The sequence below is a fragment of the Robertmurraya siralis genome (genome assembly GCF_005502275.1).
In the GTDB taxonomy this organism is placed as follows: domain Bacteria; phylum Bacillota; class Bacilli; order Bacillales; family Cytobacillaceae; genus Robertmurraya; species Robertmurraya siralis.
In genome coordinates this window covers 1-57,671 of the sequence record NZ_SWLZ01000006.1, presented here as the reverse complement: position 1 = coordinate 57,671, position 57,671 = coordinate 1, and the positions used below count along the sequence as shown (strand labels likewise).

The following is a 57,671-nucleotide window of genomic DNA, read 5'->3' as shown; positions in this document are numbered from 1 at the left end:
TAAATAAAGGAATGATCGAAAACTGCAAAATTTTTGGAGATTTCTTTGGCGTAGGAGATGTGGCAGATATTGAACAAAAATTGCTTGGCAAACGCTACGAAAAAGCTGAAATCGATAAAGCCCTTGCTGATGTCGATATTAAACATTATTTTGGCAATATAACAAAAGAAGAATTTAGTCAATTAATTTATTAACGATGTCTATAGGGCATCGTTTTTTTTTTAGAAAAACAATTAATTTTTCTTTATGCATAAATAAAAGGTAAAAAGGGGGAGGTTTTTCTATTTTAATATTTTAAAAATTCGATTATGTATGCGTTTTCTATTGAAGAGGTGATCTTCTTTTAATATAATATATTTGTGATTTATTAAAAATTTGTGAACATTTCTCAAATTTATGGAAATCAGCATGAAGGTACGCTCCACCTAGTTATCCTATGAAGTTTTTTTCGGGAAATTCTTCACAATAAACAAAGGGGATGGAGTAGATGAATTTATCTTCTCAACTGCATGAAACGGCAAAAAGAGTGCCTCATAAACCAGCATATTATTTTGAAGATCAGCCAAGCACGTATGCAGAGTTGGATGGGGCGATTACAAAGTTTGCTTCTGGATTGGAAAAGCTGGGGGTAAAAAAAGGGGATCATGTGGGTTTGCTATTGGGGAATTCACCTTTTTTTGTCATTGGAATGTACGGGGCATTGCGTCTTGGGGCAACTGTTATTCCGATTAATCCAATCTATACGCCTGACGAAATTGGCTACATTTTGAACAATGGTGATGTGACCACCGTAATTGCCCTTGATTTATTAGTACCATTAGCAGAAAAAATGCATCACACGCTTCCAAAAGTAGAGCATTATATTGTTTGTGAAACGCCGCAGGGAAAAGGAACTAGTAACAGTCAATTATCGATCTACTCAAAGTTGAAATCGTTTTCAGAAGTTGTTGCATTAGGACAGTTGAGTTTTCGAGCACCTGAGGTTGATGAGGATGACGTGGCGCTTATTTTATATACCTCGGGAACAACAGGTAAGCCTAAAGGCGCTATGCTAACTCATAAAAACCTTTATTCGAATGCTAGGGATGTGGGCATTTATCTTCATATGAATGAAGATGATCGAGTGATTACAACATTGCCGATGTTTCATGTTTTTTGCTTAACAGTCTGCTTGAATGCCCCGTTGTTAAGTGGGGCAACGCTCCTCATCGATCCAAAGTTCAGTCCTAAGGAAATTTTTCGACTGGCCAAAAAATATGAAGCTACGGTCTTTGCTGGGGTTCCAACGATGTACAATTTTCTTTATCAATATCCAGAAGGTGATCCGAAAGATTTGCAGTCTTTACGACTATGCATTTCTGGAGGGGCGGCGATGCCAGTTGCTTTGTTAAAGAGCTTTGAAGAGAAATTTAAAGTTGTCATTTCAGAGGGGTATGGGCTTTCTGAAGCAGCACCTGTTACATGTTTTAATCCACTGGATCGTCCAAGAAAAGCAGGCTCTATCGGTCAGTCAATCGTCCATGTTGAAAATAAAGTCGTCAATGAGTTAGGAGAAGAGGTACCTGTCGGACATTCTGGAGAATTAATTGTTCGTGGTCCAAATGTTATGAAAGGCTATTACAAAATGCCGGAAGAAACAGCAGCAACGATTCGCGATGGCTGGCTTTATACTGGTGATATGGCTATGATGGATGAGGATGGGTATTTCTATATTGTTGATCGCAAAAAAGATCTTATTATTGTAGGCGGTTACAATGTTTATCCACGTGAGGTTGAGGAAGTGTTATATAATCATCGAGAAATTGTTGAGGCAGCGGTCATCGGTGTTCCTGATCCGAACCAAGGTGAGGCAGTGAAAGCTTATGTAGTAAGCAATAATCCAGCTTTAACAGAAGAGGCGGTTATAAGCTATGCCAAAGAACATCTAGCAAAGTATAAAACACCAACTCTCATTGAGTTTTTACAAGAACTCCCGAAAAATACAACTGGGAAGATTTTGCGCAGAGCTTTGAAAGAGCAAGTGCTAAAAAGTTGAAAACCTTAAGCTGTAAAGGGTCATTGCTTTGTGGTTCAAGCATTTGATGAGGCAAGCAGCGAACACGGGAAAGCTTCTTTTTACGATATTTTGAGACAAATTAATGGATAAAAGGCAGTGAGAATTTGAACTGCCTTTTTTATGTTGCGCTTGTTAAAAATTGCTGATAAAGGCATGTAACAAATCTTGTAAATGCCCGTTCTTTTCAGTACCTGTTTCTACGTCTTGCGCCAAGCAGTTTAATCATCTAACAGGCATTCCCTCCGCATGGAATTCTTGCTGTTTGAAAAGGGAACAAAGCATCGTGTTGACCTCATTCATCGCTTTCATTGCAAATGGCAGTAAAAATGGATAAATATTATTTTCAAAAAATTTTTAACTTTATGCAAAAACACTTGAAATAATATAGAAGATAATTATATAATTCTAGTTAAATATTGTTATTTAGTACATGAAAGCATAAAAGCTTCAAAGCAGAAAAGTAAATAAAAATGGGGGAACAGAATAATGTTGAAAAAATTAAAAACAGTAGCTGCTGTTGGGATAATGGGAGCACTTATTTTGAGTGGCTGCGGTTCTTCGGAGGAATCTAATGGGGACGGCGGAAGTGGTGATTCCGAAAAAACATATAAAGTGGGAATTTCTCAGATCGTAGCTCATCCTTCTCTTGACGCAGCGACGGTTGGATTTAAAAAAGCGCTCGAAGAGGCAGGGTTAAAAGTTGAATATGATGAGCAAAATGCGCAAGGTGAAATGCCAAACGCACAAGCCATTGCAAGCAATTTTGTCGGTGATCAAGTCGATTTGATCTTTGCCAATGCGACACCAGCTGCTCAAAGTGCTTTAAATGCAACGACTGATATTCCGATTGTGTTTACGTCTGTAACAGATCCGGTTGGAGCAGAGTTGATTACATCTTTTGAAGAACCAGGTGGCAATGTCACCGGAACAAGTGATATGTATCCAGATGCTATTCCAAGCACGATTAAGTTTATTGTTGAAGACTATGGGGCAAAATCCATTGGGACAATTTATAACACCGGTGAGCAAAACTCTATCGTCCAGATTGACGAGATGAAAAAAGCGTTGGAGGGAACAAGCGTCGAGTTAGTGGAAAGATCGGTGGCCACTTCTGCAGATGTTAAACAGGCCGCTGAATCTTTAATGGGGAAAGTAGATGCCATTTACATCATTACTGATAATACTGTTGTGTCTGCCCTTGACGCTGTCATCCAAGTTTCAAATGACAATGATATTCCATTATTCGTTGGCGAAACAGATTCTGTTGAAAAAGGAGCCTTTGCTGCATATGGGATTTCTTATGAAGCAATTGGTTACGAAGCTGGAAAAATGGCCGTTGAGATTTTAAAAGGAGAAAAAAGTCCAGGAGAAATTCCTGCACAATATCCGACAGAGGTTAAGCTTGTAATCAATAAAAAAGCTGCCGAGGAAATGAATGTAGAATTGAAAGAAGAATGGAACGATATTGCGCAATTTTTAGAGTAGGTAGCAATCCAGGGCTTCCACAAATGGAGAAGCCCTTGGTTTGTATGAAAGGATTCAGCATAGTGACTCACCCTAGTGTGATGAGCTTGCGTTTTTCTTGCTGTTATTAAGTAAGTATTATAAATTTAGATTTTTAGATTTGTTTAGTTCCAGCGCCTCTCAAACTTCAGGTTCTCCCCAGTTTATACGGTGATGAGCGAGGCGCTTTCACTTTTCTATTCGAAAGGGAGATTTTATGTTTACTGCAATCTTTGGTTCTGTCGAAGCGGGTGCTATGTATGCCCTCATGGCTTTGGGAGTATATTTATCATTTAGAATATTAGATTTTCCTGACTTAACGGTGGATGGGAGTTTTGTAACTGGAGCAGCTGTTGCTGCTGTCTTTATTATGGGGGGAATGAATCCCCTCTTGGCAACACTATTAGCGATGGTGGCAGGCTTTTTGGCTGGATGTGTAACGGGTCTTCTCCACACAAAAGGGAAAATTAATCCTTTGCTGTCAGGAATTTTAATGATGATTGCCCTCTATTCGATCAATCTGAGAATTATGGGGAAATCGAATATTTCTTTGTTAAATCAAGAAACTCTTCTCACCCAATTTACTGATTTTTGGAAGAGCTTAAAAATTGATGATGCAATCCAGTCTCTTTTCCATACGCTCGGACTTTCGAGTTTTATTCCGAAAACATGGGGAATTTTAGTGATCATGCTCATTCTTGCCTTTATTGTCAAAGTGCTCATCGATCTATTCTTAAAAACCGATATTGGTTTGGCGATTCGGGCAACGGGTGATAACGAGACAATGATCCGGAGCTTCTCTGCTAATACGGATCATTTGAAAGTGCTGGGGTTAGGAATCTCAAACGCTCTTGTTGCATTATCCGGAGCTTTAATAGGGCAGTACAGTGGGTTTAGTGATGTCGGGATGGGGATCGGTATGATTGTGATTGGTCTCGCATCTGTGATTATCGGTGAAGCGGTTTTTGGTGCAAAAACGATCGTGAGAGCAACTCTCGCCGTGATTGGTGGGGCCATTTTATACCGGGTGATTGTTTCTCTTGCGCTGAGGGTTGAATTTTTGGAGACGGGAGATATGAAGCTTATTACCGCCTTTATTGTCGTCTCTGCTCTCGTTATCCCGAAAATGATTGAGTGGCAAAGAGATAAGCAAAAGAAGAAAAAAAGATTGCTTGCACCGAAGGAAAAAATGAATGATGAAGAGAAAAGTGGTGAAAGCCTTGCTGCAATTAAAACAGATTTATAAAGTGTTTAACGAAGGAACACCAGATGAAAAAATTGCCCTTGATCATATTAATCTTGTCCTTGAATCAGGTGACTTTGTTACGGTTATCGGCAGCAACGGGGCAGGAAAATCGACGTTAATGAATATGATCTCCGGCAAGCTTATCCCGGATCTTGGCGTTGTAAAGATTGACGGTTATGATGTGACAACGGAAAAAGAGCATAGACGCTCAAGGTTAATTGGTCGGGTCTTTCAGGATCCGATGGCGGGGACAGCACCATCGATGACTATTGAAGAGAATTTAGCACTTGCATATGCAAGGACACGTTCTCGTCGATTAAAAATCGGTGTATCGAAAAAGAAACGAGAATTTTTTAAAGAAAAGCTTGAGATTCTTCATTTAGGTTTAGAAAATCGGCTTGAGGCCAAAGTCGGCCTTCTTTCTGGCGGTGAGCGCCAAGCATTATCTTTATTAATGGCAACCTTTACGGAACCGAAAATTTTATTATTGGATGAGCATACAGCGGCGCTTGATCCTTCCCGGGCGGAGCTGATAACGAGATTGACGAAGGAAATTGTTCATGAATTTAAGCTCACAACATTAATGGTTACTCACAATATGGAGCAAGCATTGGAGCTGGGCAATAAACTGATTATGATGGATAAAGGACAAATTATTTTTCAGGCAGATGAGAAACAAAAACAGCAGTTGACAGTAGAAAAGCTCTTGGAAGAGTTCCAACGCATCCGTGGGGAAAAAATGAGCAATGATCGAGCGGTTTTAATTTAATCGCTTTGTTTAACGATATTGTTGATAAACGATTTTTGGCTCATTTTGTGCGAATCGAAGATAGATTTCACGCGCCTTTTCAGCATAGCTGCAAGAGAGGGGAAATGAGCCAAAAAATAACAAGTCAATATAATATGTAGTTAAAGAGTGCTGTCACTTATTGCGACAGCACTTTAGCATGTTACGGGTAATGCATCACCAATTGGTAGGTAGTAAGCATGCTGCTGTTATTTTTATACGTATGTGTTTTATTAGCAAGGAAGCGGATGGAGTCACCAGAGTTCAGGTTGAAGCTTTCGTCGCCGATTAGTATTTCAAGCTCACCGCTGACAATAGTAATATACTCTTCAAGGCCTTCGTTATGCTTTTCAGATAGATGAGTACACCCTGGTTCGATTTCAACGGTGAAAATTTCAAACTTTTTTCGTGGATCAAAAGGAAAGATAGGGTAAACGCGATAGTTTCCATTGCTTTCTGTAACAGGAACTATGTTGCTTTGTTTGACGACGATAACATTAGAAGCCTCCTCTTTCATTAATGAAGAAAAGGAAACTTGCAAACCTCTTGCAATTTTCCATAAGGTTGAAACAGTTGGATTTGAATCCCCTCGTTCAATTTGGCCAAGCATGGCTTTACTAACTCCCGTTAATTCTCCGACTTGCTCCAAGCTGTAGCCGCGATTTTTTCGGATGCTCTTTAAATTATCCGCAATATTTTTTTGAATATTTTCCATTTTTCCTCCTATACTCTTGTATAATATAACGCACATATGTATAATATATTTTATCAATTTCGGAAGATTTATGCAAATTTGCAATAAAGAGGAGGTTGGAGATATGTCAGAGATGGTGTTAAATAAATCGGCTACTGAATTCAGACGAGGATTTCAAGCGGGGATTACGATTGCGATTGGTTATTTTCCAGTAGCTCTAACGTTTGGATTATTAGCGAAGACAACAGGATTATCCTTTGGAGAGACTCTTCTCATGAGCTTGATTGTCTATGCGGGGGCCGCTCAATATATTTCTTTAAGTTTATTAACTTTAGGAACTGGTACATTTGAAATCATTTTAACTACGTTTATCGTTAATATTCGTCATTTTTTAATGTCAGCTTCATTGAATGAAAAGAGTGAAGATGAACCTCTGTTGACAAAGGCAGCGTACGCATTTGGCATAACGGATGAAACATTTTCGGTAGCCGCTGTGAAGGAAGGAACTGTTTCAGCAGGGTATATGTTTGGCCTAAATATGATTGCCTATTTAAGCTGGGGCATTTTTTCTGGAGTTGGTTATATGGTCGGTTCAAGTTTGCCGAAAACATTTCAGGAAGGAATGTCGGTTGCCCTTTATGCCATGTTCGTTGGATTGTTAGTTCCGTCGATGAAGAAGGGGCTGAAAGTCGTATATTTGGCCGTGTTGGCAGCTATTTTTAATACTGTTTTTACAATAACCAATGCTTTATCAACAGGCTGGGCAATTGTCTGTGCAACTTTGCTCTCAGCGGTCATTGTGGAGTGGGTTGTATTCATTAGGGGAAGACAGAGGAGGGTGAAAAATGAACAGTGAAATCATGTGGATGATTATTGGCATGGGTGTGGTTACCTTTATTCCAAGGATGCTGCCATTTGTTCTTTTTCGTGGAAAAGAATTGCCTGAATTTCTTCAAGGTATTTTAAGGAATGTTCCCTACGCAACGTTGGGAGCCCTTATTTTTCCTGGAATTCTTTTTATTCAAGAGGATATTTGGTATGGAGTGCTAGGTGCGGCTGTTGCTTTTGCCATTGCTTTTCTTGGTGCAAATGTGATTGTTGTCGTCCTAGGTTCGATCGCTGTTCTTTCTCTCTATTCTTTGCTCTTTTAATTTTTGCTTTTGGCGCGTATTGCTTGAGGAAGCAAACTTTACCTTATGCTTAACAATCGTTTTCATGCTGTTTTTAATGAAAAAAATGGTTTCCCTTTACGTGGCGTTAACGTATGATTTGAAAATTTTGAGATGATAATAGAAAAGTCTCAGTTCTAAATGTTTTTTTTGCTACTAAAATGATAATAGAGGGGTTGTACCATTATACCCGTTGAACAACGTGAAGGGGGAGTGACATGGCGAGAAAAATTGGTCTATACGGAATTATTGCCTATATCCTTTATGGCCTGTTTTTTTATTGGTATTTATTCTATTTTGCTGATACAAGTCTGCCGTTTGAATATGAAGGCTCAAAAGCAGATCCAGCCACATTTTTAAATGGACGGGAGCTCATGCTGAGTGAGGAGTATTCCAAAATAAGAAATTTATTATTTTTTTTGAGCACGCCTTTTGAATGGCTCTTTTATTTATTTGTGCTGTTAGCAGGTCTTTCAGGTGCTTTTAAGAAATGGGCAGGGCAGTCTTCAAAGTATAAAATCATTCAGACTGCAATATATACGATTTGGCTTACTTTTTTTGCATTTGTAGCCACTTTCCCATTAAGTTATATTAGCTATTCTTTGTCAAAGTCTTATAATATTTCGACACAGTCATTCTCATCATGGATGAAGGATGAGCTAATTGATTTTTGGATTAATTTTGGAACGATGTTTATTATCGTTGCAGTCCTCTACTGGCTTATGAAAAAAAGTCAAAAGAGATGGTGGTTGTACGCGTGGTTATTATCTGTGCCGTTTACACTGTTTGTAATGTTTCTACAACCAGTCGTGATTGATCCTTTGTATAATGATTTTTATCCATTAAAGGATAAACAATTAGAAGCGAAGATATTAGAGCTTGCTAGTGAAGCAAATATTCCTTCAGAGCATGTGTTTGAAGTGAATATGGCAGAAAAAACGAATGCCCTTAATGCTTATGTCACTGGTATTGGCTCAAATTCCCGTATTGTGCTGTGGGATACGACGTTAAATCGTTTAAACGATGAACAAATTTTATTTATTATGGCACATGAAATGGCACATTATGTTGAAAAACATCTCTATATTGGGATTGCTGGATATTTGCTTTTATCATTAGTAGGCTTGTACTTAACCTATCGTCTTATGAATTATGCGGTAAATAGGTGGGGAGAAGCATTAAAAATTCCTGCAGTGCACGATATTCGCTCTTTTCCACTTTTCCTGATGATCTTATCGATGCTCCTATTCGTATCAAGCCCTGTTTCCAATTTTGTTTCTAGATACCAGGAGATGAGAGCAGATCGCTATGCCATTGAAATGACTGGTAATACGGAGGCCGGGATCGGGACCTTTCAGGAGTTAAGCAGAGCGGGTCTAAGCCAAGTGAATCCACCGCTTTTAGTGAAAATTTTCCGCTATGGTCATCCGACGATGCTTGAGCGCATTTCAATGATAGAGGAGTATGAAATTGAAAAGATGAGACAGAGTGAAGAATAGTGAAAGTTGTATCACGTATACGAAGGGCAGAGAGTCCGTTTAGGGCTCTTTTTTAGTTGGAAGGATTTGCTGCGCAGCTTGTATTTTGCCGATGATAAGCGAGAAGGAAGCAAAAATTACCTCTTTATAAACATAGTTTTGCGCTAAAAAAATCCCCGCTTAGTTGGAGAGGGGAGAATAGCATAAGTACTAAGTTCCGAACCTTTGCTTGAGTTCTATATATTGCGTGGAAAGCTGAAGAAAGGTGCTTTTATCTTTTTTATCAATTGCCTGATCAATTTGTAGGAACAACTTTTCCTTTTCAGACTTTAATAATGATTCCGATAAAACCATATCGATGTATAAGTTCATCATGAATGCTTCTTTTTTGCGATTCATTGCACCGGACTTCATTAATTCTGGATAAAATTTTTCTTTCATCGAGATCACCTCTGATGCCTTTTTGATATTATAAAGGATTTCTTCATGGTAATCAATTGAATTTTTAAAATTTTTAGATAAATTTCTTCAATAGGAAATTATGACTAATTTTTGAACAATTTGGTAATTTATAGAAATGACATAAAATCAGCGTTATGATGGTAATGGATGGCTTTACACTGAAATTCTTTTGTTTGACTGAGAAAAAAGGCCTATTTCCAGTTTTAACATTTGGTTCAGTAGCAAGCAAATCAATTTGATTATAAGGAGATTAAGAAATGGAAAACGAAAAGCTAATCATTGAGGAATATGAAATTAATTCCTCCACAGCCATTGTGATGCCAATCGAATATGGGAGTAAAATTTTTTCGAAAATTTATGAGCTTGAGGAGGAGACGATCTCCCCATTTAAACCGTTCGAGCTTGTAAAGGAAAGTTGTTATAGCTTCGGGAGCACTTATGAAGGAAGAAAAGCTGCCACCAAGAGACTCATCGGGGCATCCCATAAAGTCCCCATTGCGATTTCCCCGCTTATCTACCTTTTCCCAACAGCATCACCTGAAAATCCTCATTGTGCTTGGGTAGCTCATGAACATATTCTTGATTATAGAAAAGGAAAAGATAATAGTACAACGATAATTAAAATTCAAAGCAATCGTTACATCCCCCTGCCTATTTCAACTCGCTCTTTTGAAAATCAATTGCTCCGTACCCTAATGTTAAAGTCCACTCTTTCAAAAGGCGCTGAACAATCTATTACAAGAGCGTTTTACGCGAAAAAATTTCGAAAACAAAAAGCCGCTGCTGAAAACTCCGAACTTTACGATTGGGAATGAGCATGGCTATTGAATACTGAGATGTGTTAAATAGAACTCAAGCAGTTCTTGTACTTTGTTGCGAATTCTTGGGTTGAAATAATTATGCTGCTCTTCGTAGCCCCTGTAGAGAAACGTATACATAGTAAACGCTTCATCTCTTTTTAATTCAAATACTTTAAGATTATTTTGTTTCATATACTTTTTTATTTGCGCTAATTCTAATTGAATGGTCTTCATCGATTTTTCAATGAGATTTATATAAGGTTGTTTCAGCTTAAATGAACCTTGATTAATCAATTCTAAATCTCGATTTAAAATGGTGAGGACCATGGGCAAATAGATCGCCTTTTCAATGATGTCCCGCTCTTCCTCAGGGATTCTAGTCATAATCGTTCACCTCAACATTTCATTAAAAAACAAAACATATGTTCGTGTATTTATTTTATATAAAGTATTTCCATTTGACAAGAGTTGATGCACGAATTTAATTTTTTCGCGATGCTATATAAGGCTGTGGATTTTTCCTTAGTTGCTCTTGCCCATTCAACCTATTGGACAGGGAAGGGGAATTTGTATTTCGAAGGCAAAATAGAGTTATTTTCATTATTTACAAAAAAATGCGCAAAAAAGAAGGATAATATATTTCAATTATCGAAATAAAAAGAAGATTGAAATATGGAGGGATGAAAATGTCGAAAAGGTATTTAAAAGCTGAAGATTTATATGCATTGAAGTCAGTGGCAGATCCACGCTTGAGTACAAATGGAAAAGATCTTGTATACGTGGAAACAAGCATTTCTGAGGAGAAAGATGAGTATGTATCAAACCTTTTTTACATAAATGTTGAAGAAAAGAATGCTCCGGTGCAATGGACTTACGGAAATGATCGCAATCATTCGCCGCGCTGGTCGCCAACTGAGGATAAGCTTGCCTTTGTTTCAAATCGCAGTGGAAAGAATCAAATTTATGTAATACATGCAAACGGTGGAGAGGCACGACAAGTTACCACTTCGATTTATGGTGCCTCCAATCCGATTTGGTCGCCAGATGGGAAGAAAATAGCTTTCAACGTATCATTACGCGAGGATGAGAAATTAGAGGATACGGATAAGAAAGAAGAGAAAAAAATAGTCCCGCTTGAAGTAGACAAAATGAAATATAAGTCGGATTCCTCCGGTTTCTGGGATGGGAAATATTCACAAATTGCAATTGTGGAGTTGGAAACAGGAAAAATAGAATTAGTAACGGAAGGAAATCGTGATTATCAGTTGCAAGGCTGGTCACCAGATGGGAAATCGTTGGCAGTAACGGCAGATTTTAGCGAGAATTTAGATTTTTCTTTTGTAAGTGATGTATTCCTGCTTGAATTAGAAACGAAGAAATTCGAAAAGATTACACCAGGGACTGGTTATTTTAGTGGAGCCACTTGGTCTCCAAACGGGAGATATATCGGCATACTTGGCCATGAAAGGGAATTTGAAAATGCAACATTAGTGAAAATTTGGGTTTATGATACAGAACAAAAGGAACTCTCTTGTCTTACAGCAGAGTCTGATTTACTCATAGGAGATTTTGCGATTGGTGATTTTCAACAAGGAGCCGTTTCGCCAGGGCTGCTCTGGGCTGAAGATAATGAAAGTTTCTATTTTCTAGCTTCTGATCGTGGAAATACGGTCGTCTATTATGGATCTTTAAAAGGTGAGATGTATCCTGCTCTATTAGAGCGTCAGCATGTTTATGGATTTACAACTGGAGGAGAGCTAAATCGCGCAGTTGTCGCGATTAGTAAGCCGACATTACAAGGTGAACTATTTTTATTAGATGTTCCCACAGGGCAGCTTACCCAGTTAACAAATGTAAATAGTGAGTATGCAAATGAAGTCGCGTTAGCTGAAGTTGAGGAAATTGAATTCAAATCTAAGGATGATTGGGACCTTCACGGTTGGTTGATGAAACCTGCACAGTTTGAGGAAGGTAAGAAATATCCGCTAATTCTTGAAATTCATGGTGGACCACATGCGATGTATGCTAATACCTACTTCCACGAATTCCAAATGCTTGCAGCGGAAGGATACGCTGTCCTATTTATTAATCCAAGAGGAAGCCATGGCTATGGTCAAAAGTTTGTCGACGCCGTCCGTGGAGACTACGGTGGAAGAGATTATGCAGATTTAATGGAAGCTGTTGATTATGTATTAGAAAAATACGATTTTATTGATGTAAATCGTTTAGGGGTAACTGGAGGCAGTTACGGCGGCTTCATGACAAATTGGATTGTTGGTCATACAAATCGCTTTAAGGCTGCCGTGACTCAACGTTCGATTTCCAATTGGATTAGCTTTTACGGAGTGAGTGATATCGGTTATTACTTTAATGCATGGCAAATTAAGAGTGAGCTTGAAGATGCTGAAACGTTGTGGAAGCATTCTCCGCTTGCTTACGTTGGCAATGTGGATACACCGCTTCTTATTTTGCATAGTGAGAAGGATTTCCGTTGTCCAATTGAACAAGCTGAGCAACTATATATTGCTTTAAAGCATCGGAAAAAGGAAACAAAATTCATTCGCTTTCCAGAATCCAATCATGAACTGTCACGCAGTGGAAAACCTAGCTTAAGAATTGCCCGTTTACATTACATTTTAAATTGGTTTAAAGAGTATATTAAGTAGAAAGAACATTTAACCGCAAAGCTTCTTGTTTTGCGGTTTTTTTCATTCTCTATAAGATTTTTGCTCATCGAATCCGATCAAAATAGAAAAAAATGCCCATTTTTGATACTCTAGTATAAAGAAGATAAAGGGGTTTACTCTACCAGAAAAAGGCATAATAATTAAATTGAAACTTCTTGGGCGAAAAGAGTGTCTAATAAAGTAGAAACTTGAGGATTGATGAAGCTTGAAATAAATCTGTTGAATGGAAGGTATTTAAATGAGATACGAAAAACAAAGGCAAAAGAAAAAAAGAAAGTGGAAGGTTGTTCTGCTGCTTCTTTTTCTAAGTATTGCCGGCTTATTAGGATACAGCTATTTGCAATACCAGCAAGGATTGTCCAAATCTCTGGAAAAAGCTGAAAGCAATTCGATATTGCAAAAAGAATATGAGTTTAACGGTAAAAAGGATCGCTATGGAGGAATAAATATCCTGTTGCTAGGTAGTGATTCCCGTGGGGAAGAAAAAGCGCGAACGGATACAATTATGATTGCAAGATATCATCCGGAAGAAGGAACTTATAAGCTGATCTCTATCATGAGAGACTCATTTGTCGATATTCCAGGCTATCAAAAAAATAGAATTAACACAGCATTCGCTCGAGGTGGTCCGGAATTACTTCGAGAAACGATAAAAGAAAGCTTTGATATTGATATCCAATACTATGCCATTATTGATTTTGAAGGATTTGTTCAACTGATAGATGAAGCTTTTCCAAATGGAGTCGAAGTTGATGTTGAAAAGAAAATGTCCCGCAATATTGGGGTTACATTAGAACCAGGCCTTCAACGCTTAGATGGAGAGCACTTGCTTGGCTATGTTCGTTTCCGGTATGATGCGGTTGGTGATTTTGGTAGAGTCGAGCGTCAGCAAAAGGTCGTGAAAGAAATTGGCTCGCAATTAACAAGCATTCAGACAATTCCTAAGCTCCCTAAATTGATTGGCGTTGTGACACCGTTCATTAATACGAATATGGATACAGGTGATATGTTGTATATTGGAAAAGACTTCCTAGCCAAAGAAAATCGTAAAATTGCTTCCTTGCGAATTCCAGTTGATGGAGCGTGGACAGATACTAGAGTTAATGGTGCAGACGTCTTGGAAATTGATTTAGAAAAGAACCGAACTGCAATTCATGAATTCCTTGCAAATTAAAAAGGAGATTTTTAATGGACATCGATGTGCTGAAAGAATGGATAACAAATGAAAATAATATCATGGAGGTCATAGATAAATATCGCTCCTTTGGGCCGTTACCCGGAATATTACTACCAATGATTGAAGCCTTTTTGCCATTTTTGCCTTTGGTGGTCTTTGTAATGGCGAATGCCAATGCCTTTGGTCTTTGGTTCGGTTTTTTATATTCATGGATTGGAGCATCGGTAGGCGCTTTCTTAGTCTTTCTTTTGATACGCCGTTTTGGACAGAAACGTTTTTTAACCTTTTTAAAGAAAAATATAAAAGTTCAAAAACTGATGGCTTGGGTGGAAAAACACGGATTCGGACCGCTGTTTCTGTTGCTCTGTTTTCCTTTTACACCATCCGCAGTCGTAAATATTGTGGCGGGCCTTTCAAAAATTAGTATTTATCAATATATGCTTGCTGTGCTTACTGGGAAAATGGTCATGATTTTTATGATTAGTTTTGTTGGGCATGACCTTCATTCTCTGATTACTCAGCCGATTAGAACGGCTATTGTTGGTGTAGTTATTTTTATTCTTTGGCTGGTTGGAAAGCAGATAGAGCTACGTATAAACAGAAGCGTTGAAAAAGAAAGACAGCATTCATAATGTTTTCGCAAGTATTGGAGGGAGGAATTGCTTTGATAGAGAATGTGAAAAAAGAGGGATTGGAATGGGTGAAAGCAATTGGGATTGGTTTAATCATCTTTGTTTTCATTCGCGCTTTTTTCTTCTCCAATTATGTTGTAGAAGGACGTTCAATGATGCCGACTCTCGAGGACGGTAACAAGCTGATTGTAAATAAAATTGGCTTCCAAATTGGAGATTTAAAGCGATTTGATGTTATTGTTTTTCATGCAAATGAAAAGGAAGATTATGTTAAGAGAGTGATCGGATTACCGGGGGACACGATTGAATATAAAAATGATCAACTCATTATAAATGGAAAAAAGATGGATGAGCCTTATTTAGAAAAACATCGCAATGAAATCCTCACCAAACGATTGACTGAGGATTTTACCTTACAGGAAAGAACAGGAGCTAAGGTTGTTCCAGAGGGAAAGCTGTTTGTTCTTGGAGATAATCGTCTAGAGAGCTGGGACAGCCGCCAAATGGGCTTTATCTCAGTCGATCAAGTAGTAGGAAAAGTGAATTTACGCTATTGGCCGCTTGATCATATGGAGATATCTTTTTAAAATATGCGACAAAAAGAAGCTGTTCAAAAGGTCGTTGGAAGAGGTGCTGTACCCCAGAAGTTAGAGTTAAAAATCTAACCTCTGGGGTGCAGTACCAAAAGCGATGCTTTTGAGGAGCCCTCTTTTTTATCGTTTGGTTTTGCTAAACAATATTGTGGATAAAAAGTTTTATTAGCTCAGTTCGTGTGGATTTATTCTTTCGATAAGAATGCTCAATTCCTTTTCTTTTCACCCATTCAATTTTGCACTATGCCTTTGCCCTAATTCCTGTGTTAAAAGGAATCCAAGTATAAGGTTCATTAAAAATAGTCCAATAAGTAAGAGAAGGACATGCTGAAAATTTAGCAGCAAAACAACTGGTGAAGCAATGCTGGCTCCTGTTAAAAGAATAAAGGAATAAAGAGTGAGTGCTTTTGCTCGATGGCTGCCTCCTAAATTGCCAATCAATGTAATGATCGTGGGAATAAGAAGAGAAATTGAGGCAACAAATAGTATCGATAAAACCATGAGAGCAATGAGGCCATGAAAAATGCTCATTGAAATCAAGCTGCATATACTGATGACAAGTCCTGTAAACAGCGTCCTTTCCACACTGAATTTCTCAATCATTTTTCCGGTAAACAGAGATAAAATTGCTCCAGTTAGTCCCACTGTTCGAAGATGAAAAAGCTGCTCAGGTGACCCGCTGAAAAAACGGCCGATTGCATCATAAAGCGAAACGAAAGAAAACAATAAGGTGAAGGTGATCCCATAGCATTTAAGAATGGTTGCATCTTTAAGGAGTGAAGTCATGATGGAAAGGGCGGAGCGATTTTCACGTAACGGTAGTTTAGATGCAGGCAGAATCAGTACACAGCATAGAAAGAGAATAAAATAGCACATCGCATAAAAATAATAGACAGCGTTCCAAACTGAAAAAGCAGTAATGGTTGAACTGAGCAATTGACCGATGATCCCAGCGAGCAAAAAGCCGGTGTTAATAAAGGCGAGAAGTAGAGTTCTTTTTCTTTCTGAGTAGAGGTCGAATGCCAAGGCAAACGCTGCTGGGGCAAAGCTTCCAAGCGTTAAACCTTGAAGAGAACGGGCAGCATATAGACCGATTGCTCCGTCTGCCATCCCGACCATGAGAGTTGAAAAAATGGAAGCGAACATCCCGGCAATGATGATATTCCGTCGTCCAAATTGGTCAGAAGCAGGACCAAAACAGAGGAGTCCAATCGCATAAAAGAGGGAAAATAGACTCCCGGCAAGAACAGCGTGATTTTCATTAATTTGTAAAGTTTTTGAAACATTTTCGTAAATCGGGATTAATGTATAAATATTGCTGGCTACAAAGATTCCGGTAATGGTTAGCAAAATTGCTGTTAATTGCAACCGGACTTTCACAATAATCACCACCTATCCCACCATATGCTACAGTGAATGTTTTCGTAAGTTGTATAAGGGGAAGAACATTATTTTAAGGTAAAACCGTTATAGGTAAGAAAGGTCCCGTCGAGATTTAAACCAGAGTAGACATTCCACATATTGTCCCCAGGTATGAGGATAGGAGTTCTTCCACTTTTAAAATCTTCTCCAAATGTTGATTTCGATGGTGGATTCCGCAGCCAAGGATTGAATAGAATTTGAGATAATCTTCCGGAACTCCTAGGCAGCGAAATTGAATATCTGGATGATATTCTTCCATATATCGATAAGGATGAAAAAATTTCCATTTTTATACAAATGATCGTGTGTATTTTTTCGAATGCACTCTCTTCATAATGAAAATTCGTTGTGACGTATTAATGGGGGAAATGATTCACAAATTTATAATTTTACTTCGAATTGCCTCCGCTTAAAATGGATCTTGAATTCCTTTCATAATATGATTAGTAGTATGCTTAACTATGATAGAGGAAAAACGAGGTGCGTAGTACAATGACAGAGGGCTGTTATCGCAAAGAAATTAGCGCAGGGTTGGAAGTTGAAATTGTCCTAAAGAAAGATCAACGGACAGGAATATTAACAAAAGGAACGGTAAAAGACATTTTGACTAATTCCTCCTATCATCCCCACGGAATTAAAGTTCGATTAGTGGACGGACAGGTGGGAAGGGTAAGGAAAGTGAATTCAAGCGACTAAATAAACATCGCTAGAGCGCAAATATTTATAGTAGTTATCGCACATGTAAATAAAAAATCTCTCTTTTTACGTTGAATTACTAAAAATGGGAGATTTTTTATTTCAGTTAAGGCTTTGTTAAACAACGAAACGAGCCAAAAGTCAACACCGACATATAACAAAGCCTTGTTGAAAGATACCATCCAGAGTGGGATCCAATAAGGGAGAAAAAGAAGTGGAAAAAGCTAGGCATATGCACAATCTGTGTCTTCCTGCAAAAGCCCGAATATGCTCTCTGAATTAATGAAAAAAGTGTCAGTAATTCAAGCCGAAAAAATCCATTGTTTTATGGTAAGATGTGAGTAGTCTTCAGTAGTGAAATGGTTAAGTAAGGCTTTTTTTGGGAGGTTAAGAAATGTCTATCAGAATGTTAATAGGTAGAGCTGGAACAGGGAAAACAACTTACTGTATTAATGAGATGCAGGAAAAAATGAAAAATGAGCCAAATGGAGATCCGATCATTTATTTAGTACCTGAGCAAATGACATTTCTATCAGAATATAAATTACTATCGACATCTGATTTAGGTGGGATGATCCGAACACAAGTTTATAGCTTTTCTCGACTAGCTTGGAGAATTCTTCAAGAGACGGGTGGGATAAGCCGTTATCATATTAATAGCGTCGGTGTCAGCATGTTGATTCGAAAAATAATCGAGGACAAAAAAGAGCAGTTAACATTGTTTGAAAAAGCGGCAGATAAAACAGGATTTATTGAGCAATTGGAAAAACTGTTAACTGAATTTAAACGCTATTTGATTAAGCCGGAAGATTTAGCAGAACGGCACTTATCAGCAGATGATGCAAGTGAAAAAGTGCTCAAGGATAAACTTCATGATTTAGAAATTATTTACGAAGCATTTGAAGATGCGTTGTTAAATAAATATATAGATTCAGAGGACTATTTGCGCTTATTAGGAGAGCAGATTGCTTCCTCCGCATATTTACAAGATGCGACGATTTATATCGATGGCTTCTATAGCTTTACACCGCAAGAATACATGATTATTGAACAGTTGATGAAGCATAGTAAAGATATGACCATTGCATTAACATTAGATCGGCCATTTCATCATGAAGCTCCCGATGAGCTTCATCTTTTTCGGATGGCTGGAGAAACGTGCCAGACTCTCTACGAAATGGCAAAAGTTGAAGGGGTGCATGTGGAGGAGATTCTATTCCAAGAGCAAGTTAGATTGACAAATGATTCTTTAAAACATTTAGAATCTTTTTTTGAACAGAGACCGACTGTTTCGTTCGAAGGGACGCCATTGGTGCATTTGGCACAGGCTGTTAATCGAAGAGCGGAAGTTGAGGGAATAGCAAGAGCTATTCGCAAGCTTGCGAGAGAAGAGAATTATCGCTACCGTGATATTGCCATTTTGCTAAGAAATGGGCAACAATACTATGATCTGATTGAAAATATATTTGCGGACTATGATATTCCTGTCTTTATTGACCAAAAAAGAACGATGTTAAATCATCCGCTAATTGAGCTTATTCGCTCAAGTCTTGAAGTGATTAACGGATTTTGGAGGTATGAACCTGTCTTTCGAGCAGTAAAAACGGAGCTTCTTTTCCCAGAAGGAGGCGATGTGTATAGACTGCGGGCGCAGATGGATCAACTGGAAAATTATGTGTTGGAACATGGCATTCAAGGTAAGAAGTGGATGCAAAAGGAACGCTGGACATACCGACGATTTAAAGGATTAGAGCTGGAAGCATTTGCTCAAACTGATGCGGAAAAGGAAAAAGAAGAGGAACTCAATGGGTTGAAGAAGATGATCTCAACACCAATTCAACGATTGGCAAAGAGATTCGCCAAAGCGAGAACAGGAAGAGAGCTCTGTGCAGCACTATATTACTTTTTAGAAGAACTTCATATTCCGGCGAAGTTGGAACAATGGAAATTACAAGAAGAAGAGGCTGGGAATTTAGTCCGAGCAAGGGAGCATGATCAGGCGTGGAACGGAATGATTGATCTTCTCGATCAATTTGTGGAAATGCTAGGAGATGAAGAGATTTCTTTGAAGAAGTTTGCCACGATTCTTGATGCGGGGCTGGAATCACTTCGATTCTCTCTTGTACCGCCGTCTATCGATCAAGTGTTAGTAGCAGATCTTGAGAAATCGAGATTAACCGAGATCAAGGCTGCTTTTGTAATTGGGTTGAATGACGGAGTTCTGCCGGCCAAATTTTCTGAGGAAGGGCTGATTGCAGATGAGGAAAGAGAGAGGTTAGCAGTAAAGGGAATTGAAATTGCTCCGAGTAGTCGAAAGAGATTGCTAGATGAAGAATTTCTTGCGTATAATGCTCTGACAACAGCATCTGAACGCCTATTTGTGAGCTATCCTTTGGCCAATGATGATGGAAAGGCCTTAATGCCTTCATTGTATATTAATAGGTTGCTGGAAATTTTCCCTCACATTCAGTCACATCACTATATTCAAGAAATTTCTGAGCTTCCTGAACTGGAGCAAATAGACTATATCTCTCATGAAGAGACAAGCCTGTCTTTGTTAACTGGACAACTTCAGCAGCAAAAGCGGGGCTATCCTATTTATGATATTTGGTGGGATGTCTATAACTATTATGTAGGAAATGTAAAGTGGAGAGAGCGGGCTAAAAAAGTTCTGCAGAGCTTAAATTACAAAAATGAATCGACTCAACTTTCTGAAGATACGAGCAAGGAGCTATATTCAGAAGTGATTCAAGGAAGTGTGTCACGGATGGAGCTTTTTTCTGCCTGTCCGTTTTCCCATTTTGCCCAACACGGCTTGAAGCTCAGAGAAAGACAGGTCTTTCGCTTAGAGGCTCCGGATATTGGGGAATTATTTCATGGTGCCCTAAAATATATAGTCGAGACAGTAATGGTGAGTGAAAAATCATGGGAGCGGATGACTCAGATGGAAATCGAGCAGCTGGCAAAGGAAGCGGTTGAACTTTTAGCGCCGAAACTGCAGCATGAAATATTATTAAGCTCGAATCGCCATCATTATATAAAAAGAAAATTAGCAGAGATAATTAAGAGAGCCTCGCTCGTCTTGCAGGAGCATGCGAAAGCGAGCGGTTTTGCACCTGTCGGCCTTGAGCTTGGTTTTGGACCGAAGCAAAAGCTGCCGCCGTTGAAATTTTCCTTGCGAAATGGAACAAAGATGGAGCTTATTGGTCGAATTGACCGCATTGATAAGGCGGAGGATGAAAACGGAGTATACTTAAGGATTATGGATTATAAATCAAGTGCAAAAGATGTCAATTTAAATGAAGTATACTACGGATTATCACTGCAAATGTTAACCTATCTCGATATTGTTGTAGCGAATTCGAAAGCGTTAATTGGCAAAGAAGCGGACCCGGCTGGAGTCCTCTATTTTCACGTCCACAATCCGATCGTCAACACAAGCAAAATGCTCACTTTGGACGAGCTTGATAACCAGTTGTTTAAAAAATTTAAAATGAATGGTTTATTGCTGGGTGAAGAAAAAATTATTCGCTTGATGGATAGAACCGTCGATACAGGTGATTCTGCTATCATCGCAGCGGGGATAAAAAAAGACGGAACACTTACGAAGCGTTCAAAGGTGGCAAGCCATGAGGAATTTGAGCAGCTAAGACGCTTTGTTCGCAAGTATTACGTGAAAACAGGAAATGCAATCGCAGGTGGAGATGTGAAAATTGCCCCCTATAAACTAAAGGAGCGCAAGCCTTGTACATTTTGCTCCTTTAAATCGGTTTGTCAATTCGATGAATCGTTAGAAGCGAATGACTATCGCAATCTATCGTCCTATTCTAAAGAGGAAATTTTGCAGATGATGAGACAGGAGGAGGAAATCGATGAAGATACCAACTAAACCGGTGGAAGCAACGTGGACAGACGACCAATGGAAGGCAATATGGGCAAGCGGTCAGGATATTCTTGTTGCGGCAGCGGCTGGTTCGGGGAAGACGGCAGTTCTTGTAGAACGGATGATCAATAAGATCATTTCAACCGCTGAGCCAATTGACGTGGACGAGCTATTAGTTGTAACCTTTACGAATGCCTCTGCTGCTGAGATGAGACATCGAATTGGAGAAGCATTAGAAAAAGCCATTAGTGATAATCCTTCTTCAAAGCATTTACGTAAACAGCTTAGTTTACTAAATAGGGCCTCTATCTCAACTCTCCATTCCTTTTGCTTGGAAGTCATTCGCAAATATTACTATCAAATTGATGTTGATCCGGGTTTTCGCATTGCCGATGAAACAGAAGTACAATTGTTAAGAGATGAAGTGATGGAGGAGCTTTTTGAGAATGAATATGGCAAGAAGGAAAATGAGGCCTTTTTTGAACTGGTAGATACTTTTTCCAATGATCGCAGTGATGTTGCCCTTCAGGATATTATCCGTGAGATTTACGATTTTGCCCAATCCAATCCTTCTCCACATGCTTATTTGCGATCGTTGAAGGAAATGTATGAGGTGGCTGAGGGAACAACAATTGAAGATCTGCCATTTGCCGATGTGCTCCTTTTTGATATCGAGCTGCAGTTAAAAGGAGCAAAGGAGCTCTTAGAAAATGGCTTGGAATTAACAAAGCTGCCTGGTGGTCCTTCCCCAAGGGTTGAGAATTTCATCGATGATATTCGCATCGTTGATAGTCTCCTGGCAGCGAAGGAAATATCGTGGGAAGAGCTTTATTTTCGCATGCAGGCAGAATCCTTTTCAAGGGCAAAGACATGCCGGGGGGATGAGTTTGATAAAAATCTGCTTGAAAGAGCACAAAAGCTGCGCGATAAGGCGAAAAAAATCGTTCAAACGATAAAAGATGAATTGTTTTCCAGAAGGCCTGAGAGCTTTATTCGAGATATAAGAGAAATGGCGCCCCATATTCACACCCTCGTTCAGTTAGTGGAAAGCTTTGCTGCCCGCTTCGCTGAAGTGAAGAAGGAAAAGGGATTAGTTGATTTTGCTGATTTAGAACATTTATGCCTGCAAATCCTGTCGGCGGAAGGAGGAAAACTGCTTCCTTCTGAAGCGGCTATTTCATATCGCAATCAGTTTAAAGAGGTTTTTGTCGATGAGTATCAGGATACAAATATGGTTCAGGAGGCTATTCTTCAGCTCGTTACAAAAGATGGGGAAAAGAGCGGGAATATGTTTATGGTGGGGGATGTGAAACAATCTATCTATCGTTTCCGCCTCGCTGAACCGAACCTGTTTTTAGGAAAATATTTGCGGTTTACTACTGATGGAGAACACACTGGATTAAAAATTGATCTAGCGCGCAACTTCCGCAGTCGCAAAGAAGTATTGGACGGAACGAATTTCCTTTTTAAACAGCTCATGGGAAAAACAGTCGGTGAGATTGAGTATGATAAAGCGGCGGAGCTCGTACAAGGTGCAAGCTATCCAGAAAGCGAACATCCAATTGAGTGGCTCTTGATTGAACAGGAAGGAAAAGATGACGCTGATTCTGAGGCGGATGAGCCAGATGTGCTACAGTTTGATGATGTTGAGTTGGAACAATCACAATTAGAAGCCCGAGTAATGGCTGATAAGATTAAGCAAATGGTTGTGGAGAGAAAAGAAATTTACAATGGAAAAACAAAATCGACTCGGCCGATCCAATATCGTGATATCGTAATTTTACTCCGTTCAATGACATGGGCGCCACAAATTATTGAAGAGTTTAAAGAAGCGGGAATTCCCGTATATGCCAATCTTTCGACTGGATATTTTGAGGCGACTGAGGTTTCGATCATGATGTCGCTGTTAAAAATTATTGATAATCCATATCAAGATATTCCATTAGCAGCGGTACTACGTTCTCCAATCATCGGTTTGAATGAAGAGGAGCTGGCACAAGTGCGCCTTCAAAAAAAGCATGGTTCCTTTTACGAAGCACTCGTGTCTTTTTGTCAAGAGAGAGCAGCAGAGGGAACAGAAGAAATCCAAGAAAAGCTGATACCCTTTATCGAGCGCTTGCACGGCTGGAGAAAGAAAGCCCGGCAAGGGGCTTTAGCTGAGTTAATATGGCAATTATATCGCGATACAAAATTTTACGATTTTGTTGGTGGACTCCCTGGGGGAAAACAGCGTCAAGCTAATTTACGCGCCCTCTATGATCGAGCCCGACAGTATGAGAATACTTCGTTTCGAGGTCTGTTCCGCTTTCTTCGCTTTATTGAAAGAATGACTGAGCGGGGAGATGATCTTGGAGCTGCGCGTGCCTTAGGCGAGCAAGAAGATGTTGTGCGCATCATGACAATTCATAGCAGTAAAGGTTTGGAGTTTCCGGTGGTGTTTGTTGCGGGAACAGCACGCCAGTTTAATATGATGGACCTGCGAAAACCGCAAATGCTTGATAAAGATCTTGGATTTGCGACAAAGTATATTAATGCGAAGAAACGAATTTCATATCCTTCCCTTCCGCAGCTTGCTTTTAAAAAGAAAAAGAAGCTGGAAATGCTTGCTGAAGAAATGAGGGTGCTTTATGTGGCGCTCACGCGAGCGAAGGAAAAATTATTTTTATTATCATCTGTAAAGGAACTAGATAAAAAAATTGCGGACTGGGAAAAGTCATTGTCAAATAAAGGATGGCTTTTAAAGGAGTATGAACGCGCTGCGGCGAAAAGCTATTTAGACTGGATTGGTCCAGCATTGATTAGACATCGGGATGCGGACATATTGCGTGGAATTGAAAGCACTGATAAGTTGGTGCCAGCTGAAATTTATGAGCACTCTTCCTCTTGGAAAATTGAGTTTATGAAAGCGAATGACTTAATTGTGAGAGAAAAGGAAAAGCTCCCCGATGAGAATGATTTGATGGGGCGTGTCTATCAAGGGCTTACTGTTGAGATAGAGTCAAACTGGAAGGAAGAAATCAAAAAAAATTTAACATTTCAGTATCCTTTTAAGGAAGCTGCCATGCATCGTTCAAAACAGTCGGTTTCAGAGATGAAACGTCAATGGGAAATGATTGATGAGGAGAGTGGAAAAGATTTGCTCTCATTTTCTAAACCAATCCTTAATCGTCCTCGATTCATGCAGGAAAAAACGATTACTCCTGCAGAAAGAGGAACGGCAATGCATATGGTGATGCAGCATGTCAATTTAGCAGCGGACATCACAGTTTCCTCCGTTATAGCTCAGCTTGAAGAGATGGTGGCCAAGGAATTGCTAACCGAAGAGCAGAAGCAAGTGATCGATGTAGAACAAATTGTGAAGTTTTTTACGACAGAGCTAGGGGAACGGATGCTGCACGCAGATTTCTTAAACAGAGAGATCCCGTTCAATGCCGTTTTTCCTGCAAGTGTTGTTTATCCGAACTGGATTGGTGATAATGAACCGATTCTTGTGCAAGGAATTATCGATTGTGCGTTTGTTGACGCAGCTGGCTTAGTTCTTGTCGATTACAAGACGGACGCGATTCAAGAGCGCTATCAAGGTGGTTTTGAACAAGCAAGACCAATTCTTGAGGAACGTTATCGCGTCCAGCTTAATCTTTATGCTCAAGCATTGGAACAAATTTTGCAAAAAGAAGTGACAGAACGCTATTTATTTTTCTTCGATGGTGGTCATGTTTTAAAACTTTAAATGAAAGTTGTGGCTATCGGCATGAGTGCCCTAACGAAATCGAATATGCCGAATTTTCAACAGCAAATCGTCTAAATAATATCTCCCCTTAAAACAAAAAAACAGTCCTCAATTCAGCTTGAGGACTGTTTCTATTTGGAGGTTTACAAACTTGAAAGCAAAATTTTTTAACTCGTGCGGATGGTGAGTTTTGCAGCCGTTCCGGCTTTTGTGAACGAAGCCTAGTAGTGTGCAGATGCTTTTTCGTTCTTTCGCCCATTTATTTGGTCCGATTTGAATCAACTGATATGCTTTAAAAATCAACAATATCTATGAAGAAATGCCTTAATTGTTTCCTACCAAAGGCTGATCGACAAGGTTTGTATCGAGAGTATTGCTGGCGCTTATGAGATTGTTAGTAATAATAAAGCCGCCAGTATTACCAGCCCCCGAGCCCGACATCGATTTTGAAGCGCTCTTCGGAGAGATGAAGAGAGAATCTCCAAATTGAAGCACTCCTCCTCCTAAATTAATTACTTGAACAGGTCCTACAATTGCAGGCATACTAAAACACCCTTTTCTAATGGAGTAAAACATCCCTAATTTAAATGCCTATTAAAATATTATGCTTTTTTGCCAATAATGTTACTCAATTGCGGGGGTGAAGATGGCGGATATGCTTGATCCTAGACTCCATATTGATATTTTTCGTGTTTCCAATATGGATAACTGAAGATGTGGACACCCCTGTTATATCGAGAAATCCCACCTTAATGATAGGATGAATCGAGTTTGTCTCAAAGGTCACATTTTCGAAAATGGGCTCCATTGGAATCGCTTCAGTAAAAATATCGAAATCAGAGAACCTGATTTCATTGCTAAAAAAAGTTTGACGCTCACGCTGCAAAGCGATTGCACGAGAAAAAGCTTGAATTTGTGAAGAATCTCCGATTTCGAAAGTGGAGACGATCGATAAAGAATTGATGATAATACGATCAACAACAGAGGTTCTCTTGTTCAGCATTCCGTTACCCCTGTGGATTCAGTGGCACAAATGGACCGATAATCAGTGATTCTGCAGGGGTGTCAAAAATGGATGAGAGTTGTATCGTTTCTGCATCCCCAATTAGAACAATTGACGAGCTGGAGACAGCTTCTACTTGCATGTTGCCAACTTGAAGCTCTTCATTATAAATTTGTAAATTCATATCATTCATCATCCTTTCGAGTAGATTCTTTTGATAAATTATTTAGAAAAACAAAAACAGCACTTCCAATATCCTTTTTCATTTGTTCAACAATTCCATCTGTCATTTTTTGTGACGCTTCAGCACTTCGCTCTTTTTCGGGAATTTGGGCAAGATAATGATCGAGCCGGCCGGGAAGCTGCTTTTTAATATCATTTTTTATAAAGTCAATATAAGAATCATCCACATTTATTTGCAATTGCTCTTCGTATTCTTTAATGAGAGAGTTCAAGTCTTTGTCTAAGTACTCCTCAATTTTTTGCTCAAGCTCCCTAAGTGGTTTCCATTTAGTTTTCATAGGAAAAGAAGTGGATATATTTTTATTTTGGACTTCGAAATCTTCTATTCCTTCTGGATTGGCTGGATTTAAGCCGATATTTAAAGTTCCTTCTAAGGTTTCGACCTTTAATTGGTCGAATTTATATTCGATTGTTCCCACCTGAACAGGCGGTTGGGCCCGAACATCTTTGAGTTCATCAGATAAACCCTTTACTTTTTTCTCTAACTCAACAATTCTTTTATCTTGGGCTTCCACAAAGCGGTGCAACTTTTCTAAATATGAGTAGTATTCACGGTTCATAGCATTCCAGCACCACCTGCTGGAGGGGCTAATGGGACGGAAGGAACATGGAGATAGTCTGTTTCAATTTCTTCTGGTTTAAGCGGAATGGGGGCTGGTTCTGTAAACCCACCCGTATTATATAAATGACTTGACGGTTTAATAATCCCCGCACTGCCGATTTGCAGGACACAGGAATTGGCAAGACTTCCGATCCGAAAATTATTTATTACAATTGATTGTTGAATGTTAAAATTCATAAAATCACACCTTTAAGTTCTTCTAACTGTTGAAAAGGATACTTTGATCAGCGACATCCTGATCGAACGTATTGGTAGAGCTGTAGTTGTTGTGAACCTCTAATACATCTCCCGTATTAAATGAGCCTGCACCTGCAAAAGTCTTTACAGAAGCAATGGGCATGATTTTGTAGACATCTCCAATATTAAAAACAGAGCTTGTTCCAATTGCATTGACTTGGGCAATCCCAACAATGGCTGGCATAGGCAACATCCTTTGTAATTAGGTTTCCTCTTTTATCGTATGAATTTCTGGGGCAAATGTGATGAAATCGCCTAAGATGAAAAAGTAAAATCCCGCTTATAGGTAAAAGGTGGTGGGCGAGCCATACAAAAGATCATGATAGAATGATAATATCTTCAGTCTAGGAGAGAAAAAGCGGAAATAAAATAGAACGGAGAGCGGAACATTTAATTGCCCTTCAAAACAGGCAGTTGAGAATGTAGATGATGAAGTGGGTTTTTTAGAAGCACATTGGGGCACGAGCGGGATTCTTCCATTATATTTGAAAATTGCATGTCCATATACTTCCATCTATAATCGAAGATATAACAATTTTAAAGGAGCTATAATGGATACTTCAAAAACTAATAGAATTATATCTTTAGATATGATGAGGGGATTTTCCATTTTCGGAATATTTCTTGTCAATATGCTGTCCTTTCATTCACCTATGCTTTATTTGAACCCTGCTACCTGGTGGGGATCACCGCTCGATAAGGGAAGCTATGCTTTGATTGACATTTTTGCACAAGGGAGCTTTTATCCCCTCTTTTCTTTACTGTTTGGCTATGGATTAGTTCTTCTTTATGAAAGAACGGTAGGAAGAGGGAATGCATTTGCGCCAATTGCATTTCGGCGTTTAGGTGTCCTACTGGTGTTCGGAATGGTTCATGCCTTTTTTATTTGGCATGGAGATATTTTGATCAATTATGCGGTGTTTGGCTTTCTTTTCTTACTTTTCATAAGGGGATCAGGCGTGGGAATGACCATAACAGGTGGACTTATGTGGTTTATCCCCCAACTTATTTTCTGCTTTTTATTGATTATTACTGCATTATTCATGCCAGAGTTAGAGTCGTCTATTTATCAGGTAGAGATGGCAAAATATTCGATTGAAGTGTATCAAGGAGGGAGTTTAGCAGAGATTTTTTCACAAAGATGGAATGATTGGTATATGGTCAACAACTTTGGCAACGGCATTATTATGTTGTTTTCAATCTTTCCATTCTTTTTAATCGGGGGAGGTGCTGCCAAATTAAGATGGATGGAAAGGGTAGCAGAACTGCGAAGGCCGTTAATGATAAGTTTCTTCCTTTTTTTTCTGCTCGGCCTGTTTCTGAAGCTTTGTCCGTACATCTTTCAAGGCGGACTTGCTTTTGAATATATACAAGACTCCTTAGGCGGACCGTTGCTTGCCGTTTCCTATGCGATCGTGATTGCCTTAGCTGCAGATACGATAAGAGGAAGAAAGCTGCTCAGCTTTTTAGCGCCTGTAGGACAAATGTCGTTAAGCAATTATTTGTTGCAGTCAGTAATCTCAACAACAATTTTCTATTCTTATGGGTTTGGACTCTACAATCAAATATCCGTTTTTTCTGGTTCACTTCTTGTTTGCGTTATTTTTGCATTGCAAGTTATTTTCAGTTCGTACTGGATGAAGACGCATCAATTTGGTCCGATGGAATGGGTTTGGAGGAGTGCCACATATAAGAAATGGCAAAGGTGGAAAAAATAATGTAATGGAGGATGAGAGGATGAAATTTGTTACAGCACGTGATGCGGAAGGGATTTTTGTTGGCATTATTGAAGAAGGAGAAAAGCGAGTTCTGCCATTAAACCGCGGAGAAAACGATTTACCAAAGACACTTGAAGAATGTATTGCCACAGAAGGATTTTTTGAGCAAGCGATTTCTATTTATCAGCAGGCTAAAGAATCTGCTGATGAACAGTTTATCAACTTAGAGGCAGTCACTCTTTTAGCACCGATTCCAAGACCGAAGAAAAATATATTTTGTGTTGGTAAAAACTATGCAGAGCATGCTATTGAGATGGGAAGTAAGGACGATATTCCGGAGCATATAATAGTCTTTACGAAGGCGCCGACAACAGTAATTGGGCCGAATGAACGAGTTCTACATCATCGTGATATGACCGAACAATTAGATTATGAGGGGGAATTAGCTGTTGTCATTGGAAAAAAAGGGAAAAACATAAAAAGAGAAGATGCTCTAAACTATGTATTTGGCTATACAATTATCAATGACGTGACAGCGAGAGATTTGCAATCAAAGCATAAGCAATATTTTATTGGAAAGAGCCTTGATACTACTTGCCCAATGGGGCCATGGATCGTGCATGCCTCAGCGCTGGGAAACCCTAATTCACTCAATATTGAAACGCGCATCAATCATGAAATTAGACAGCAATCAAATACTAATAATTTCATTTTTCCAGTGGAAGAAATCATTTCTGTTCTTTCTCAAGGAATGACTTTGGAGCCGGGAGATATCATTGCTACCGGTACTCCTTCAGGAGTTGGAAAAGGCTTTAAACCGCCTCGTTTTTTAAAAGCTGGAGACGAAATGGCCGTGACGATCGAAAAAATAGGGACGCTCATCAATCATATACAAGCTAATTGAGAAACACTTAAAAATCAGCTGGGATGAACCTTCTCATTTACTATTTCCAATGTAAATATGATAAGATATTCTCGAACTTAACCTGAGGAGGAGCGCGCATGTCAATACATATTCATGTTACAGCATGGGTTTTAACACTAGTCCTATTTTTCATTGCTTTTGGACTTCAAAAAGCTGGTAAAGAAAAGGGACAAAAAATTGTCCACATGATTTTACGTTTGTTTTATTTAATCACTTTTGCAACAGGTGGAATGTTTGTTCATTATTTACTATCTTCCTATTTAGTTGAGACGATCTTAAAAGTATTGTCTGGTATTCTCGTAATTGGCTTTATGGAGATGGTTCTCGTACGTACAAAAAAGGGAAAGACAACGACTGTTTTTTGGATTTTATTCTTGGTCTCACTTATTTCCGTTCTCTATTTAGGCTACAGCTTACCAATGTAAATGAGCAAATAAACAATAAAATATCGACAAAATTCTGAAAAAGCTGTCCAATTGGCAGCTTTTTCTTTATTTTCAATTTAACCTTTCCTTTAAATGTGGTATTTTAAAAGAGACAATTCAAGCTATTTAGTATAAGTAATATAGAAAACGTCTAGGTGGTTTCTATGATAAAAACTATTTCTTATATGTATAAAAATGCAAACGATTTAACAAAGTTCATTGAAGATCAGGCACTATATGAATACCCGAATATTTTTATACAGTTGTTTGCCAATTCAGCAGATAAAGAAGTGGTTGGCGCCATTCAGAAATGCCTACGTGCAGAGCTTCCGCTTGCGCATATTTTAGGCTGTACTGCTACGGCGGCCATCCAAAATGGACGGACGGTTCAAGAACAAATTAGCATTAACTTTACTGTTTTCGAAAGGACTGAGCTACACTCCTCATTATTTCTTTTCAATGATTATGATGTTAATGAGATGGGGAAAAAGCTTGCTGAAATGCTTACGAGTTTTGATACAAGAGCGCTCATTTTATTTTCTACAAACCATTGTGAAGAGCTATCTGCAGTTCTAAATCGTTTTTATCATGAAAATCCTGATGTAATAGTAGCAGGCGGTGTCGCTGTAGGCGATCAAATATGTCCTGAAGGTTTTGTTTTTTATGGGGATAAACAAAGTAATCATGGGATTGTAGCGGTATCATTGAACAATCCAGATTTGCAAATGGAGACCTTTGTCAATTTTAAACTTCAGGAAATAGGGAAATCTTTTACTATCACAAAAGCAAGCGGAAATATCATTTACGCAGTTGACAAGAAAAAACCACTTCAAATTATCCAGCGTTATTTAGGCAAGGCTTTTATTGAGGATATTGAGACGTTAAAAGAAGAGTTTTTGTTTATGTTAGACACAAAAGGAAATAAAAAGGGGATGAGGATATCGAAAATCCTTGAAAGTGGAGCTATTGAAATGAATCATCCTCTTGCTGAGGGAGATAAGTTAGTTTTCGCCTATGCGGATTTACCAGCAATTGTGGATAAGTCTGTTCGAGAAATGAAAGCATTGAGAAAGAGAAATGTAGAGGCGATTTTTACTTATAATTGCTTCTCTAGAAGAAGGATCTTGCATGGCTTTGCCGATGAAGAACTCCGAATCCTCCATTTACATGCACCAACAAACGGATTTTTTGCCAATGGGGAGATCGCTTATGCCGACGGCGGACCGGAATTGATTGGTCAGTCTTTTACTTATTTAGCTTTAGCAGAAAATAAAGTACATCGTAATAGAAAGAACATAGCAATGGATTATGCCATTTCTGACTCATTGAAAACAGTTGCGGCGTTAACTCATTTAATGAAAGCGTCTCAAGATGATATTAAGGATTTGAATGCGCATCTCCGAATTTCTGAACAATATTATCGCTCTCTCTTTGATAATAATGCAGATATCGTCTATTCAACTGATTTATCAGGGAACTTCACCAGTGTTAACCCCTCTTTTGAAAAAATGTTCGGATATAAGGAGGAAGAATTGCTTGGGAAATCCGCGCTAAAGTATATTAGTAGAGATGATATTCCAAGGGTCCGCTTGCACTTCTTCCGGGCAATTAAAGGAAAAGAACAATATTATAATATTGAAATCAACTCAAAGTCGGGAGAAAAAAACCTTTTTCATATTAAGAACATTCCCATTACGATTAATGGTGAATGCGTTGGGATCTACGGAATTGGTCGCAATATTACAGAACAAAAGAAAATCGAAGACCGAATTGTTCAGCTCGCCTATTTTGATCAGGACACGGGGCTGCCAAATCGGATCAAATTCACGGAGAAGCTTAATGAAACATTACAAAGAGCCAAAAAGAAAAAACGGCATATTGCTGTATTGGCAATTGATCTTGACCGTTTTAAGATGATTAATGACAGTCTCGGACATGACGCAGGTGATGAAATTTTAAAGGAGATCAGCGAACGAATTCAAGATGCCATTCCAAGCGGCGCTTATTTAGGGAGATTTAGTGGAGATAAGTTTAATCTTTTTCTTTCTAAAAATGTCAACATGGAAGAAATTATTAAAGTGGCTAAAATGATTTTGCGCAAGGTGACTGATCCGATTCATTTTTCTGAGAAGGAATTTTATATTACCGCTAGCATCGGGATCAGCCTTTTTCCGAATGACGGGAAGGATGAAATAACATTACTGAAAAATGCGGATATTGCCATGAATCGGAGCAAATATCCGGGTGGAAATCGAATTACGCTCTATTCTAAAAAAATGAATGAAGAAGCTTTTAAACGGCTGGAGCTAGAGAGTTATTTACGAAAAGCTCTGCAAAAACATGAATTTTTCCTTTGTTATCAACCGCTAATTGATCTGAAGACTGGCAAGCTCTACGGAAGTGAGGCGCTTATTCGTTGGAATCATCCTGTTCTCGGGCTCGTTCCACCAGGAGATTTTATTCCATTGGCAGAAGAAGCAGGCTTGATTGAGGAAATTGGAAGCTGGGTTTTAAAGACAGCTTGTAAACAAAATAAGCAATGGCAAAATTTAGGAATGGAAGGGTTAACTGTTTCTGTCAATGTCTCGGCAAATCAATTTCAGCAAACCAAATTTGTGAAAGAAGTGAAAAGGGCATTAGCGGATGCGCACCTCGAACCGAAATATTTAACGCTCGAATTAACAGAAAGTACGATGCTTCGCAATATTGATCATAGCATTGAAGTGATGAAATCTTTGCAGAAGTTAGGGGTTCGTGTATCAATTGATGATTTTGGCACTGGTTATTCATCGTTAAGCTACTTGAAAGATCTTCCAATAAACACCTTGAAAATTGATCGTTCTTTCATCAATAACTTAAGTCTTGAAACAACAGATATTGCCATTGTTAAGGCCATTATTACAATGGGATATGGACTTGCCGTCAAGGTTGTGGCTGAAGGGGTGGAAACAGAAGAGCAAATCAAGCTTCTTAAAGATTTAAACTGCCATTATGCCCAAGGCTTTTATCTTCATCAACCGCTGACAGCCGTTGATTTTGAAAAAATGCTGTTGGCAAAGTCGATATCATAGGAAAGTTTCGATAAATTCCATATCAATAAAGCTGCACGTATCGAAAAGGCGTCCTTGATAAGGACGCCTTTTCGTTAAGAAGATAATTTCTCAATGATCGTTCTTTTTCCATTATTCAATGTGAATTCGAACCGGTCATTTTTCTTTTCATAGTAACAAAAATGGTGCTGAATGCTGCAAATATCTTCTTGGTTGTCAAAAATAATGAAATTGACCCCCTCTTTGCGATCTTCCCCTTTTAAAAAAGTTAGATGATTATAACAGTAAATACAATCATAAACTGAAAATTGAAGTGAGTTTAAATGGGTGATGAATTGGTAAAAGGCGTCGTCAGATATTTCTTCTAGTAGCCGTTCCAGCGAATAAATGAGGTTTTTTCGGATTCGAAGAGTATCACTGCTTTTAAGAAGAAGAATTTCGTCTGCAGTTGCCATCTTCCCATCTTCAAATAAAACTCCTTTTCTCCAACGAGATTGTCGCAACACTTCAAGCTCTTGATGCAAATATTCCTCTAAAAGGGAAGCTTCCTCAGATTCATCCTCAAAAAAAACCCATTGGTCATTAATATACTCAATTGTACCTTCTATATAGGCGCGGATTTGGAACTCGATTAGTTTGGATCGTTGCTGTCTATTCATCGTTAACCTCCAAAAATAATAACTGCAGTCGTCATAACTATTGATACGATGTATCAAGGCTTTCTTTCATTGCCTTTAATCGTTAAAAAGGATCTGCTCAACATTCTTTCTAGACATTTTCCATTTATTTTAAACTTGCAAGGCCCTGCTTTTCTTAAAGTTAATTATTTTTGTCTAGAGCTTAGGACAATTAACCAATTTTTGAGCCCAGCATATGATGTTTACACGTACATTGTGAAATGCTGCTCTTAAAGAAGTAGCTTTGTAAAACAGAATTGATGAGAAATCGATTTTTGACTTATTTCGTGTGAAACTCTGGTTTCGCGCGCCTTTCAGTTATACTGAAAGGTCTTCTTATTCCATGAAACGTTAGGTGCAATCTCATTTGTCTCTATCTGGAATGAGGGAGAAAATGAGTTAAAAATTAACATCGATATTTAACAAAGCTAAAGAAATAAAAGGACACACGTTCAGCTTAGAAAGGATGATGACAATGTGTGGAATTACCGGATGGGTTGATTTTCAACGAAACATCTCAAATGAAAAAGATACACTCGTAAAAATGACGGAGACACTGGCGAAACGAGGTCCTGATGATACAAATATATGGATAGACACACATGTTGGTTTTGGCCATAAGCGGCTGATCGTTGTCGATGCAGAGGGCGGCAAACAGCCGATGGTACGTAAGAAAAATGGTAACCGCTACATCATTTGTTACAATGGTGAGCTCTATAATACAGAAGACATTCGCAAAGAACTCTTAATAAAAGGATATTCGTTTCAAGGTCATTCTGATACAGAAGTTCTGTTATCCGCCTATATGGAATGGGAAGAAAAATGCGTTGATTTTTTAAATGGGATATTCGCCTTTGCGATCTGGGATGAAAACAAACGGCAGCTTTTTATTGGAAGAGATCGTTTAGGTGTGAAGCCGTTATTTTTTTCAGAGCATCATAAGGGCTTGATTTTCGCTTCAGAAATAAAGGCACTTCTTGCGAATCGGGAAATGAAGGCAGAGATAGATCGGGAAGGCCTATCAGAAATATTCGCACTAGGACCTTCAAGATCCCCAGGAAATGGTATTTTTAAGGGTATTCTTGAATTGCGACCGGCTCATGCTTTAACCCTATCAGCGAGTAACGGTTTGAAAATTTGGCGCTATTGGAATGTGAAAAGTGAGAAGCACGAGGACACAATAGACGAGACGGTTGAAAAAGTGCGTTCCCTATTTAAAGATGCTGTTGAACGACAGCTTGTTTCCGATGTCCCACTGTGTACATTTCTATCAGGGGGAGTCGATTCAAGTGCGATAACGGCAGTTGCAGCGCTGGAATATGAAAAAACAGGAAAAGGTCCTTTGCATACTTTTTCAATTGATTATGAAGGAAATGAGCAATTTTTCAAAGCGAATGAATTTCAGCCAAATTCAGACGCAGTTTTTATAAGGCAGATGACACAGGAATTTAAGACAATTCATCATAATTATGTCATTACCCAAGAAGAGTTGGCGCAATTTTTAAAAGAATCTGTTCAAGTCCGCGATTTGCCAGGGATGGCCGATATTGATTCCTCATTATTATGGTTTTGTCGAGAGATAAAAAAAGAATTTGTTGTCGGTTTGTCTGGGGAATGCGCTGATGAAATCTTTGGCGGCTATCCATGGTTTCATCGCCCCGACGATCTGCAAAGAGAAGGATTTCCCTGGATGCGCTCCATTGATGAGCGTCAAAGTTTATTACAGGAAAAATGGCAGCAAAAATTAAGCTTACGAGAATATATGATGGAAAAATTTAATGCAACTGTCGCAGAAACTCCAAAGCTCGATGGAGAAAATTCTTTGGAAGCTGGAAGAAGAGAGCTTTTTTACTTAAATATGATCTGGTTTATGACCACTTTACTAGATCGAAAGGATCGCATGAGCATGGGGGCAAGCCTGGAGGTACGCGTTCCTTTTGCGGATCATCGATTGGTTGAATATGTGTGGAACATCCCATGGGAAATGAAGATGTACGGAAACAGGGAAAAAGGCTTACTCCGTAAAGCGTTGGAAGGTATTTTACCGCATGATGTATTGTATCGGAAAAAAAGTCCTTATCCAAAAACGCATAATCCGAAATACACAAAAGAAGTTCAAAATTTATTAACAGACATTATGAAAAAACGTGGCACCGTTCTCTATGAATTTTTCAATGAAGAAAAACTGAAAGCAATAATTGCTTCTGAGGGTGCCGCTTTTAAAGAACCATGGTTTGGTCAGTTAATGACAGGGCCGCAGCTTCTTGCCTATTTAGTACAGCTCCATTATTGGTTTGAAGAATACAATATTCAGCTTGTGGAATAATTTGGACGTTCCTCATGAGAAGCTCATGAGGACACCCTCGGGTGCAAAAAGCAAAACGATGTCCGCATGAAGGGTCCATGAGGACACCCTCAAGCGGAAAAAGCCAAATGGTGTCCGCATGAAGTACTCATGAGGACAAACTCAAGCGGAAAAAGCAAAACGATGTCCGCATGAAGGGCCCATGAGGACAAACTCAAGCAGAAAAAGCCAAATGGTGTCCGCATGAAGTACTCATGAGGACAAACTCAAGCGGAAAAAGCAAAACGATGTCCGCATGAAGGGCCCATGAGGACAAACTCAAGCAGAAAAAGCCAAATGGTGTCCAAAAGAAGGGTCCATGAGGACACCCTCAAGCAAATCATGTTCGGATGAAGGCTTCGCGAGTTGAATGTTAAGTAGTTCCTAAAATAATATTTCGCAAAATTGCTTGTTTAAACGAGTGCTCTCCCAAACGGAAGAGATTAGCAAAGAGGCTGTCTCCTTACTGTAAAACATTAGGGAGAGATGCAAAAATCAAACGTAGTGTGAATATTTGCCGTAGCTTTTTCGTTTGAAATTTTTACTAAGAGTTCTTTGGATTTGTTTTTTGCTCAGAAGAGATTTACACCATTCAAATATTTCGTTCGTTGTTACTTTTCTTTCAGGAAAAAGTAAGCGAAAATCCTGTAGACTACGTAAAATGGCATTTTCTATATTTTCTTCATATGAACAGCTTTGACAAATTAAAGTTCCAGGGTGTAGCTTTTTTAGACAAAATGAATGACATTTGGAACAATGGATCCCTTTCGTTAGTTCAGAGTATTGATATTTTGGCATGTAAGCGTTTGGATAGTGGGGATGGTTTTCTGCTAAAATGATGTCAGCGAGTTTTCTGTGTTTATCATTTAAAGTGGATTTATAATGTTTTAATTTTGTCATGAAGCGATTGATTTGTGAGGGGAGAATAATCGTTTGATTAGGCGGAGCCTGATACAAAGTAAAGTGGGGATGATTAAAAACAAGATATGATTTAATGGGAAAATGCTGCCCTTTTTCTTGTAAAAACCTCTTTAATAATGATTCGCATCGTTGTAATTGATGGAGTGGATTTTTTAGGGGGGTTCCACTAACATACTTCCAAAGTTCACCGTCAATAGTAAAATCTCCTTCAAAGTATTTTACATCAAAAATGTACAAACTATCTTGAGCGATACCTAAAGTATCAATTTGAAAAAATGAATTATTGTACTCTATTAGAAGACCATTTAAAAACAACCACTCTTCTGAAAAACTCTGCAATAATTCATCAAATTTCATTTCTCCTTCAAATCCTTTTTCAAGTTTTCATAGTAATGATAGTCTTTGTATGATAAATGTTTTCGACAGGCTAAAGAGCGTAGAAGCAATAACTCTGGGGATTCAAAACGAGGTAAAAGAATCAATGGATCACAGCCTTTCAATTTTTATCCAGCTCTATCGTAACATGTTTTGGATAGTTGAATAAAGTTGACGGGCAACTAGACTTAACGATAATCTTATAGTCGGGGTATATCAAACGAATAGGGTAGGAGGAACGGTGAATGAAAAAGTATATTTTGTTCATTTTGATCCCGTTGCTTCTTTTCTGTGGACTACCAGTTGGTGCAGTAGAAAAAGAAGAGCATAGTTTTCAGGATGAATCTATTTATTACATAATGATTGATCGGTTTAATAATAGTGATTTTTCAATCGATTTTAGCGTCGATGTCAATGATCCAAATCGCTATCATGGGGGTGATTTCCAAGGAATTATTGACCGACTTGATTATATTAAAGGAATGGGCTTTACAACAATCGGTCTATCTTCAGTTTTTGATAATGAAGATAATGGGTATCATGGCAAATGGACAAAAGATTTTTATCAGGTTGAGGAGCATTTTGGCACTCTCGAAACATTTAAGAAGCTTGTACAAAGGGCTCATGAGCTAGGATTAAAAATCGTAATCGACTTTAATGTTAATCACGTTGGTCCGAATCATTCATGGTTAAGCGAGGCTGATAAAAAAGAATGGTTTCGGCAAGAAAAGGTCAATGGACTTCCTACTTTAGCACATGAAAATTTAGAAGTGAAAAGTTATTTGCTTGAGATGGCTAAATGGTGGGTTGAAGAAACGAATATTGATGGTTTTCGACTTGAATATGTCGAGCAAATTCCAGTTCAATTTTGGCTTGAGTTTGCACAGGAAGTTCGAAAAGTGAAGGAAGATTTCTTTTTACTTGGAGATATCCAAACAGAGGAACCGGATTTATTGGAACGATATCAAGAAGTAGGTATTGATGGTTTCCTCGATTATTTATCTAATAGTGATTTAAGAGAAGGATTTTCAAGGCCTGATCAGTCTCTACAGCCGATAGTCGAGCAATCGCAACAAAATCAAGACATCTATGAAAATCCATATTTGTTAACAAGATTTATGGATAATCAACATGTACACCGTTTTACGAGAGATGCGGTCGTACAAAATGAGCATCCTGGTCCAAGATGGAAGATGGCTCTAACGTATTTATATACAACACCTGGCATTCCATTTGTCTTTTATGGGAGTGAGATTGCCTTAGATGGTGGGGAAGAGCCTGATAATCAAAGGCAAATGGATTTTCGAACCGATAAGGAATTAGTTGACTATATAACGAGCATTGCCAAAATTAGGAATGAACATCCTGTGCTAACAAGAGGGAGCATGGAAGTCATTTTTGAGCAGGATGGAATGATCGTATTTAAGCGGGAATACGAAGGGGAAACCTCAGTCATTGCCATTAATAATACAACGAAATCACAATCGGTAACATTGGCTGAAGAACTGGAAGATGAAAAAGAACTTCGCGGTTTGTTGAATGGTGATTTAGTGCGCAGTGAAGACGGACAGTACCGAATTATTCTTGATCGAGAAATGGCAGAAATATATGTACTAGCGGAAAAATCAGGACTCAATCTTCCGTTTATTGGAGCTACTGCAAGTGTCGTTATTTTGTTTATCGTGTTTTTGATTCTTGTCAAAAGGAAGGCTCGAAAACAATAAGGAAATGGAGAAAAACAAAACTGTTTTTCTCCATTTTTTATCAATATTAAGCAAGAATGCTCATTCTCTCAATAATTCGATCAACAAAGGTTGCAATTCTTCCCATATCGCTCTCTTGTGGTAAAAGTTCCACTTTTAATGTAACAGCTAGATTCGTTTTATCTTTTAAGCTGTCGCGAAAGGCATTTACAGCTCCGCAAAATTTTGGATAAAAACTATCTCCGGTACCGAACACACCTGTGATAAGATGTTCCCATGAGCGACTATTTAACTGAGTTTGTAATGGGATCATTTCTAACGGTACTTCTCCATCACCCCAAGTATAAGTTCCAATTAGGAGACCATCAAATGTAGGGAGCAAATGTAATGGAAAATCCTCCACGCGATAACAAGCGATATCGAGCCCTTTTAGCTTGAACTGTTCCATAATCATATGGGCAAGTTCTTCTGTATTGCCACTGATGGAGCTATAGACGATAGTTAGCTTCATAGCTCATCAAACCCATTCGATTCAGTTACTTTCGTATAGGTTCTTGATTTTTGTTCGAAGAAATCAGATTTCGTTTCATTCATCATTTCATCGCTAAACACATGAATCCATGGCATCGGGTTGTCACGGCCGCTATAATGGTTTTCAAGTCCTAATTGGCGAAAACGTTTATTTGCTAGATATTCAACATAACCTTCGAATTCCTCTAAATTGATTCCTTCAATCTCTTTTAAAATATAGCGGGCCCACTCCTTCTCCAACTCAACAGCCTCTGAAATGGAATGATAAACATATTGAATATTTTCTGGCGTATTAAGTTCTGGGTTTTCGGTCAGCAAAATTCTGATGAATTGGGCAATAAAGTAGGCATGCTGCATTTCATCTCTTTGAATATAGCTTATCATCGTGCTTGTCTTAAGCATTTTTTGTTGTCTGGCAAGATGATAGAAAAAGGCAAATCCTGCATAAAAATAAATACCTTCTAAATTAATCGACTGTACCGCTAGTTGAAATAAGTGCTGTGGAGTTGGTTCCTGACGGAAATTCTCATAGGCGATTAAAATGATTTGATTTCTTTTTCGCACAATTGGATCATCTTTTGCTTGATTAAAGCGTTCGATCTGCTCGCTTAAAGGAATAAGAGAGCTTAAAATATAGGAATAGGATTCATTATGAACCGCCTCTTGCTGAGCTATGACAGCAAAAATGGCTTTAAAGCTGGGATCGGTTACATAATCCATAACTTGTGTCATCGTTGGCGTTTGCAGACTATCTAAGGATGCCAACTGCGTGTTGACCCGTAAAAACACGTCCTTTTCAATGGAGCTTAAATGATCCCATTGCTTAATATCATCTTGCATATTTATTTCTTGCGCTTTCCAAAAATTTGCTAGCAGTGTTTGATACATGCGGTACATTTGCGGGTAGGCGATATCATTCCAGTTAAGAATTCCGGATGCTTTTCCGTTAATAACGCCTGTTGCTTTATTAGGAAATTCGGGATTTAATAATTTTATTTTTTTTAAAGTGCCAGTCATGAAAGAGGGCTCCCTTCTTTAGCAGTTAACTGTTGAAGTTTCGATTCTGTCAGCACAAGGCATCCATTAAGTCTGAAACTCGGGATTTCATCATTAATGTGGCGAGATGTTATAATGGTGCCTTATGCTGTTCTTATTAACTATGGCATGCTTCACATTCTTCAATTTCAGTTTGTGAGGTGCTGCGAACATAATAGGTTGTTTTCATGCCGGACTTCCACGCTTCTAGGTGAAGCTCAAGCAGCTCCTTTGCTTTAATATCATGGCGCACATAAAGATTGAAGCTAATGGCTTGATCGATATGGCGCTGTCTAGCAGCGTTTTGCTTAATGCTCCATTTTTGATCAAGTTCATGCCGGACTTTACGATAGTAATAATAAGTTTGATGATTTATATCTGGCGCTGTCACCTTAAATTTAAAGTTTTTCTTTTCCTCTGCGTATTCAAGAGCATAGAGCGGATCGATACCGTCTGTTGAGCCACCGATTTTCGCTGTGGAAGAATTAGGAGCAACTGCCATCATCCAGCCATTTCTTACCCCAAATGCTAGAATGTTTTCCTGCAGATTGACCCATCTAGACGATGTATATCCTTTGCGTTGAAAATAGTCTCCCGATTCCCATTCAGACCCTTTAAATAAGGAATACGCCCCTTTTTCTTTCGCTAATTCCATCGAAGCTTTAATCGTGTAAAAAGCGATGTCTTCATAGACTTCATCGGCATAATGAACAGCTTGAACTGATTCCCACTCGATTCCTTTTAAGGCAAGGAGATGATGCCAGCCAAATGTTCCAAGTCCGACAGCGCGATATTTCTCGTTCGTTGCTTTAGCTTGATGGACAGAAATATCATTTATATCAATCACGTTGTCTAGCATTCTCATTTGAATGGCAATTAATCGTTCTAAAACATTCGCTCTGATCGCGTTTGGTAAATGGATGGATGAGAGGTTGCAAACGACAAAGTCCCCGGGCTTTCTAATTATCACTATATTTCCATCTGCATCTGTAAATTCGCTTTGAATCGTAGTTGCTGACATGTTCTGACTAATCTCCGTGCACAGATTGCTGCAAAATATCGCTGTACGACCGCGTCCAAGCACATGCTTATTCGGGTTTTGCCGATTAACTTCATCGCGATAAAACATGTAAGGCGTTCCTGTTTCCAGCTGAGCAACCATGATACGAACCATAATATCCATTGCCCGGTATGATTTTCGGGGAAGAAGTGGATGGTTGACAGCCTCCTCATATTTTTGTGTGAAAAACTTTTCATCTGTTTCGTCGTAAAAATCCTCTAAACCAAGTGGATTTCCGTTTTCATCTTTCCAGCCCATTATTTGTTTTACTTGATGAGGACAGAAGGTATGCCATTCCCCGATACTTTTTCCATTTTCATCGACCTCTTCGATCTTTTTCATAAAAAGGTCAGGAATGGATACGCCTGTAAAAATATCGTGCGCTTTTCTTCGCTCGTCGCCATTATTCGTTTTTAAATCTAAAAAGCCATTCATAATATCTTTATGAAAAATATCTAAATAAATGGCGACAGCACCTTGCCGTTGACCAAGCTGATCGACGCTTACAGCAGTGTCATTAATTAAGCGAATCCAAGGGACAACCCCTGAAGAATTTCCTTTAAACTTTTTAATATCCGAGCCTAGCGCCCTTACTTTTCCATAGTAAATTCCGATGCCGCCTCCATCCTTACTCAATCGCGCAATATCCCAGTTGTTTAAGTAAATGCCGTCTAATGAGTCGTCCACTGTGTCAATAAAACAGGAGGATAGCTGACCATAGCTCTTACCGGCATTTGCTAGAGTCGGTGTAGCAACGGTCATATACAAGTTGCTTAAGGCCCAATACGCTTCTTTCACATACGACAATCGCTTTTGCCTTGCTTCATCTTTCATTAAGGTCATGGCGATGATCATGAACCGTTCCTGTGGAAGTTCATATACATTTTGATGATAGTCCTTTGCTAAATAACGATCGGCTAAAAGAAATAATCCCATATATGTAAAAAGGGTATCTTTATTTGGGTCAATTTCTTGGCCCAATTGTTCAATTTCCTCCTTGCTGTAGGCTTGAAGAAGATCGTTTGAGTAAATCCCGATGTCGCTTAAGTATTGAATGAGGTGAAAGAAATCGCCATATTTTTGCCTTGGTTCATACTTGCGAGAGGTTGCCGCTTTTTCGTAAAGCTCAAGCAGGAGCATATGTGCAGCAAGAAAAGTCCAGTTTGGTTCGATCATATCGACGTGATTTAATGCATATTGGAGAACCGTTTGCTTGGAAGTACGTTCATCTGTTGTAAGCAGTTGTTGCTCTATTTCCGTAACATTTAAGTTATATTTTTTTGCCGTGTTCTTCAGGGCTTCAAGAACCCTTTCATTTTTGGTTGCGAGTGTACTCATTGTTCAAAATCTCTCCCTTAATTTTTCGGAAGAGAGAAAGGTAACTAAAAAACCCACCTTCAAAAATGAAGATGGGTTAAAACGCTGATATTTAGTAGAAAAGGAACAAGCCTTTTTTGCTTAAACACCTTCGTTTTACCTTCCCAACTCCCGAAGAAGATAATGACGTATAAAAAAGGCAGGTCTCCTGACTTGTGCTTCATCCTACTTTAGGGCCTTCCCATCGAGATGATAGTGGCGTTCCCTATTTCGTCACACTTACAGTTGCGGGTACAGTTCTGGATTCTCACCAGATTCCCTATTAAGTCTATTACAGACACCTAATTTATCGGTTGTATACTATATATTGTGGTATATGGTTGTTACCCTTACTATATATGTAAGTTTGTTTTATTATAAGTGATCTATTTTAAAATGACAACCGTTTTAGCGATAATTTACGAATTGAACATCGATTGATAAATCGGCTTCTTTTATTGCGGCAATTATTGCCTGCAAGTCGTCGCGGCTTTTCGCTGTAACTCGGACTTGATCATCCTGCACCTGGCTTTTAACCTTTAAACCGCTATTTTTGATTAAAGTATTAATCTTTTTGGCGTTTTCTTTATCGATTCCTTGCACAAGCTTTGCCCGTTGTCTTACAGTTCCTCCAGAAGCACCTTCAATTTTGCCATAATCAAGATTCTTAATGGGAATGCCTCTTTTAATCATTTTACTGAGGAGAACATCCTTTAATTGTTCGAGCTTGTATTCATCATCTGATACAAGGACAAGTTCTTCATTATCAAGGGTTACTTTACTCTTACTTCCTTTAAAATCATAACGTGTGGAGATTTCTTTCATCGTTATATTAATTGCGTTCGTCACTTCGGAAAAATCTACTTTTGATACAATATCAAATGAGCTATCTTTTGCCATAATGAGCCCTCCTTTAAATACATGTATAATTTCCCTTCTAGGCACCATTATAGTAAAATATAGCAGTTCAAACAACTTTCGGAAAGACTACTTTCGCATGAAGTGTAAAATAGAGGAGTGTGTGACAATGGCTTTAAATGATTATGTAGGGCAGGTATTAACTTTAACTGTTGCAAGGTATGCCCAGTTTGGCTACTTTTTAACGGACGGAGAAGAAGATGTTCTGATGCATGAAAATGATACGGAGCTTGAATTAAAAGAGGGCGATGAAGTAGAGGTTTTCTTGTATGCTGATTCCCATGGGCGAGCCTCAGCAACATCAACGATTCCGAAAATCAAAGTGGGCGAGTATGGCTGGGCAAAGGTTAGTGATACAAAGCCGGGACTCGGTGTATTTTTAGATATTGGCATCAATAAGGATATGCTTTTAGGGGAAGAGGATTTACCAACGAAGAAGTCCGTTTGGCCAGCGGTCGGAGATTTGCTTTATATCACATTGCGGGTCAATCGAAATAATCGGATTTATGTGAAGCTTGCAACGGATCCTGTCATTGATGAAAAGAGAGTCAAGGCAACCCGTGCTGATTTTAACAAAAATATTCAAGGGCATATTTATCGTACGGCAAAGGTGGGAAGCTGGATTTTTACTGCTGAAGGCTTTAAAGGCTTTATTCACGAGTCACAGCGTCTAGCTGAACCGCGACTCGGTGAAAAAGTTGAGGGCAGGATTATAGATGTAAAAGAGGATGGAACGATCAATGTTTCGTTAACTCCACGGAAACAAGAAGCATTAGGGGCAGATGCAGAGAAAATTTACTCTTATTTGCAGTCTAGGAATGGTGCGATGCCATATGGAGACAAAAGTATGCCAGAAGATATCGAAGAGCGCTTCGGATTGAGCAAAGGTGCTTTTAAAAGAGCTCTTGGTAAACTGATGAAGGACGGCCTTGTTTATCAAGAAGATGGCTGGACTTATGAGAAAAAGGAAATTTAGGATTGTTTGATCGTCACCCATAATTTTTATATTGTGAAGGAATAGAGCAAACCGTAACAACAATATGACAGTTTCTCCCTGCAGCAGTTATATCAACGCATAAAAACACCCCGAAAACCTGTGAGTTTAGGGGTGCAGTGTATTGAGCTTGGAGAAACCCTCACCAAAATGGACAACATTGCTTTATATAGAAAGACCTGCCACATAAGGCGGGTTAAATATGCCATCTTGGGCAGCACATGCTGTCATTGTGCGTTTGCACCTTAGACCCTTTGCTTTGCTGCTTTATCTTTTGATAAGTGTGCCTTGTGCTATTGATTTTCTATAGTGTCTTACATTTTTGCAAGTCGAAAAATGAAAAGAGAAAGGAGCCAAGGTATTATTTATATTATTGTAAGCTCTTTCCTCTATGCCTCTTAGTGTCTAAAAATTCATAATTCGATATTTCTCAATCAAATATTTTAACCAACTTATCGATTTCACCGTTGGCTTTCCTAATGACCTTGAGGGATACTCCATTTTTTGTAGCATGATTACGATTATGACAAAAGTGGCATTATCTCCATCGTTGAGATAATGAATTGGTTTGTTATCAAATAACCATTGCTTATTGGTCTTATCATAAGAAACGCCATAGTTCAAGTAAGCATTTAAAGAAGTATCGACATAGTTGGGATCGCCTTCGGAAGAGGCATTAGTAGGACCATTAACAATATCACCTGTATCATTTCCATTATGCTCTTCGGCGCTACTTGCGGCGCTTATTTTTTTTACAGAACTATTTTCCTGTGCAGCACCCTGTTTATTAGACATCTGTGCGTTTTTTATAGATTCCGTGTGTTTATCAAATATTTCTTGGCTCACAGGTGTAATACCAGTTAGCTCATAATCGGTATTTCGGACAGCCTTTAAATCCACGACACCGTTTGTTCGGGTAAATGAATTGTATGTGCCATCTGCAGCCAATTTATCAGAAAAGTATCGCACCAGCTTACCATCATAGTAGAAGCTGTCAGTTTGTTTGTCATAAGTCAAGCCGTATTTTTCATAAATTGCATACTTCTTAGCAGTATCTTCTTTTGGCTGCCGGTTAAGTTTTTCTTGTTCTTGTGCGAATGTTGGGGTATTGGTGGAATATGCTCCGGCTCCTGCATGATTATTTGCAAATGACGCTCCTGTCCCTAGCGTGCTTAATACAACTAAGCAGAGAATAAGAGCGCCTGCTCTTTTCTTACTTGTGTCCATAATGGAAAATATTCTTTTCTTCATCCCTCTTATTCCTCCGTAAAAATTTGTTGAGAATGCCGTTGGCATTCTTGATTGATTTTTGATAACTCCAATGATTGTTTCACTATATTGTTGCCTCGTGCCAATATCGGTTTTGTTTACTACCTCCGCATCACATGATATTTCGCATTGTGATGCGATGGCCTTTGCCATTATATATATTACAGGGTTAAACCAATGAACAGCGGTTGCAAAAAGCACCAGACTTTTAAACCATAAATCTTTACGCTTGTAGTGAATCAATTCGTGTTTGAGGATGAATGATAGTTCATCCTCTGAAAAGTCAGTCCACGGCAACAAAATGGCGGGTCTTACAAAACCGATCATCATAGGACTTGAGATACAGGAACAAATATATAACTTAACTGGCGTGGTTATTTTCATCTCTGTTTTAATCTTTTGTAAGGTTTCACTCATTTGTTGATCGGGCTGCTCGCTCCATCTGCTTACCATTTTAAGAAAGCGAAAATGCCTTAGCCCATGATATATCATAAAAGCCAAAAAACCGACTATCCATAGGAAAGTGCCGATTTGATACCATGAGATTGTCGACAGCTCTTGTGTCAGTTTGTTAGTTGTAATGGTTGGGTCAACGATATTCCCCGGATTTCCCGGTATCATTTGCTGAATATAAGCGGGTCCGTCGTTCATCTGAATCAAGGCTGTGTCGGGATGAAACCGGAATGGAATAATTAAACCTATCACGAGAACTAACCAGATGTAATACAACCATTTTGCAGAGTATCTTTTTGACAGCCATGGAGTAGCGGCAATGAAGACCAAAACGAGCACTGACATGGTAACAGAGCATTCAATTAATGCAGTCATAAATTCCTGCATATTACGTCCTCCGTTCCTTCACCCATTTCATCAATTCTTCAATGTCGTCGTCGTTAAGCTGTTTCCCATCATAAAGGGTATTGACAAAACTAAGAAATGAGTTTCCGTGATAAAGTTTCATAAAGTTACCTGTTTCAAACTTCAAATAGTCCTCTTTGTCTACCAGAGGGAAGTAGGTACGTTCCTTCCCATTCTTCTCCGTTCGCAAAAACCCCTTTTCTACCAGCCGGAGCATCAGAGAAATGACAGTCGGTGCCTTCCATTCACGCTTATTCCCTAACGCTTCCATAATCATGTTAGTTGTGATGGGTGGCTCGTTCGCCCATACTACCTTCATAATTTCGAATTCCGTGTCAGGCAGTTTTTTAAAGTTTCCCATTCATATCATCTCCTTTTTAGGCAATTGCCTATATTTATATTTTGCAGTTGTCTAAAATGAATGTTAATAGTATTGAGAAAATTTTTTACAATTGTCTAAAATGTATTTAACAAGGTATCAAACTTAAATTTTGTTTTCATCACTGTTTTGCAAAGGTTTTATAATCTGTTGGTTACTTAATCAGTTTTGTTTTCATGCGTTCGAGGAGGGCTATAAAAGGATAACTGTGGGCACAGTTGCAAATCTTTTGTAGATGAACCTACAAAAATTGCTTGTTGGCAGATTTCCTTAAACCATGCCACTTCGGGCCACATTGACCCGAAGTGACCGTTGCCATATAAAAACACCGCCTGTAATTTCACTAAGGCGGTGTCTAGTGTAGTGTGCTTGATTGCAGTGCTGATAAACTGGCTTATACGGAGAGAAAACCCCAGTGTGAACTGGTCGTTTGCCTTTTAAGATACATTAGGTCGTCTTGGTTTGGCGCCTAGCAAACTTCAATCCTCATTCAATGATAAGCGAAATTTATCTACTCCCGTATCGGATTTTCCATTGAAAGAAAGTCAATCCAGATTGGATGACGATTGTTAAAGAAGCTCCATTGAGTTATCTCTGCAGAGTATTAATTGCTTATGGGTTTTTTCGCTTCTGGTCTATAGATGGTCTGTTTTTTTGGAATATTGATGTTTTCCTGCTTTGCGATTCTTTTCGCGCATCATATTTTTTTCGTGACGCAAGGCGTTATGATCTTGCGCTTTTTTGTCGTTATCAGAAGTATGAGGCATGACAAATACTCCTTTCTATTGAAGAGTCGTCTTATTGTCTGCCATTTGAAAAAGGAGTATGTACTTCAAAACTTTCCAGTGTTTTAAGCTGGAAGCTCGTTAAGAAAAAAGATAGCAATCGTCCCTGGCCCAGTATGGGAACCAATAGCGGCGCCGATGTCTGTAATCACTACTTCCTCAACATTAAGTTCTGCTTTGATTTGCTCTTTCATATCGAGCGCCAGCTCAAGACAATCAGCATGACTGATTCCAATTGTTTGCTTATCAAAATGCTGACCTCGTTCTTTCATTACTTCAATAATTCGGCGAAGGAGTTTTTTTTGTCCCCGATGTTTTTCGATTGGAATCAACTTGCCGTCTTCCATGTTGAGCAGAGGCTTGATGTTTAAGAGACCGCCCATAAATGCAGAGGCTCTCGATAATCTGCCGCCCTTTGCTAAATGGTTGAGGTCATCTACTGTAAATAAGTGCTCCATATGCTCACAACGAAATTTAATATCTCTTTCGATTTCCGCAAAAGATGCACCGCTTGCGGCAAGTTTTTGCGCTTCCATAACAACTAAGCCACAGCCAAGAGAGGCACATTTTGAATCAATAATCGATAAGTTGAAATCTGGATATTCTTCCTTCACTTGATTGCGGATCATTACAGCCGTTTGGTAGGTGCCGGATAGCTCAGATGAAAAGGCAATATAGATTCCTTCCTCCTTATTCTTTGCCATTTCCTTAAAATATTCTTCGAATTTCAATGGTGAGGCTTGGGATGTCTTCGGCATTTCCCCAGAGCGAATCGCCTTATAGACGGTTGATGGATCGATTGTTAATAAATCCTCGTATTCCTTCTCACCTAAGTGGACACCAAGAGGAAAAAGGGTGACGCCGCTTTCTTCATAAAAATTCAACGGCAAATCACATGCGCTGTCAGCTAAAATTTTTACTGACATAGACTACACCTGCTTTCAAATCATTTCTTTTAGTTTATAGAATTTATGAGAAAAACTCAATGAATACTAGTAAAATGGCGTGATGAAAAAACTGAGCACATTTTGTCCAATTTGGCTGCACAAGAATCGCTAAAGATCATATTGCTTTGATTAAAGAATGTAGGGGATTGAAATAATAAAGATATAATCGATGTGCTTGATTAAGGAAGAAAAAGGAGGTGGTCAACCTGCTTCATGCGAAAAAAATGATTGTCATCATTATCGGAGCCCTTTTAAATGCGCTTGCGATGAACCTATTTTTAATTCCTGCCAATGTTTATGCAAGTGGTTTTACAGGGACGGCACAGCTGCTTTCGAGCATTTTTGGTGGAAGTATTTCCACTGGAATTTTATTGTTTCTTTTGAATGTGCCGGTGACGATTTTAGGTTGGCTAAAAGTAGGGAAATCATTTACGTTATACAGCTTTATAAGCGTCGTCTTGATGTCGTTATTTTTAGAGATTATTCCTGTCTACCAGCTTTCTTCTGATATCCTCTTAAATGCCGTATTTGGAGGAGTGATTTCAGCAGTCGGAATTGGCTTTACCTTAAAATGGGGAGCTTCTACTGGAGGATTGGATATTATCGCAATGGTGCTTTCAAGGATGAATGACCGTCCGGTGGGGACTTACTTTTTTACGTTAAATGGGTTAATTATTATTACTGCCGGCTTCTTATATGGTTGGGAAAAAGCATTATATACACTTGTCACCCTGTATGCGTCTACGAGAGTAATTGATGCCATCCATACAAGGCATGAAAAAGTAACAGCAATGATTGTGACGAAGAGAGCGGAGGAGTTAACAGAAGCGATTCATTCGAGGATGTTAAGAGGCATTACGATGATTCCTGCAAAAGGAGCATTTACTAAAGAAGCAAAAAATATGTTGATTATCGTGATCACACGATATGAATTATTTGAATTGGAACAAATCATTAAAGAAGTGGATTCCCATGCATTTACGAATATTGTACAAACCACAGGGATAGTTGGTTTCTTTCGCAGAGATTAACTGGCATGAAATGAATTACTTGCATGTATACTTTAGTACGAACTCCTTTTGCCTAATTTTTTATTGTCCGACAATTTTATTGCAAAAAAAGTAAGCAAACGTGAACAGGAGGAAACGTAATGTTAAAGCAATTTACTTTGTTATTCCTGATTCCCTTTTTCGTGAATTTAGCATTTGGTGATGTGCAGCAAGAAGAAATTTTTCAAAATGTTCAGGTGGAAGGTGAACTAGGAGAGTATCGTGTTAAAGGAAAAGTAAGTGCAGACGCAGGAAAGTTATTTTACACTGTTGAGGATGGGCATTATCAATATATTAATGAGAAGGTGCTGCCATTGGCGGAGAAAAATTCAGCCATGGCTTTATTCGAACTGGAGATTAAAATTGCAAAAGAGAAGCTTCCGAAAAATGCAACTTTAATTCTCCATTTATACGAAAAGGATAAGCAGGGAAGGATCATTCATTCCTATCCGGTTGTGTTAGAACAAATATAAAAAGCTGGCCCCAGGCCAGCTTTTTATATTAAGTCAAATGATCAAGCTCATTTTGCAGCTGTGTTAATAATCGTTGCTCCGCTATAGTTGAATTGGCAAATGCCGAAGAAATCGCGTTTCTGGCCCGTTCGACAGCAGTATGCTGACCACTGCCCGTCGCATTTTTAGCCATATCTACCGCATTTCTTGCTTCGATAAAAAGTCGGTTGGCCATGGTTAAATTCCTCCCAATGAGGAGTCTTTCACATTTGCCATTTTCTTTGCCTCTGCTTCTGCATAGGTGGTGTGATAAGGAATGCGTTCATCATGTTTCGAAACAGCGTCAACCCCGCGTTGTACAAAACGTCTAGATTTGCTACTTCTACCCATTGCAATCCCTCCAGCCTTGAGCTTGTGAAACAGCTAGCAGCTGTTTCACGTCTTAGTATGCTCACAACTTTGTAAGTCATACAAGGGGAACATTCTGGTTAATCGCTATGATTGCTTTATAATGCTTTCAGATTTAGCAGTTCATTTAAATAGACAGCGACTCCATCTTGTTCGTTTGTTAATATTGTATCATTAGCAATATTTTTTAATTGGTCAATGGCATTGCCCATTGCGATTCCACGACCAGCATATTCAATCATCTCTAAATCATTGTCCTCATCTCCAAAAGCAATAATTCGCTCTTTCGGAATATTCATATAGTCGGAAACTTTTTGGATTCCAACGGCCTTATTTTGACCATGTCTCACAATTTCGATGACATGCCATGGAGCAGCCCAGCTTCGATGGTCTATCAATTCAGCATGAATATCGGAAAGGTGAGAGCGAATTGTTTTTAAATGTTCTTCCTCAGTATGGATAAGCATACTCGTTGGAGAATCGGTTAAAAATTCGCGTAAATCTCCTGTTGTAATGGATGGATTTCCCATTGAAAATACATCCAAAAGTTTCTCATCATGATAATGGAAATAGACCTCATCAATGACTTCAGCAACGATATTGTGGAATTGATAGTGGTAACAAATATCGACAACTTCTTTTGCAACTTGAATATCTAATGGTGTGTGATAAGCACCCCAATTTTTTGCAAGTGGATGGTGGACAAATGCTCCATTAAAATTAACAATCGGTGTATTTAAATGCAGTTCATGATAATACTGTTCACTGGAACGATAAGGTCTTCCAGTCGCTATCATAACGACATGTCCATCTTCTTTTGCCTTTTTAATGACTTTTTTTGTTGCTTCTGACAACGTTTTATCATCTGTTAATAAAGTGCCATCTAAATCTAATGCAATTAAATGTTTTTCAGCCATAAACGTCTCCTTCGTTATGATGTTATATTTTATCCATTGGCTTTGTTATATGTCGGTGCTGAGTTTTATCAGTTACATTGTTTAACAAAGCCTATCATTAACCATGAATAATGTAAGGTCTTATCCTAAGTGTAAAGCTTTAGGAATTTATTCGTCTACATGTTACACTAAAAATATAGGAAAACTTTACATAATAGGCTCTATACTTGAGCAGTTAATGTATTCCTACTTATAGGTTACCAATTTTCGCAAAGTTTTGTAAAAGAATTTGTTTATCATCATTTGTTTGGAGGGACTCGCAGTTGATCATTATAGAAAATAAATCAATCGCTGATATTCCATTATTACATGTAGTAGAGCAGAAAAACAATGACAAGTCTCTTCCGTTTATTCTGTTTATCCATGGATTTGAGAGCGTCAAGGAAAATAACTTACATTATGCTTATTTACTGGCAAACAAGGGATTTAGAGTGGTGATGCCAGAAGCAATCTACCATGGAGAGAGACAGACAGGATTAAATTCCCTAGAGATGAATATTAAGTTCTGGGAAATTGTCACAAAAACGATTGATGAGCTTCAATTAATAAAAGACTATTATGAAAGTGAAAATAAAATTATTCCAAATCAAATTGGGTTGGCAGGAACATCTATGGGAGGCATGATTACTTTAGGAGCTTTAACTCAATATTCGTGGATTAAAGCTGCTGTCAGTTTGATGGGGATGCCTTATTATGAACAATTCTCACAATACCAAATTGAACAATTTGCGGCTAAAGGGGTGAAGCTACCTTTTACGGAACAAGAAAAAGAAGCAATTCTGGAGCATTTAAGAACATATGATTTAAGTATGCAGACGGAAAAATTAAATGAGCGCCCATTGCTGTTTTGGCATGGAATGAAGGATCCGATTGTGCCGTATAAGTACACGTATCAATTTTACGAGAGCATTAAACCGCTCTATCAGCATAGTCCAGAAAATCTTCAGTTTATTACGGATGAAAAGGCTGATCATAAAGTAAGTCGAGTTGGCGTTCTTAAGCTTGTCGAATGGTTTGAGAAGCATGTTAAGGAAGCTGAAATTCTTGAAATGACTAAGTAAAAAATAAAGTTTTCGGTCAAATGATGATTGGTTTTTCTCTCTGATTCCATGATGCGATGGAGAAAACTTGTGTTCCTTACGTTGTTTCACGGAATTTGAAGACCTTAATGACGGGTGAGACCTTGGTTTCAAACGGAATGCCAAAAATCAACACAATATCTAACAAAGCAAAAAAAGGTTATCGTTTGAAAACGATGGCTTCTTTGTCTAAGATGATAGGTATAGTGAAGTAAGGCTATAACGAAATGAGGAGTGAAAGATATGGAACAAGAATTAAAAGATAGCATTATGGGAGCATTAGAACTTGTTGTAGACCCAGAGCTTGGTATAGATGTTGTAAATTTAGGCTTAGTGTATGATGTAGAAATGAATGAGGAAGGGATGGCAACTGTAACGATGACCTTAACCTCCATGGGGTGTCCGTTAGCAGGAACGATTGTTGATCAAGTGAAAGCAGCCCTTGCAGAAATTCCAGAAGTAAAAGACACAGAAGTGAATATTGTTTGGAATCCACCTTGGACAAAGGACAAAATGTCTAGATATGCTAAGATTGCATTGGGAATTCGCTAATATAAATTTATATCGTTGAAATTTGCATAGAGTTTTTTAGATAGCTGAGCCCATTTTGTACGAAAGAGCTGTTTTGTACAAAATGGGCTCAAAATCGTTAATAGTTCCCGATATTTGTGATCTCCTTCACTTTTTTATGAAATGAGAAAGCATATACTTCTTTTATAGGGGCTTTTTTGGTTTTTATTGAAATAAGCCCATTGAAAAGAAGGGAGTCATTTGTAAATGATATTTACGAGAGATTTTCATAAAGACCCTTTTATCGTAATTTGGGAACTCACAAGGGCCTGTCAGTTGAAGTGCCTGCATTGTCGGGCAGAAGCCCAATATAAAAGAGATCCGAGAGAACTTACATTTGAACAAGGGAAGGATTTAATTGAACAAATTTATGAAATGAATAATCCAATGCTTGTATTTACAGGTGGGGATCCTCTAATGCGTCCGGATGTTTTTGACATCGCTGAATATGCTGTTAAAAAAGGAGTGCGGGTCTCTATGACCCCGAGTGCGACTCCAAATGTGACGAAGGAAGCAATTGAGAAAGCAAAAGAAGTTGGACTTTCACGTTGGGCTTTTAGCCTGGATGGGCATAACGCCAAAATACACGATCATTTTAGAGGTACTGAAGGTTCTTTTGATTTAACAATGGAGAGAATTCGTTATTTGCATGAGCTGGAGATCCCGATTCAAATAAATACAGTTATTTCAAGGTATAATGTTGAATACTTAAATGAGATGGCACAATTAATTGAGGAATTGGATTGTGTGTTATGGAGTGTTTTTTTTCTGGTGCCAACCGGCAGAGGGCAAGAAAGCGACATGATATCACCGGTGGAACACGAGAAGGTATTTATATGGCTTCATGATTTAAGCAAACGGGTTAGGTTTGATATTAAAACAACAGCGGCTCAGCATTATCGTCGTGTATTTATTCAGCAAAAAATGCGTGAAGCAAAAGGACAAGCAGATGAAATCCGTTACTTAGATGCTTTAACTGAACAAGGCTTAACAGGTTCAATTGATGGTTTAGGAAGAGCTCCAAAAGGGGTTAATGACGGAAATGGATTTGTTTTCATTTCTCATATCGGGGATGTTTACCCTAGTGGCTTACTGCCAATAAAAGCTGGAAATGTGAAGGAACAGCCGCTGGCAGAAATTTACCGTGAATCTCCTATTTTTAAGGATTTGCGAAATCCAGATAAATACAAAGGCAAGTGTGGCGTTTGCGAATTTAGATACGTTTGTGGCGGGTCCCGTTCACGAGCTTACGCAATGACCGGGGATTATTTAGAAAGTGAGCCATTCTGTGTCTATATTCCAAAATCGTTAAGACAAAAACAAAAATAGAGTGTCGTGGTGGTGTCCCCAGAAGTTTATTATTGCACTAACTTTTGGGGGAACAGCACGGCTCACTCTATTTTTATCATTGCATAAAAAGCGTCAAAGAAGTGGAATTACTCAATGTTGCAATAGATGATCGGGCAATCTTCACAGCCAATCTCGTCCTTTAAAAACTGTAAATCATGAATGATAATTTTCCCTTTGGTAACGGAAATGATATTCTCCCTTTTTAGTTCGTTCAATATCCGGTTCGTACTCTCACGGGAAGTGCCGCAAAAATTGGCAAGTTCCTGATTGGTTAAAGGTAAGTCGATTAAAATTCCATCGGATAAATGAACTCCATAGCTGTTTGTCATTCTGATAAGAGTGGAGTATAGCGCACCTTTTTTGCCATTGAGAACGAGGTCGCGAAACTTTGTTTGCGTTTTCCTAGAGTGATCACTCATCCACTTCATAAATTCAAAAGCAAGTGAACCGTTTCTAAGCATTTCCTTTTCAAGAGTATCTTTTTTGACAGCTGCTATTTCCGCGTCATCAATAACAAGGGCGTTTAACATATATTTGGGGGAATGTGTAAAAATCGATAGTTCCCCACAAATATCATTCGTACTGCATATCCGTAATGACAGCTCTCTGCCATCTGCTGAAATTTTGCTGATCTGGATTTTTCCTGAAAGAATGATGTAAACTTCATTTGCAGTCATTCCTTCTTGATATAAAAAAGTTCCTTTTGCCATTTTAAAGCGTCGGTCGGTCAATGTAAGCATTTCTTTTATTTCCACTGATTGTGTGGCTTTTAATTGGTACGTCATTTGACTCGCCCCTTTGTTTCATCATCCGTTAACATCTTTGTTCCCTAAGAATGCCCTATATAAATGGGAGTGTCAATTGAATCACCGAATATTTAACAATATGTTCACGTTTTAAATGGTAATAATAAATCTGTTATTTTCATGGTTACGGGATTTTGATAATATAAGGGATTGGCAAAATATATTGCAGTGGGGCAGTAAGGGCTTTTGATTAGCTAAAAACTACCGGATATGCCAATAGAAATTAAATTTTGTATTCATTACATAAGGAACGGATAGAGAAAATGTTGAAATAGGAAAAATTGGTAAGTTGTTGACAAGTTTATGACAATAATTCAATTTAGCACTATAAATTTAGGTTTTATGATGTAATAACATTATGAAGCTTTGCTTAGTGAGAAAGGTAACAGTAATCGAAATAAGTAATTGTTAATATAATAGATAAACCACTCTATAGCATGGAGTTGATGGGATTGGCGAAAGTGAAGGATAGACTAAAGAGACCATTAAGAGATTTGCGAATTTCTGTAATAGATCGATGCAATTTTCGCTGTCAATATTGTATGCCGGCTGAAATTTACGGCCCCGATTTTGTATTTCTTCCTAAAAGTGAATTATTATCATATGAAGAAATTGAAAGATTGGCGCAAATTTTTGTTGAATTGGGCGTGGAAAAAATTCGCTTGACTGGCGGTGAGCCTCTTCTGCGCAAAGATCTCCCATACTTAGTTAAGTTGCTCTCAAGAATTGAGCATTTAAAAGATATCGGTTTAACGACAAATGGAGTTCTCCTGCCTAAGTATGCAAAAGAATTGCAGGCGGCTGGATTAAAGCGTGTTAACATCAGTTTAGACAGTCTAAAAGATGAATTGTTTGGTCAAATCAATGGTCGAAATGTGGGTGTTGGACCTGTCCTTAAGGGGATAAAAGCTGCTCAAGAGGCAGGGCTTGGCGTGAAAATTAATATGGTTGTAAAAAAGGGTTTGAATGATTCAGAAATCATTCCGATGGCTCAATATTGCAAAGATAATCATTTACAGCTTCGCTATATTGAATTTATGGATGTTGGGAGTTCCAATGGTTGGAAAATGGATGATGTTGTGACGAAAAAAGAGATTTACGACATTTTGCGGGAACACTACTCCTTAGTTCCAGTTGATCCAGATTATTATGGTGAAGTGGCAAAACGCTATCGCCATCAGGGAACAGATATTGATGTTGGATTCATTACATCTGTGTCAGAATCCTTTTGTTCAAGTTGCACACGCTCAAGATTGTCCGCAGATGGCAAAATTTATACATGCCTCTTTAATGGGAATGGTCATGATTTAAGAGATTTTATGCGTTCAGGTGTTAACGACAGACAACTGGCAGAGCGAATCTGTGAGGTCTGGAATGGCAGGGATGATCGCTATTCAGATTTAAGAACGGCGGAAACAGTTGCCAATCGCAAAAAAATAGAAATGTCTTATATTGGTGGATAAAAAGGCTGGCTCAAAAGGTCATGTAAAGGTACTGCACCCCAGAAGTTAGAGTTAAAAATCTAACCTCTGGGGTGTTTTTGTATGGCGAAGTATAGTGAAGAATTTAAATTAAAAATTGTAATGGAATATCTAAGGGGCAAACTAGGAT

The 57,671-nt window shown here is 38.6% G+C and carries 52 protein-coding genes, 1 pseudogene and 2 riboswitches (1 of these 55 running past the window's edge); of the genes and pseudogenes, 29 read left to right on the top strand and 24 right to left on the bottom strand.

Translation table 11 applies throughout. The features are described from left to right. The 5 genes from FCJ93_RS09910 to FCJ93_RS09890 all read left to right on the top strand — a co-directional run. Positions 1 to 194, top strand: partial view of a lipoate--protein ligase gene (locus FCJ93_RS09910; RefSeq protein WP_095309897.1) — the 3' portion only. The gene continues 796 nt to the left of window position 1, outside the view; only the last 194 of its 990 coding nucleotides appear in the window; its start codon lies beyond the left edge, outside the window; it ends in the stop codon at positions 192 to 194. Positions 195 to 487: 293 nt separating this feature from the next. Further along, positions 488 to 2,035 carry a fatty acid--CoA ligase family protein gene (locus tag FCJ93_RS09905; protein ID WP_137743602.1) on the top strand — a complete coding sequence of 516 codons (1,548 nt, stop codon included), beginning with the start codon at positions 488 to 490 and terminating at the stop codon, positions 2,033 to 2,035. A gap of 507 nt (positions 2,036 to 2,542) precedes the next feature. After that, positions 2,543 to 3,541: an ABC transporter substrate-binding protein gene (locus FCJ93_RS09900; RefSeq protein ID WP_137743601.1), complete on the top strand. Its 999-nt coding sequence runs from the start codon at positions 2,543 to 2,545 to the stop codon at positions 3,539 to 3,541. A 235-nt stretch (positions 3,542 to 3,776) separates the two neighbouring features. Next, positions 3,777 to 4,805 carry an ABC transporter permease gene (locus FCJ93_RS09895; RefSeq protein ID WP_137743600.1) on the top strand — a complete coding sequence of 343 codons (1,029 nt, stop codon included), beginning with the start codon at positions 3,777 to 3,779 and terminating at the stop codon, positions 4,803 to 4,805. Beyond that, positions 4,780 to 5,574 carry an ABC transporter ATP-binding protein gene (locus tag FCJ93_RS09890; RefSeq protein WP_137743665.1) on the top strand — a complete coding sequence of 265 codons (795 nt, stop codon included), beginning with the start codon at positions 4,780 to 4,782 and terminating at the stop codon, positions 5,572 to 5,574. Before FCJ93_RS09895 ends, FCJ93_RS09890 begins: the two co-directional genes overlap by 26 nt. Before the next feature lie 181 nt (positions 5,575 to 5,755). Here the strand turns inward: FCJ93_RS09890 and FCJ93_RS09885 are convergent, their stop codons facing one another. Next, positions 5,756 to 6,307, bottom strand: a complete 552-nt coding sequence (locus tag FCJ93_RS09885) for a helix-turn-helix domain-containing protein (RefSeq protein WP_095309907.1) — start codon at positions 6,305 to 6,307, stop codon at positions 5,756 to 5,758. 103 nt (positions 6,308 to 6,410) lie between these two features. Between FCJ93_RS09885 and FCJ93_RS09880 the strand changes: the two genes are divergently transcribed. The 3 genes from FCJ93_RS09880 (at position 6,411) to FCJ93_RS09870 (ending at position 8,954) form a co-directional block, all read left to right on the top strand. Then, the gene (locus FCJ93_RS09880; protein WP_137743599.1) at positions 6,411 to 7,142 is read left to right on the top strand and encodes an AzlC family ABC transporter permease; all 732 of its coding nucleotides are present in this window, start codon (positions 6,411 to 6,413) and stop codon (positions 7,140 to 7,142) included. Then, on the top strand, positions 7,132 to 7,437 hold the full coding sequence (locus tag FCJ93_RS09875) for an AzlD domain-containing protein (protein ID WP_095309911.1): 306 nt from the start codon (positions 7,132 to 7,134) through the stop codon (positions 7,435 to 7,437). Before FCJ93_RS09880 ends, FCJ93_RS09875 begins: the two co-directional genes overlap by 11 nt. A 236-nt stretch (positions 7,438 to 7,673) precedes the next feature. After that, entirely contained in the window at positions 7,674 to 8,954 is a 1,281-nt protein-coding gene (locus FCJ93_RS09870; RefSeq protein ID WP_137743598.1) for a M48 family metallopeptidase, read from the top strand. A 189-nt stretch (positions 8,955 to 9,143) separates the two neighbouring features. On the opposite strand, the gene FCJ93_RS09865 is transcribed toward FCJ93_RS09870, so the two are convergent. Beyond that, entirely contained in the window at positions 9,144 to 9,374 is a 231-nt protein-coding gene (locus FCJ93_RS09865) for an IDEAL domain-containing protein (protein ID WP_095309915.1), read from the bottom strand. A gap of 278 nt (positions 9,375 to 9,652) precedes the next feature. Between FCJ93_RS09865 and FCJ93_RS09860 the strand changes: the two genes are divergently transcribed. Further along, positions 9,653 to 10,210, top strand: a complete 558-nt coding sequence (locus FCJ93_RS09860) for a competence protein ComK (RefSeq protein ID WP_095309917.1) — start codon at positions 9,653 to 9,655, stop codon at positions 10,208 to 10,210. A gap of 6 nt (positions 10,211 to 10,216) precedes the next feature. Here the strand turns inward: FCJ93_RS09860 and FCJ93_RS09855 are convergent, their stop codons facing one another. Next, positions 10,217 to 10,579: a hypothetical protein gene (locus FCJ93_RS09855; protein WP_095309919.1), complete on the bottom strand. Its 363-nt coding sequence runs from the start codon at positions 10,577 to 10,579 to the stop codon at positions 10,217 to 10,219. A 302-nt stretch (positions 10,580 to 10,881) separates the two neighbouring features. Between FCJ93_RS09855 and FCJ93_RS09850 the strand changes: the two genes are divergently transcribed. The 4 genes from FCJ93_RS09850 (at position 10,882) to lepB (ending at position 15,278) form a co-directional block, all read left to right on the top strand. Then, positions 10,882 to 12,861 carry a S9 family peptidase gene (locus tag FCJ93_RS09850; protein WP_095309923.1) on the top strand — a complete coding sequence of 660 codons (1,980 nt, stop codon included), beginning with the start codon at positions 10,882 to 10,884 and terminating at the stop codon, positions 12,859 to 12,861. A gap of 259 nt (positions 12,862 to 13,120) precedes the next feature. Then, entirely contained in the window at positions 13,121 to 14,056 is a 936-nt protein-coding gene (locus FCJ93_RS09845) for an LCP family protein (RefSeq protein WP_095309925.1), read from the top strand. A 14-nt stretch (positions 14,057 to 14,070) separates the two neighbouring features. Continuing rightward, entirely contained in the window at positions 14,071 to 14,691 is a 621-nt protein-coding gene (locus tag FCJ93_RS09840) for a TVP38/TMEM64 family protein (RefSeq protein WP_095309927.1), read from the top strand. A 32-nt stretch (positions 14,692 to 14,723) separates the two neighbouring features. Beyond that, a complete protein-coding gene (lepB, locus tag FCJ93_RS09835) occupies positions 14,724 to 15,278 on the top strand; it encodes a signal peptidase I (protein WP_137743597.1) in 555 nt (184 codons plus the stop codon). A 228-nt stretch (positions 15,279 to 15,506) separates the two neighbouring features. On the opposite strand, the gene FCJ93_RS09830 is transcribed toward lepB, so the two are convergent. Beyond that, entirely contained in the window at positions 15,507 to 16,664 is a 1,158-nt protein-coding gene (locus FCJ93_RS09830; protein WP_137743596.1) for an MFS transporter, read from the bottom strand. 534 nt (positions 16,665 to 17,198) lie between these two features. Between FCJ93_RS09830 and FCJ93_RS09825 the strand changes: the two genes are divergently transcribed. From FCJ93_RS09825 to addA, 3 genes are all read left to right on the top strand, one after another. Beyond that, positions 17,199 to 17,402: a YwbE family protein gene (locus tag FCJ93_RS09825; RefSeq protein ID WP_095309933.1), complete on the top strand. Its 204-nt coding sequence runs from the start codon at positions 17,199 to 17,201 to the stop codon at positions 17,400 to 17,402. 394 nt (positions 17,403 to 17,796) lie between these two features. Beyond that, positions 17,797 to 21,291: a helicase-exonuclease AddAB subunit AddB gene (gene addB, locus FCJ93_RS09820; RefSeq protein WP_095309935.1), complete on the top strand. Its 3,495-nt coding sequence runs from the start codon at positions 17,797 to 17,799 to the stop codon at positions 21,289 to 21,291. Further along, positions 21,275 to 25,015, top strand: a complete 3,741-nt coding sequence (gene addA, locus FCJ93_RS09815) for a helicase-exonuclease AddAB subunit AddA (protein WP_137743595.1) — start codon at positions 21,275 to 21,277, stop codon at positions 25,013 to 25,015. Before addB ends, addA begins: the two co-directional genes overlap by 17 nt. 324 nt (positions 25,016 to 25,339) lie before the next feature. Here addA and FCJ93_RS09810 read toward each other — a convergent pair whose 3' ends face one another. The 6 genes from FCJ93_RS09810 to FCJ93_RS09785 form a co-directional block, all read right to left on the bottom strand. Then, positions 25,340 to 25,558 (bottom strand): spore germination protein, encoded by a 219-nt coding sequence (locus FCJ93_RS09810; RefSeq protein WP_137743594.1) that lies wholly within the window; start codon positions 25,556 to 25,558, stop codon positions 25,340 to 25,342. A gap of 85 nt (positions 25,559 to 25,643) precedes the next feature. Next, on the bottom strand, positions 25,644 to 26,018 hold the full coding sequence (locus FCJ93_RS09805; protein ID WP_170943573.1) for a spore germination protein GerPE: 375 nt from the start codon (positions 26,016 to 26,018) through the stop codon (positions 25,644 to 25,646). Positions 26,019 to 26,022: 4 nt separating this feature from the next. Beyond that, positions 26,023 to 26,202 (bottom strand): spore gernimation protein GerPD, encoded by a 180-nt coding sequence (locus FCJ93_RS09800; protein ID WP_095309939.1) that lies wholly within the window; start codon positions 26,200 to 26,202, stop codon positions 26,023 to 26,025. 1 nt (position 26,203) lies between these two features. Next, positions 26,204 to 26,821, bottom strand: coding sequence for a spore germination protein GerPC (gene gerPC, locus FCJ93_RS09795; protein WP_095309941.1), 618 nt, complete (start codon positions 26,819 to 26,821; stop codon positions 26,204 to 26,206). Further along, positions 26,818 to 27,060 carry a spore germination protein GerPB gene (locus FCJ93_RS09790; protein ID WP_095309943.1) on the bottom strand — a complete coding sequence of 81 codons (243 nt, stop codon included), beginning with the start codon at positions 27,058 to 27,060 and terminating at the stop codon, positions 26,818 to 26,820. The genes gerPC and FCJ93_RS09790 overlap by 4 nt, the downstream gene beginning before the upstream one ends. A gap of 22 nt (positions 27,061 to 27,082) precedes the next feature. Beyond that, positions 27,083 to 27,304 (bottom strand): spore germination protein, encoded by a 222-nt coding sequence (locus FCJ93_RS09785; protein ID WP_095309945.1) that lies wholly within the window; start codon positions 27,302 to 27,304, stop codon positions 27,083 to 27,085. A 367-nt stretch (positions 27,305 to 27,671) separates the two neighbouring features. Between FCJ93_RS09785 and FCJ93_RS09780 the strand changes: the two genes are divergently transcribed. The 4 genes from FCJ93_RS09780 (at position 27,672) to FCJ93_RS09765 (ending at position 33,259) form a co-directional block, all read left to right on the top strand. Then, positions 27,672 to 28,838, top strand: a complete 1,167-nt coding sequence (locus FCJ93_RS09780; RefSeq protein WP_137743593.1) for a DUF418 domain-containing protein — start codon at positions 27,672 to 27,674, stop codon at positions 28,836 to 28,838. Positions 28,839 to 28,857: 19 nt separating this feature from the next. After that, complete coding sequence (locus tag FCJ93_RS09775) at positions 28,858 to 29,742, top strand: fumarylacetoacetate hydrolase family protein (RefSeq protein WP_137743592.1); 885 nt, start codon at positions 28,858 to 28,860, stop codon at positions 29,740 to 29,742. 98 nt (positions 29,743 to 29,840) lie between these two features. Next, on the top strand, positions 29,841 to 30,188 hold the full coding sequence (locus tag FCJ93_RS09770) for a YisL family protein (RefSeq protein WP_095309951.1): 348 nt from the start codon (positions 29,841 to 29,843) through the stop codon (positions 30,186 to 30,188). Positions 30,189 to 30,352: 164 nt separating this feature from the next. Then, complete coding sequence (locus FCJ93_RS09765) at positions 30,353 to 33,259, top strand: bifunctional diguanylate cyclase/phosphodiesterase (RefSeq protein ID WP_137743591.1); 2,907 nt, start codon at positions 30,353 to 30,355, stop codon at positions 33,257 to 33,259. Between the two features lie 74 nt (positions 33,260 to 33,333). Here the strand turns inward: FCJ93_RS09765 and FCJ93_RS09760 are convergent, their stop codons facing one another. After that, the gene (locus FCJ93_RS09760) at positions 33,334 to 33,897 is read right to left on the bottom strand and encodes a DUF2777 domain-containing protein (RefSeq protein WP_137743590.1); all 564 of its coding nucleotides are present in this window, start codon (positions 33,895 to 33,897) and stop codon (positions 33,334 to 33,336) included. Positions 33,898 to 34,390: 493 nt separating this feature from the next. Here FCJ93_RS09760 and asnB point away from each other — a divergent pair, with 493 nt between their 5' ends. Further along, positions 34,391 to 36,241, top strand: a complete 1,851-nt coding sequence (gene asnB / locus FCJ93_RS09755) for an asparagine synthase (glutamine-hydrolyzing) (protein WP_137743589.1) — start codon at positions 34,391 to 34,393, stop codon at positions 36,239 to 36,241. Between the two features lie 513 nt (positions 36,242 to 36,754). Here the strand turns inward: asnB and FCJ93_RS09750 are convergent. After that, a pseudogene (locus FCJ93_RS09750) lies at positions 36,755 to 37,543 on the bottom strand (nuclease-related domain-containing protein); the annotation flags it as partial. 257 nt (positions 37,544 to 37,800) lie between these two features. On the opposite strand from FCJ93_RS09750, the gene FCJ93_RS09745 reads away from it, so the two are divergent. After that, positions 37,801 to 39,279 (top strand): alpha-amylase family glycosyl hydrolase, encoded by a 1,479-nt coding sequence (locus FCJ93_RS09745; RefSeq protein ID WP_095309965.1) that lies wholly within the window; start codon positions 37,801 to 37,803, stop codon positions 39,277 to 39,279. A 46-nt stretch (positions 39,280 to 39,325) separates the two neighbouring features. On the opposite strand, the gene FCJ93_RS09740 is transcribed toward FCJ93_RS09745, so the two are convergent. From FCJ93_RS09740 to FCJ93_RS09725, 4 genes are all read right to left on the bottom strand, one after another. Continuing rightward, positions 39,326 to 39,769, bottom strand: a complete 444-nt coding sequence (locus FCJ93_RS09740) for a flavodoxin domain-containing protein (protein WP_095309966.1) — start codon at positions 39,767 to 39,769, stop codon at positions 39,326 to 39,328. Next, positions 39,766 to 40,806, bottom strand: a complete 1,041-nt coding sequence (locus tag FCJ93_RS09735) for a ribonucleotide-diphosphate reductase subunit beta (RefSeq protein WP_095309967.1) — start codon at positions 40,804 to 40,806, stop codon at positions 39,766 to 39,768. The genes FCJ93_RS09740 and FCJ93_RS09735 overlap by 4 nt, the downstream gene beginning before the upstream one ends. 136 nt (positions 40,807 to 40,942) lie before the next feature. Beyond that, positions 40,943 to 43,222: a ribonucleoside-diphosphate reductase subunit alpha gene (locus FCJ93_RS09730; protein WP_095309969.1), complete on the bottom strand. Its 2,280-nt coding sequence runs from the start codon at positions 43,220 to 43,222 to the stop codon at positions 40,943 to 40,945. A 160-nt stretch (positions 43,223 to 43,382) separates the two neighbouring features. Further along, positions 43,383 to 43,561: riboswitch (cobalamin riboswitch) on the bottom strand. Positions 43,562 to 43,648: 87 nt separating this feature from the next. Further along, positions 43,649 to 44,140, bottom strand: coding sequence for a YajQ family cyclic di-GMP-binding protein (locus tag FCJ93_RS09725; RefSeq protein ID WP_095309970.1), 492 nt, complete (start codon positions 44,138 to 44,140; stop codon positions 43,649 to 43,651). 127 nt (positions 44,141 to 44,267) lie between these two features. Here FCJ93_RS09725 and FCJ93_RS09720 point away from each other — a divergent pair, with 127 nt between their 5' ends. Further along, the gene (locus FCJ93_RS09720; protein WP_095309972.1) at positions 44,268 to 45,134 is read left to right on the top strand and encodes a CvfB family protein; all 867 of its coding nucleotides are present in this window, start codon (positions 44,268 to 44,270) and stop codon (positions 45,132 to 45,134) included. 228 nt (positions 45,135 to 45,362) lie between these two features. After that, positions 45,363 to 45,450, bottom strand: a riboswitch (cyclic di-GMP riboswitch). A 107-nt stretch (positions 45,451 to 45,557) separates the two neighbouring features. On the opposite strand, the gene FCJ93_RS09715 is transcribed toward FCJ93_RS09720, so the two are convergent. The 4 genes from FCJ93_RS09715 to FCJ93_RS09700 form a co-directional block, all read right to left on the bottom strand. Then, complete coding sequence (locus tag FCJ93_RS09715; RefSeq protein ID WP_095309973.1) at positions 45,558 to 47,261, bottom strand: M56 family metallopeptidase; 1,704 nt, start codon at positions 47,259 to 47,261, stop codon at positions 45,558 to 45,560. Position 47,262: 1 nt separating this feature from the next. Continuing rightward, positions 47,263 to 47,640 carry a BlaI/MecI/CopY family transcriptional regulator gene (locus FCJ93_RS09710; protein ID WP_095309975.1) on the bottom strand — a complete coding sequence of 126 codons (378 nt, stop codon included), beginning with the start codon at positions 47,638 to 47,640 and terminating at the stop codon, positions 47,263 to 47,265. Positions 47,641 to 48,293: 653 nt separating this feature from the next. Then, positions 48,294 to 48,425, bottom strand: a complete 132-nt coding sequence (locus FCJ93_RS09705; RefSeq protein WP_137743587.1) for a DUF3941 domain-containing protein — start codon at positions 48,423 to 48,425, stop codon at positions 48,294 to 48,296. Between the two features lie 83 nt (positions 48,426 to 48,508). After that, positions 48,509 to 49,369, bottom strand: coding sequence for a DegV family protein (locus FCJ93_RS09700; protein WP_095309978.1), 861 nt, complete (start codon positions 49,367 to 49,369; stop codon positions 48,509 to 48,511). Positions 49,370 to 49,614: 245 nt separating this feature from the next. Here FCJ93_RS09700 and FCJ93_RS09695 point away from each other — a divergent pair, with 245 nt between their 5' ends. Further along, on the top strand, positions 49,615 to 50,421 hold the full coding sequence (locus tag FCJ93_RS09695; RefSeq protein ID WP_137743664.1) for a YitT family protein: 807 nt from the start codon (positions 49,615 to 49,617) through the stop codon (positions 50,419 to 50,421). A gap of 119 nt (positions 50,422 to 50,540) precedes the next feature. Beyond that, a complete protein-coding gene (locus FCJ93_RS09690; RefSeq protein WP_095309979.1) occupies positions 50,541 to 50,912 on the top strand; it encodes an intracellular proteinase inhibitor in 372 nt (123 codons plus the stop codon). Positions 50,913 to 50,940: 28 nt separating this feature from the next. On the opposite strand, the gene FCJ93_RS09685 is transcribed toward FCJ93_RS09690, so the two are convergent. The 3 genes from FCJ93_RS09685 to FCJ93_RS09680 all read right to left on the bottom strand — a co-directional run bounded on the left by FCJ93_RS09685 (position 50,941) and on the right by FCJ93_RS09680 (position 52,216). Further along, the gene (locus tag FCJ93_RS09685) at positions 50,941 to 51,126 is read right to left on the bottom strand and encodes a DUF3813 domain-containing protein (protein WP_095309981.1); all 186 of its coding nucleotides are present in this window, start codon (positions 51,124 to 51,126) and stop codon (positions 50,941 to 50,943) included. A gap of 2 nt (positions 51,127 to 51,128) precedes the next feature. Beyond that, on the bottom strand, positions 51,129 to 51,281 hold the full coding sequence (locus FCJ93_RS24975; RefSeq protein ID WP_170211279.1) for a hypothetical protein: 153 nt from the start codon (positions 51,279 to 51,281) through the stop codon (positions 51,129 to 51,131). A 116-nt stretch (positions 51,282 to 51,397) separates the two neighbouring features. Further along, positions 51,398 to 52,216, bottom strand: a complete 819-nt coding sequence (locus FCJ93_RS09680; RefSeq protein ID WP_137743586.1) for a Cof-type HAD-IIB family hydrolase — start codon at positions 52,214 to 52,216, stop codon at positions 51,398 to 51,400. Positions 52,217 to 52,518: 302 nt separating this feature from the next. On the opposite strand from FCJ93_RS09680, the gene FCJ93_RS09675 reads away from it, so the two are divergent. The 3 genes from FCJ93_RS09675 to FCJ93_RS09665 all read left to right on the top strand — a co-directional run bounded on the left by FCJ93_RS09675 (position 52,519) and on the right by FCJ93_RS09665 (position 55,233). Then, the gene (locus tag FCJ93_RS09675) at positions 52,519 to 53,316 is read left to right on the top strand and encodes an alpha/beta fold hydrolase (RefSeq protein WP_137743585.1); all 798 of its coding nucleotides are present in this window, start codon (positions 52,519 to 52,521) and stop codon (positions 53,314 to 53,316) included. Between the two features lie 261 nt (positions 53,317 to 53,577). Next, the gene (locus tag FCJ93_RS09670) at positions 53,578 to 53,886 is read left to right on the top strand and encodes a metal-sulfur cluster assembly factor (protein ID WP_095309987.1); all 309 of its coding nucleotides are present in this window, start codon (positions 53,578 to 53,580) and stop codon (positions 53,884 to 53,886) included. 225 nt (positions 53,887 to 54,111) lie between these two features. After that, entirely contained in the window at positions 54,112 to 55,233 is a 1,122-nt protein-coding gene (locus FCJ93_RS09665) for a TIGR04053 family radical SAM/SPASM domain-containing protein (RefSeq protein WP_137743584.1), read from the top strand. 107 nt (positions 55,234 to 55,340) lie between these two features. Here FCJ93_RS09665 and FCJ93_RS09660 read toward each other — a convergent pair whose 3' ends face one another. Continuing rightward, positions 55,341 to 56,039 (bottom strand): Crp/Fnr family transcriptional regulator, encoded by a 699-nt coding sequence (locus tag FCJ93_RS09660; protein WP_137743583.1) that lies wholly within the window; start codon positions 56,037 to 56,039, stop codon positions 55,341 to 55,343. A gap of 467 nt (positions 56,040 to 56,506) precedes the next feature. Here FCJ93_RS09660 and moaA point away from each other — a divergent pair, with 467 nt between their 5' ends. After that, positions 56,507 to 57,523 carry a GTP 3',8-cyclase MoaA gene (gene moaA, locus FCJ93_RS09655; protein WP_137743582.1) on the top strand — a complete coding sequence of 339 codons (1,017 nt, stop codon included), beginning with the start codon at positions 56,507 to 56,509 and terminating at the stop codon, positions 57,521 to 57,523. Positions 57,524 to 57,671: the final 148 nt, after the last annotated feature.

Excerpts from the sequence above, each read along its gene's own strand:
- FCJ93_RS09705 (WP_137743587.1), bottom strand. The coding sequence starts at position 48,425 with ATGCCTCATACTTCTGATAACGACAAAAAAGCGCAAGATCATAACGCC.
- FCJ93_RS09870 (WP_137743598.1), top strand. The coding sequence starts at position 7,674 with ATGGCGAGAAAAATTGGTCTATACGGAATTATTGCCTATATCCTTTAT.
- FCJ93_RS09790 (WP_095309943.1), bottom strand. The coding sequence starts at position 27,060 with ATGAATTTTAACATTCAACAATCAATTGTAATAAATAATTTTCGGATC.
- FCJ93_RS09740 (WP_095309966.1), bottom strand. The coding sequence starts at position 39,769 with ATGAAGCTAACTATCGTCTATAGCTCCATCAGTGGCAATACAGAAGAA.
- FCJ93_RS09725 (WP_095309970.1), bottom strand. The coding sequence starts at position 44,140 with ATGGCAAAAGATAGCTCATTTGATATTGTATCAAAAGTAGATTTTTCC.
- FCJ93_RS09775 (WP_137743592.1), top strand. The coding sequence starts at position 28,858 with ATGAAATTTGTTACAGCACGTGATGCGGAAGGGATTTTTGTTGGCATT.
- FCJ93_RS24975 (WP_170211279.1), bottom strand. The coding sequence starts at position 51,281 with ATGGGTAGAAGTAGCAAATCTAGACGTTTTGTACAACGCGGGGTTGAC.
- FCJ93_RS09880 (WP_137743599.1), top strand. The coding sequence starts at position 6,411 with ATGTCAGAGATGGTGTTAAATAAATCGGCTACTGAATTCAGACGAGGA.
- FCJ93_RS09900 (WP_137743601.1), top strand. The coding sequence starts at position 2,543 with ATGTTGAAAAAATTAAAAACAGTAGCTGCTGTTGGGATAATGGGAGCA.
- FCJ93_RS09805 (WP_170943573.1), bottom strand. The coding sequence starts at position 26,018 with ATGCTGAACAAGAGAACCTCTGTTGTTGATCGTATTATCATCAATTCT.
- FCJ93_RS09860 (WP_095309917.1), top strand. The coding sequence starts at position 9,653 with ATGGAAAACGAAAAGCTAATCATTGAGGAATATGAAATTAATTCCTCC.
- FCJ93_RS09885 (WP_095309907.1), bottom strand. The coding sequence starts at position 6,307 with ATGGAAAATATTCAAAAAAATATTGCGGATAATTTAAAGAGCATCCGA.
- FCJ93_RS09680 (WP_137743586.1), bottom strand. The coding sequence starts at position 52,216 with ATGGCTGAAAAACATTTAATTGCATTAGATTTAGATGGCACTTTATTA.
- FCJ93_RS09665 (WP_137743584.1), top strand. The coding sequence starts at position 54,112 with ATGATATTTACGAGAGATTTTCATAAAGACCCTTTTATCGTAATTTGG.
- FCJ93_RS09905 (WP_137743602.1), top strand. The coding sequence starts at position 488 with ATGAATTTATCTTCTCAACTGCATGAAACGGCAAAAAGAGTGCCTCAT.
- FCJ93_RS09865 (WP_095309915.1), bottom strand. The coding sequence starts at position 9,374 with ATGAAAGAAAAATTTTATCCAGAATTAATGAAGTCCGGTGCAATGAAT.
- FCJ93_RS09720 (WP_095309972.1), top strand. The coding sequence starts at position 44,268 with ATGGCTTTAAATGATTATGTAGGGCAGGTATTAACTTTAACTGTTGCA.
- FCJ93_RS09770 (WP_095309951.1), top strand. The coding sequence starts at position 29,841 with ATGTCAATACATATTCATGTTACAGCATGGGTTTTAACACTAGTCCTA.
- addA (WP_137743595.1), top strand. The coding sequence starts at position 21,275 with ATGAAGATACCAACTAAACCGGTGGAAGCAACGTGGACAGACGACCAA.
- FCJ93_RS09695 (WP_137743664.1), top strand. The coding sequence starts at position 49,615 with ATGATTGTCATCATTATCGGAGCCCTTTTAAATGCGCTTGCGATGAAC.
- FCJ93_RS09780 (WP_137743593.1), top strand. The coding sequence starts at position 27,672 with ATGGATACTTCAAAAACTAATAGAATTATATCTTTAGATATGATGAGG.
- FCJ93_RS09710 (WP_095309975.1), bottom strand. The coding sequence starts at position 47,640 with ATGGGAAACTTTAAAAAACTGCCTGACACGGAATTCGAAATTATGAAG.
- moaA (WP_137743582.1), top strand. The coding sequence starts at position 56,507 with ATGGGATTGGCGAAAGTGAAGGATAGACTAAAGAGACCATTAAGAGAT.
- asnB (WP_137743589.1), top strand. The coding sequence starts at position 34,391 with ATGTGTGGAATTACCGGATGGGTTGATTTTCAACGAAACATCTCAAAT.
- FCJ93_RS09700 (WP_095309978.1), bottom strand. The coding sequence starts at position 49,369 with ATGTCAGTAAAAATTTTAGCTGACAGCGCATGTGATTTGCCGTTGAAT.
- FCJ93_RS09810 (WP_137743594.1), bottom strand. The coding sequence starts at position 25,558 with ATGCCTGCAATTGTAGGACCTGTTCAAGTAATTAATTTAGGAGGAGGA.
- FCJ93_RS09845 (WP_095309925.1), top strand. The coding sequence starts at position 13,121 with ATGAGATACGAAAAACAAAGGCAAAAGAAAAAAAGAAAGTGGAAGGTT.
- FCJ93_RS09895 (WP_137743600.1), top strand. The coding sequence starts at position 3,777 with ATGTTTACTGCAATCTTTGGTTCTGTCGAAGCGGGTGCTATGTATGCC.
- FCJ93_RS09690 (WP_095309979.1), top strand. The coding sequence starts at position 50,541 with ATGTTAAAGCAATTTACTTTGTTATTCCTGATTCCCTTTTTCGTGAAT.
- FCJ93_RS09765 (WP_137743591.1), top strand. The coding sequence starts at position 30,353 with ATGATAAAAACTATTTCTTATATGTATAAAAATGCAAACGATTTAACA.
- FCJ93_RS09745 (WP_095309965.1), top strand. The coding sequence starts at position 37,801 with ATGAAAAAGTATATTTTGTTCATTTTGATCCCGTTGCTTCTTTTCTGT.
- FCJ93_RS09840 (WP_095309927.1), top strand. The coding sequence starts at position 14,071 with ATGGACATCGATGTGCTGAAAGAATGGATAACAAATGAAAATAATATC.
- FCJ93_RS09760 (WP_137743590.1), bottom strand. The coding sequence starts at position 33,897 with ATGAATAGACAGCAACGATCCAAACTAATCGAGTTCCAAATCCGCGCC.
- FCJ93_RS09715 (WP_095309973.1), bottom strand. The coding sequence starts at position 47,261 with ATGCAGGAATTTATGACTGCATTAATTGAATGCTCTGTTACCATGTCA.
- FCJ93_RS09785 (WP_095309945.1), bottom strand. The coding sequence starts at position 27,304 with ATGCCAGCCATTGTTGGGATTGCCCAAGTCAATGCAATTGGAACAAGC.
- FCJ93_RS09670 (WP_095309987.1), top strand. The coding sequence starts at position 53,578 with ATGGAACAAGAATTAAAAGATAGCATTATGGGAGCATTAGAACTTGTT.
- FCJ93_RS09875 (WP_095309911.1), top strand. The coding sequence starts at position 7,132 with ATGAACAGTGAAATCATGTGGATGATTATTGGCATGGGTGTGGTTACC.
- addB (WP_095309935.1), top strand. The coding sequence starts at position 17,797 with ATGTCTATCAGAATGTTAATAGGTAGAGCTGGAACAGGGAAAACAACT.
- FCJ93_RS09730 (WP_095309969.1), bottom strand. The coding sequence starts at position 43,222 with ATGAGTACACTCGCAACCAAAAATGAAAGGGTTCTTGAAGCCCTGAAG.
- FCJ93_RS09735 (WP_095309967.1), bottom strand. The coding sequence starts at position 40,806 with ATGACTGGCACTTTAAAAAAAATAAAATTATTAAATCCCGAATTTCCT.
- FCJ93_RS09855 (WP_095309919.1), bottom strand. The coding sequence starts at position 10,579 with ATGACTAGAATCCCTGAGGAAGAGCGGGACATCATTGAAAAGGCGATC.
- FCJ93_RS09660 (WP_137743583.1), bottom strand. The coding sequence starts at position 56,039 with ATGACGTACCAATTAAAAGCCACACAATCAGTGGAAATAAAAGAAATG.
- gerPC (WP_095309941.1), bottom strand. The coding sequence starts at position 26,821 with ATGAACCGTGAATACTACTCATATTTAGAAAAGTTGCACCGCTTTGTG.
- FCJ93_RS09825 (WP_095309933.1), top strand. The coding sequence starts at position 17,199 with ATGACAGAGGGCTGTTATCGCAAAGAAATTAGCGCAGGGTTGGAAGTT.
- FCJ93_RS09850 (WP_095309923.1), top strand. The coding sequence starts at position 10,882 with ATGTCGAAAAGGTATTTAAAAGCTGAAGATTTATATGCATTGAAGTCA.
- FCJ93_RS09800 (WP_095309939.1), bottom strand. The coding sequence starts at position 26,202 with ATGAATTTACAAATTTATAATGAAGAGCTTCAAGTTGGCAACATGCAA.
- FCJ93_RS09685 (WP_095309981.1), bottom strand. The coding sequence starts at position 51,126 with ATGGCCAACCGACTTTTTATCGAAGCAAGAAATGCGGTAGATATGGCT.